Raw genomic sequence first — 52,444 nt, forward strand, 5'->3', positions numbered from 1 at the left:
GTTGACTCCCTCCTCCGCCTTGCGATCCGTCCCCTCGGCCCTGGCGGGCCTGGGGAGACCCCATGCACCAGACCCCGCTCCCTGATCCGGCCTGACCCAAACGAAAGACCCTACGCCCAGAGCTGGCCCTGGAGCGTCTCGATCGCTTCCTCCGTCGTCGCGGCCGTGTAGACGCCCGTCGAGAGGTACTTCCAGCCGCCGTCGGCGACGACGAACGCGATGTCCGCGCTCTCGCCCGCCTTCAGCGCCTTGTTGCCGACGCCGATCGCCGCGTGCAGCGCCGCGCCCGTCGAGACACCCGCGAAGATGCCCTCCTGCTGGAGGAGTTCGCGGGTACGGGTCACGGCGTCGGCCGAGCCGACCGAGAAGCGGGTGGTGAGGACGGAGGCGTCGTAGAGCTCGGGCACGAAGCCCTCGTCGAGGTTGCGCAGGCCGTAGACGAGGTCGTCGTACCGCGGCTCGGCGGCGACGATCTTGACGTCCGGCTTGTGTTCGCGCAGGTAGCGGCCGACGCCCATGAGGGTGCCGGTGGTGCCGAGGCCCGCCACGAAGTGGGTGATCGAGGGCAGGTCGGCGAGGATCTCCGGGCCGGTGGTGGCGTAGTGCGCGCCCGCGTTGTCGGCGTTGCCGTACTGGTAGAGCATCACCCACGCGGGGTTCTGCTCCGCCAGCTCCTTGGCGACCCGTACCGCCGTGTTCGACCCGCCCGCCGCCGGGGACGAGATGATCTCGGCGCCCCACATGGCGAGCAGCTGACGGCGCTCCTCGCTGGTGTTCTCCGGCATGACGCAGACGATGCGGTACCCCTTGAGCTTCGCCGCCATGGCGAGCGAGATGCCGGTGTTGCCGCTGGTCGGCTCCAGGATGGTGCAGCCGGGGGTGAGCCGGCCGTCCTTCTCGGCCTGTTCGATCATGTGGAGCGCGGGGCGGTCCTTGACCGAGCCGGTGGGGTTGCGGTCCTCCAGCTTGGCCCAGATGCGGACGTCGTCCGAGGGCGAGAGCCGGGGCAGGCGGACCAGGGGCGTGTTGCCGACCGCCGCCAGCGGGGAGTCGTAACGCATGTGGATCAGACCATGCCGCCGGCGACGGCCGGCAGGATCGTGACGTTGTCGCCGTCGGCGAGCTTGGTGTCGATGCCGTCCAGGAACCGTACGTCCTCGTCGTTCAGGTAGACGTTGACGAAGCGGCGCAGGGTGCCGTTGTCCACGATGCGGGCCTCGATCCCGTTGTGCCGGGACTCCAGGTCGGCGAAGAGCTCGGCGAGGGTGTCACCGCTGCCCTCGACGGCCTTGGCGCCGTCGGTGTAGGTGCGGAGGATGGTCGGGATGCGGACCTCGATGGCCATGGCGTGGGCTCCTGTCGGGAGTGACGTGGTGGGCGCGCGGCTGGGGCCCCCGCGCGGAAGGGGGTGGTGCTGGGAGGTGCGCTCGGGCCGTGGATCGGTGCTCAGTGCGCAGCGCGGGACGTACACATCGCGCTGGCGAGGCGGCACAGGTCGACGTGCAGACGGGCCACGAGCAGGGGTGTGCCCGGCGTCTGTTCGCTCACGTCGTGGGAAACCATGCGGTCATCGTATCGATTCCCGGTCCGGGTTCCGGAATGTGATCTCACATGACGGACAGATCCCGCTCGCCTGCTGGACTCCCGGGCGCACGCGCCTCCCGGCGGCCCCACCGGTGGCCGTCACTCGGGCCAGGCGGAGCCCTCGATGGTGGTCACGAAGTCGCCGGGGACGAAGCCGGGCACGAAGTGGCGCAGCACGTCCGCCTTCACATTGCCGAAGGTCGTCTCCGGCTTGGGGGCGGTCCCCTCGGTGAACGCGCGCAGGATCCGGCGCTTGAAGTCGGGGCGCGGATGCAGGGCGACGACCGCGGCCCGGTCCTCGGGCGAGACGACGGCCGGGTCGTCGTACCCGATGCCGAGGACGTCGTACTCGACTCCCGCCGTCACCAGGGCGACCTCGGGCTCCATGAACTGCGGGACGCCGGGGGTGGTGTGCAGGGCGATCGCGGTCCACACGCGTCGTACGGCGTCCTCGCCGACGCCGTACGAGCGCAGGAAGGCGGCCGCCTCCTCGGCGCCGTCGACCTCGAAGCGACGGCCGCTGTCCCGGTGGGCCTCGCCCAGGCCCAGGTCGTGGAACATCGCGCCGACGTAGAGGAGTTCGGGGTCGAAGGCGAGTCCGCGGGCACGGCCCTGGAGGGCGCCGAAGAGGTACACACGGCGGGAGTGGTGGTAGATCAGCTCGCTCGCGGTGTCGCGGACCAGCTCGGTGGCGGCGGTGGCGATCTTGCTGTCGGGAACGGTCTCGGTGAGGTCCATGGCTCCAGAATCCTCGCCCCGGCCCCGGCCCCGCCATGTCCTTCGGGACGTTCTTCCCACAGAATCGGATACATGACTCACACCGTGGTCGTCCTCGCCTTCGACGGCGTACGCCTGCTCGACGTCTCCGCCCCCCTGGAGGTGTTCGGCACGGCCGGGCCCGCCTACTCCGTCCGCGTCTGCACCCCGGGCGGGCGGGACGTACGGACCTCCACCGGGCTCCGCCTCGGCGCCGATCTGGCGGCGGAGGAGGTCACGGGCGCGGACACGCTGGTGGTCCCGGGCGCCGTGGACGTGGACCGGTGGGTGACCGCCCCCGAGGTCGTGGCGCCCGTGGCGGCGCTCGCCGGCCGCTCGCGGCGGGTCGCGGCCGTGTGCACGGGGGCCTTCGCGGTCGCGGCCGCCGGCCTTCTCGACGGGAGGCGGGCGACGACCCACTGGGAACACGCGGCCGCGCTGGGCCGCCGCCATCCCGGGGTGGAGGTGACGGCGGACGCGATCTTCGTCGAGGACGGGCCGGTGTTCACCTCGGCGGGGGTGAGCGCCGGAATCGACCTCTGCCTCGCCCTGGTCGAGCGGGACCGCGGCCCGGCCGCCGCCCGCGCGGTGGCGCGCGATCTGGTGGTGTTCCTGCAGCGGCCCGGCGGACAGTCGCAGTTCTCGGCCGCCTCGCGCACTCCCCCGACGGGCCATCCCCTGGTGCGGCCGCTGCTCGACGCGGTCGCCGCCGATCCGGGCGCCGACCACAGCGCGACGGCGCTCGCCCGGCGGGCGGGGGTCAGCGCCCGGCATCTGACCCGGCTGTTCCGGGAGCAGATCGGCGCCACTCCGGCCGGCTATGTGGAGCGGGTACGGGTGGAGGCGGCCCGGCTGCTCCTGGAGGGCGGGGCGAGCGTCACGGGCGCGGCGGCGCGCAGCGGGCTCGGCAGCGACGAGAGCCTGCGCAGGGCGTTCGCCCGGCACTTCGGGGTGACGCCGTCGGCGTACCTCGCCCGCTTCCGTACGACGGGAACGGGGGCCGGGGCCCTGGTCCCCGGGGCTTCTCAGGCCTCCACGTAGGCCTCGACGACCTGGACCTCCTCCTCGGTGACGACGCCCTCGACGATGGTGAAGGAGCGGAACTGGAAGGGCCCGGCGCCGTCGGTGTCGGCCGTGGAGACCAGGACGTAGTGGGCGGCGGGCTCGTTGGCGTACGAGATGTCCGTACGGGACGGGTATGCCTCGGTCGCCGTGTGCGAGTGGTAGATGATCACCGGCTCCTCGTCCCGGTCGTCCATCTCGCGGTACAGCTTCAGCAGGTCGGCCGAGTCGAACTCGTAGAACGTGGGCGAGCGCGCGGCGTTCAGCATCGGGATGAACCGCTCGGGGCGGCCGGTGCCGACCGGACCCGCGACCACGCCGCAGGCCTCGTCGGGGTGGTCCGCGCGGGAGTGCTCCACGATCTGGTCGTACAGGGCCCGTGTGATGGTCAGCATGTTCGACAGGATAGACAGACGGGCCGTCCCGTACCGAGGAGCGGTACGGAACGGCCCGAAGGGTGAGACGGATGCGTCAGGAGCGCTTGGCGAAGGCCGCGCCCTCCGGGTTGCGGGACTTCAGGACCAGGTAGGAGACGCCCAGGATCAGGCCCCAGACCGGCGCGCAGTACAGGGAGACGCGCGCCCCCTCGTCGAGGCCCATCATCACGATGACCATGCCGATGAACAGCAGCGCGAACCAGCTGGTGTACGGGGCGCCGGGGGCCTTGAAGGTGGACTCGGGCAGCTCGCCGCGGTTCGCCTTGGCGCGGTAGCGGATCTGGCAGACCAGGATCATGATCCAGGCCCACATGCCGGAGATGGTGGCGAAGGAGACGACGTACTCGAAGGCCTTGCCCGGGGCGACGTAGTTGATCCAGACGCCGACCAGCATCAGCGCGGCCGAGAAGGTCAGGCCGAGCAGCGGGGTGCCGCTCTTGGTGAGCCGCGTGAAGATCTTCGGGCCCTGGCCGTTGAGCGCGAGGTCGCGCAGCATGCGGCCGGTGGAGTACATGCCCGAGTTGCAGGAGGACAGGGCGGCGGTCAGCACCACGAAGTTGACGATCGCGGCGCCGATGCCGAGGCCCATCTGCTCGAAGGCGGCGACGAACGGGGAGATCCCCGGCTTGAAGTGCGTCCACGGCACGACCGAGAGGATCATGATCAGCGCGCCGACGTAGAAGACGGCGATGCGCCACGGCACGGTGTTGATCGCCTTCGGCAGGACCGTCTCCGGGTCCTTGGACTCGCCGGCGGTGACGCCGACCAGCTCGACGGCGAGGAAGGCGAACATGACGATCTGGAGGGTCATCAGCGTGTTGCCGATGCCGGTGGGGAAGAAGCCGCCCTGGTCCCACAGGTGGGTCACGGAGGCGGTGTCGCCGGCGTCGGAGAAGCCGATGGTGAGGATGCCGGCGCAGATGAGGATCATGCCGATGATCGCGGTGACCTTGATCATGGAGAACCAGAACTCCAGCTCACCGAAGAGCTTCACGGAGATCAGGTTGGCGCCGAAGAGGACCACGGTGAAGACCAGCGCCGAGATCCACTGCGGGATGTCCCACCAGTACGTCATATAGGTGGCGGCCGCCGTGACCTCGGTGATGCCGGTGACCACCCAGAAGAGCCAGTACGTCCAGCCGGTCACGAACCCCCAGAAGGGGCCGACGAACTCACGGGCGTACTCCGAGAAGGAGCCCGACACCGGGCGGTACATGAGCAGCTCGCCCAGGGCCCGCATGATGAAGAAGATGACCAGGCCCGCGATGGCGTAGGCGAGGATCAGGCTGGGGCCGGCCTTGGCGATGGCCTTGCCGGCGCCGAGGAAGAGGCCGGTGCCGATGGCGCCGCCGATCGCGATCATCTGGATCTGCCGGGCGCCGAGGCCGCGCTGGTAGCCCTCGCCGCCGCCCACGGCCCCGTCGGTGCCGTCGTGCTGCTTGTCGACCTGCACTGAGGTCATGGTGGTGCGCCTTTCTCCATGCTGATCCGCGCCGACTGCGTCTGGCCGCGGATCAGGTCCTGATCCCCCCGGATGTGGATGGAGTGCTACCGGCGGTCAGCCGGTCGAAGCGCCCCCGGGCACAGGGGTGGCGTCCCCGGGTGGTCGTGAAGATTTATCACGGGGTGGACAGTGATCAACGGGATCGACTGTGGCGCACACCACAGGGAAAAGGGGACAGAAAGGACTCAACACGGCAAGGCCGAACACTTTGGTGACGTATTCGTTATGCGGATTTGAGTGTCCGTTGAGCGAACGCCGACGGAGCCGCCGACTGCCGCCGACCGCTACGGCATCAGCGTCTCGACGAGCGACTCCTGGAGCGCGCCGAGCCAGAGGTACGCCATCACCATCGGCTTGCGGGGGTCGGAATCCGGCAGCCGGTACAGCTCGCCGCCCTCGTCCTCGTCGGTGACCTCCAGCCGGGTCCCGATGGTCAGCCGCAGATCGTTGAGCGCGCCGAGCCACGCCCGGGACTCGTCCGCGGTGAGCTTGAGGACGACGCCGCCCTCACCGGAGGAGAGCGCGTCGAGGCTGCGGACGACCGCCAGGGCGTCCGCGCGCTTACGGGCCCGCAGGTCGTTCTCGGTGTACCGCCGGAAGTCGGCCGCCGCGGCGCGCAGCTCCTCGTCCTCGTCGCCGTACGCGTCCGGGAAGAGCCGCTTGAGCGCGGGATCGGTCGGGGCCTGGCTCGGCCCTTCGGCGAAGAGCGCCGCCAGCGGGTCCTCGCCCTCGACGGGCTCGTCGCCCGGCCCGATCAGCTCCATGAGCTGGACGGCCAGGGAACGGAGGATGGAGACCTCGACCTCGTCGAGCGCCACGGCGGCGCCACCGCCGGGCAGCGCCTCGAAACGGCCGGCCATCAGCCGCGGTCCTGCGACAGCGTCGCCCACAGCCCGTAACCGTGCATCGCCTGCACGTCCCGCTCCATCTCCTCGCGGGTGCCGCTGGAGACCACCGCGCGGCCCTTGTGGTGCACGTCGAGCATCAGCTTGTGCGCCTTGTCCTTGGAGTAACCGAAGTACGCCTGGAAGACGTAGGTCACATAGCTCATCAGATTGACCGGGTCGTTGTGCACGAGGGTCACCCAGGGCACGTCCGGTTCGACGACCGCCTGGTTCTCCCGGGCCGATTCCGTACGTTCGATCTCGATAGGCGCGACGCTCACTTACCCCATGCTGCCACCCCGAGTGGCCCGTCGCACAAACGGGGCACACGGGCGGCGACAGAAATCGTCACTCTGACGAGTATTCGGGGGTAGCATCGCTGACATGAACGCTGCGGACCTTGGGCTCCAGGAAGAAGGGGCGCACGAAGCGCTCCGAAACAAGGGCGCCGGCGGGCGACGGGTGGGCGTGCCGTCGACCGCGCTCTTCACCGACCAGTACGAGCTGACCATGCTCCAGGCTGCCCTCAGGGCCGGCACCGCCGACCGGCGCTCCGTCTTCGAGGTCTTCACCCGCCGGCTGCCCGAGGGGCGGCGCTACGGCGTGGTGGCGGGCACCGGACGGGTCCTGGACGCGGTCGAGAACTTCCGCTTCGACCCGGACATGCTCGGCTTCCTGCGCGAGCAGGGCGTCGTGGACGAGCCGACCCTCCAGTGGCTGGCGGCCTACCGCTTCTCCGGCGACATCTGGGGCTACCCCGAGGGCGAGGTGTACTTCCCCGGCTCCCCGATCCTGCGGGTCGAGGGCTCCTTCGCCGAGTGCGTGCTCCTGGAGACGGTGATCCTCTCGATCCTCAACCACGACTCGGCCATCGCGGCCGCCGCCTCCCGGATGTCGGCCGCGGCCGGCGGCCGGCGGCTCATCGAGATGGGCGCCCGGCGCACCCACGAGCTGGCCGCCGTCGCCTCCGCGCGGGCCGCGTACGTCGGCGGCTTCGACTCCACCTCCGACCTCGCCGCCGGATTCCGCTACGGCATCCCGACCGTCGGCACCTCCGCCCACGCCTTCACCCTGCTCCACGACACCGAGCGGGACGCGTTCCAGGCCCAGGTGAACACCCTGGGCAGCGGTACGACCCTGCTCGTCGACACCTACGACGTGACGGAGGCCGTCCGTACCGCCGTGGAGGTGGCCGGGAAGGACCTCGGCGCCGTGCGGATCGACTCCGGGGACCTGCTGCTCGTGGCCCACCGGGTGCGGCAGCAGCTCGACGAGCTGGGGGCCGAGGACACCAAGATCGTGGTCACCTCGGACCTGGACGAGTACGCCATCGCCTCCCTGGCGGCGGCCCCGGTCGACGCGTACGGCGTCGGGACCCAGCTGGTGACCGGCAGCGGGCACCCGACCTGCTCCATGGTCTACAAGCTGGTCGCCCGCGCCCGGTCGGCCGACCCCGAGGCGCCGCTGACGCCGGTGGCGAAGAAGTCGCTGGGCGGGAAGGCGTCGGTCGGCGGCCGCAAGTGGGCGGCGCGGCGGACGGACGCGGAGGGCGTGGCCGAGGCGGAGGTCGTCGGCACCGGCGAGGTCCCGCCGGAGCTGGCCGACCGCCGACTCCTCGTCGAGCTGGTCAAGGGCGGCGACGTGGTGGCCCACGAGCCCCTGGAGGCGGCCAGGGCGCGGCACATGGCGGCGCGGGCCGGACTGCCGATGTCCGCCATGCAGCTCTCGCGGGGTGAGCCGGTACTGCCGACGGAGTACGTGTAGAAGGCAGCCGGAACGCCCGGAAATGCCCCCTCCCGAAGGGAGGGGGAAGTCTCTAGGCTCGAAGGCGTTCCCCTTCCGGCCCGTTCCCCTTCCGACCCGCTAAGGACACCCCCCATGCACCGCGCATTGATCGTCGTGGACGTTCAGAACGACTTCTGCGAGGGCGGCAGCCTCGCGGTCGCCGGAGGGGCGGACGTCGCCGCCGCCGTCACCGACCTGGTCGGCGAGGCGGCGGGCGCCGCGTACCGGCATGTGGTGGCGACCCGCGACCACCACGTCGACCCGGGGGACCACTTCGCGCGGGAGGGCCAGGAGCCCGACTACGTCACCTCCTGGCCGGTGCACTGCGTCGCCGGCACGGAGGGCGTCGGCTTCCATCCGAACTTCGCGCCCGCCGTCGCCAGCGGGGCGATCGAGGCCGTGTTCGACAAGGGCGCGTACGAGGCGGCGTACAGCGGCTTCGAGGGGCGGGACGAGAACGGCAGGACGCTCGCCGAGTGGCTGCGGGAGCGGGAGGTCGTGGAGGTCGACGTGGTCGGGATCGCGACGGACCACTGCGTGCGGGCCACGGCGCTGGACGCGGCGCGGGAGGGGTTCAAGGTCCATGTCCTGCTGGACCTCACCGCGGGCGTGTCGAAGGAGACGACGGACAAGGCCCTGGAGGAGCTGCGGGCGGCCGGGGTCCAGCTGACCGGGAAGCCGGTGGTCTGAGCCGGGCCCCGCACTCCGAGGCCCGGGGCCCCGGGTGGCTCAGCCGGTCGGCAGGGAGCGCGCCGGGTGCCAGAGTTCCTGGGCCGCGCCCGGGTTGGATCTCCACAGCAGGCCGTCCGGGTGGTGGAGGACCGCCGTGATCTCGTCCGGCGTCGGGGGCTCCGCGTTGCCCCGGAGGTAGACCGCCCGCAGACCGAGGTTCCGCAGCCTGGTCAGGGCGCGGGCGCGGTTCGCGGCGTGGACCAGGAAGCGGACCGTGGCGCCGTCGCCCGCCGGGCTCGGCAGCCCGATGGCGACGACCACACTGCCCCCTGGCAACTTGCAGAACCCTCCACCGGGCATGCCGAAACCACTCCCCCGTACGTTCGATGTCAATAAGGAATCTGTCAGACGCACCTAAACACGATCGGCCGCCGCCCGCTAGAGGGCGACGGCCGATCATGTTTTGACCTGCGACGATGTCGACTACTTCGTCGACGGACCCACCTGGACGGTGATCGTCCGGCCGTTCTTCGGCTCCTTGACGACCGCGATCTTGGTGTTGGTGTCAGTTACCTTGACGCCGGCCCGCTCGGTCTCCTTGAACCAGTAGACGCCCTTGCGGTCGTCGAAGACCGGGTTACCGGCCTGCGGCTTGATCCACGTCGGGACGTCCGCGTTGTGCAGACGGAAGCCGTCGGTGCGGTAGGTGCCGAACGGCGCGTCGTGGGACTGGACGCGGTTGCGCATCAGGGTCCCGTTCGCCCACTTCAGCGGCGTCGGGTGCGCGTCGACCGGGAGGATGAGGCCCTGGCCCGGGTGGACGGCCGTGTTGTTGTCCTTCTGCGAGGTGTCCCACAGCCAGATCAGCAGGCCGTTCTGGTACGGGTAGTGCTCGACCCAGCTGGCCTTGTCACCCGTGAAACCGAAGTTGTACGGGCCGACCTCGAGGGTCGCGTCGTACGAGACGTACTGGCGGTTCTCCGCGAGGTAGTACTGCTCGTACTCCTTCGTGAAGCCCTTGCCGATCCGCGAGAAGCCCTTCGCGGTCCAGCCGTTGTCACCGTTCTCGGCGTTGTCCGCGAAGACGGTGGCACCGTCGGCGGTCAGCGTGATGGCGTCGGCCGCGAAGCCCTTGCCGCCCGCGCCGCCGTCCGTCTGGTAGCGGAAGCGGAGGTCGAACTTCTTGCCGGCGTAGGCGTCCAGGCCGTACACGAGGTTCTTGTACGAGCCGGAGACGTCGGTCAGCGCCGGGGCGCCGCTCGCGTCGCGCGGCAGCGGCTTGCCGTCGGCGGTGCCGTCCAGGGCCGTCCAGTTGGCGCCGCCGTCCGTCGACACCTCGGTGTAGAGGTAGTCGTAGTCCAGCTCGATGTCGTACCAGCCCTTGAGCTCCAGGGTGGCCTTCGACCTGCCGGTGAGGTCGACGGAGCGGGTCAGGGTGTTCTTGAGGTCGTCACCCATGTCGCTCCACCACTGCGTGGCACCCTCGGCGGGCGCGACGACATCGGTGGTGACCTGCTTCTTCGGCAGCTCGACGACGAGCGCCTGCGGGTTCTTGGTGTTGTACTCGGCCACGCCCAGCTTGTGGGTGGACTTCGTGGCGCGCTGCTCGTCGCTCACCTTGGTGTAGTTGAGCCAGCCGAGCTGCAGCTTGTCCCACGCGGTCATGTCGCCGGGCAGGTCGCCGATCGACTCCTTGCCGCGGCCGAGCCAGGAGCCGGAGGACATCAGGGACCAGAAGCCGGTCGAGTTCTCGGCGCCGGGCTTGCCGGAGGTGTCGTACAGGTCGGGCAGACCGAGGTCGTGACCGTACTCGTGGGCGAAGACGCCGAGGCCGCCGTTCTCGGGCTGCATCGTGTAGTCGCCGACCCAGATGCCGGTGTCGCCGATCTGGGTGCCGCCGGCCTTGTTGTGCGCCGGGCCGGTCTTGCCCGCGTTGGTGCCGTACGCGTACCAGCGGTGGGCCCACAGGGCGTCGCCGCCCTGGGCGCCGCCGCCCGCCGACTCGTCCTCGCCCGCGTGGACGATCTGGAAGTGGTCGATGTAGCCGTCGGCCTCGTTGAAGTTGCCGTCGGCGTCGAAGTCGTAGCGGTCCCACTGGTCGTACTGCGCCATGTCGGCCTTGATCTGGGCGTCGGTGCGCCCCTTGGCCTTCTGGTCGGCGACCCACGCGGTGACACCGTCGCGGACGGCGTCCCACACGTTGGCGCAGTTGCTGTTGCCGCAGTAGTTCGAGCCGTAGCGGGCCTCGTTGTATTCGACCTTGACCCAGTCCGAGACACCGCCCTCGACCGAGTAGCGGCCGGAGGAGGTCTTCTCCATGTACGTCTTCAGCGACTGCTTGGGCTGCCCCTCGGCGTCCTTGCCGGTGCCGAAGTACAGGTCCTGGAAGTGCTGCTGGTCGTAGTCCGCCTGCCAGGCCGTCGAGTTGTCCTTCGTACGGTCCGGCTCGGCTATCTGGTTGTGCAGCGGGCCGGGCGTGCCGCCGTACTTCGGCTTCGGCTCGGCCGTGTCGTCGTCGGCGCGGTCCACCAGGGTCGTGTCGTCGACCTTGTCGCCGAACTCGACGAGGATCGTGAAGATCTTGTCGGTCTTCTCGCGGCCCAGCTCGACGTACTTCTTGCTGTCGAGCTTGACGACCTGTGAGCCACCGCGGCGCTCGACCTTGGCGTCGCCGCTCAGCACCTGCTCGAGCGCGGCCTCGCGCTGCTGCTGACGCTGCTTGCTGAACGGGCCCTCGAGGTCGTGGTCGACCGCGGTCTTGTCGGCGTGGTCGTGGCCGGCCGGGTCGTGGCGCTCGATGCCCGCGGGCGCGTTCGGCCCCTTGTTCTCGGCCCATGCGGTGGTGAAGGTCGAGGCAGTGGCGGCCGTGGCCGCGAGCGCCACGACGACCGCGGACGCTCTGATCGCCCGTCGTCTGATGGTCACTTGATGTTGTCCTCCCCGGCGCCCGCGACCGCGGACCGGAGGTGGGGTGGATGTCCGCAGGCGGGGTCGCGCGTCACAAGTGACGACATTCGACCGGAGTTACGGCCGAAAAGACAGACCTTGACTTGAACAGACCAACTGCACTATGCAGGAGCGGCTTTCCGGAATCCGGACAGCCATCCGGCGCACCTGGTGGGACGGTTGGCGGAACGATGACTCCATGCGCCCCCTGTGCACCCGCACCGTGGGTGAGGTCACGCTTACCGCCGGTTCCGCTCGGGCATGCACGGACGTAGAGTCGCCCGGGAGTGCGACCCGCCGATGCTTCGAGGGACGGTAACCGTCATGTCGCGTCCGAACGCCGCACAGCTCGCCTACGGTTCGGCCACGGTGGTCTTCTCCACCCTCGCCCTGCTGCTGCTGTCCCGTACGACGAGCCCGCCGGCGATCTTCATGATCAGCGCTGCCGGGCTCGTCCTCGGACTGCTCGTCACGGTGACGATGCCGGCGCCGCGGCGCGAGCCCCGCCCGGCGGCGCCACTCCCCCGGAACGAAGAGATCCGGGTACCGGCCGTCCACGCGGGGGCGGGGGCCGACACCAGGATCCGTTCGTGACCGGATGGTTCCCGTCCGCCGGGGCTACTGCGGGACGGAGACCACGACCGTCTTGGCCGCCTTGTCGTGGAGGCCCTGCTTGTAGGGCTTGTCCACCAGGATCAGGATCAGGATCAGCAGCGGCCACAGACACGCGCAGCAGATCAGCGCGGGCAGCCAGAGCACGACGGCACGGATCAGCGAGGTGTTCATCGACGGCGTGGAGCCGTCGTTGAGCATCGCGACGCGCAGCTTCATCCACTTCTTGCCCAGCGTCTGGCCGTCCTTGGCCGTCATCACGGTGTCGTAGGCGATGTACGCGACGATGGTGAGGAGCTGGAAGATCAGCTGGCTGCCGCCGTTGAAGCTGTTGACGGTGTCGCCGAAGTCGGCGTCGTTCTCGGTGGCCCGGTCGTAGACGTCGAACGGGATGCCGATGATCGCGAGCGGTACGGCGATGATCAGCCAGTCGATGATCCGGGCGAGGATGCGCCGGCCGGACTCGGCGAGCGGCGGCATCCCGGCGAGCGGGTCGGTACCGCCGTAGCCGCCCCCGTAACCGCCGTACGGCGGAGGAGGCGGCGCGCTGTCGTACGGCGAGCCGGTCGAGCCCGGCCCGCCGGGCGGGGGGCCTTCGGGCGGTGGACCGTCCGGCGGCGGACTGCCGTACGGAGACCCCGCCGACGGCGGCGTGGGGTCCTGCGGCTTCTTGAGGAACGGATCGTCCTCGGGCGGCTGGCCGGGCGTCGGCTGGTCGTTGCTCATGGGGGCAGTGCACCGCGCGTGGCGGGCCCCCGCAAGGATTCGCCGCCCGTTCGGGGGACCGCTGTACGGGGTGTTCGGGTGCGGGCGCCCGACGGGCACGCCGCCCCGGACCGAGCCGGTCAGGGACCGGGCGGTCAGCCGGCGACGAAGGTGCGGGCCGCCTTGTCGTGCCAGCACTGGCGCCAGGGGCGGTCGACGAGGCACCACAGCACGTTGAGAACACCGACGGCCAGCAGGCCGAGGACGCTGTACACGAGCCAGCGGCGCAGGGCCGCGCCGAAGGCCGGCGGCTCGTGCGCCTCGATGTCCCGTACCTGGAGGCCGCAGAGCTTCTTGCCGAGCGTGCGGCCCCACTTGGCGGTGGGCAGCGCCTCGTAGAGCAGCCCGAGGACGAGCAGGGCGGCCAGCGCGATCCCGAAGTAGAGGGAGGTGGTGCCGTCCAGGAGCCAGACCTGGACGGTGACTCCCGACTGCTTGGCCGCCTCGATCTTGGCGTCGATGTGGTCGAGCGCCTTGACGACGAAGGGGAAGGCCGCGGCGCCGCTGAGCGCGCCGAGCACGACGGTGTCGACGAGCCGGGCGACCAGACGCTTACCGAGCCCGGCGGGCCGTGCGGCGGCCTGGGCACGGGCGGCCTGGAGGAACGGGTCTTCGACGGGTGGCTTCCAGGGCAGCACGGGCTGCTCGGACTCGGCCTGTCCGCCGGACGGCTGGGCGAGCTGGTGCACCTGCTGCGCCCACGACGGCGCACCACCACCGGGTCCGGTGGTGACGGGGGCGGTGACGGGGGCGGGCTGGGCCTGGCCGGGGAGCGGTCCGTGAGGCGTGTGGGGTGCCTGGGGTCCCTGCGGGGCGTGGGGCGCCTGCGGGCCCTGCCGTCCGGGCCGGCTCTGGCTCACCGGAGCGGCCTGGGCGCCGTGCGGCGCCGCCTGCGGGCCCTGTTCGGCGGGCGGGCCGTAGGGCGCCTGGGAGCTCCGCGTCCCCTGCGAGGTCGGGAGAGCCTGAGGGTCGTCGTACTGCTGCGGCGCCTCGGCGCCCGACCCGGCCCGCTCCGCCTGGGGTGACTGTCCGCCGCGTCCGGCCCTGTCCGCCTGCGGCGGCACGGCGCGGATCGTCATCGTGCCGTCGGCGGGCGGGCGCTGACGGTCGGCCTTGGCGGTCTGCCGTACCCCGGGCAGCGCGCCGCCCGTCGGGTCCGCGGCCGTGGCCGGGGTGACGGGCATGCCGCCGAGCCGGGGCGGGGACGCGGCGGCGATGCGCGGGTCCCTGCCGACGGCGGGGGCCGAGGCCTCCGGGTCCTGGTGCCGCTCCTGGTCCTGGTCCGGCGCGCCCCAGCGGACCTTCTGGTCGCGGTCGCCGCCGAAACCCGTCTGCCGGGCGGTGTCCGCCTGCCACGCCGAGGCCGGCTCGGGCTCGGCCCGTGTGTCGATCTCCGGGTCCTCGTCCAGAAAGACGGGGCCGGTCTCCTCCACGGCGGGCACCTGCGCCGGCGCGGGCGCCGGGACCGGAGCGGGCGAAGGCCCCGAGGGCATCACCGCGACCGGCGCCGCCGGCAGGGACTCGCCCTCCTTGGGCGCGGGACGACTCGTCCCGGGCACCCAGGCGCCCCCGTTCCAGTACCGGATGTACCCGGGAATGGACGGGTCCGGGTAGTACCCGGCCTGCGGTACCTCCCCGCCGGCTCCAGGAGGAGTAGCCACTGCCCCGACTCCGTTCCGTCACAAAGCTCCGTCGACCATCGGGCGCTCGGCCCAAGGAGGACAGTAACGAAGAACGACGCCGCGGAACGACGGAGGCCGAGAGAAAACCCGCCTTCGAGCGACATCCCCACAATCTCGCCACTCACCGTCACGCTCAGGCCGACGGTCGTCCGTCGGGAGGGGCCTCCCGGCCTTCCTGTCACCGATCGTGACCGAGGCCCCTGCCCGCCGGGCCGGGGTTCCGATTCACAGGAGCCGGCGGGAGGCCAGCTCGCGGACGGTCGCCATGTCGCTGAAGGGGAGCAGTTCCTCGCCCACGATCTGGTGCGGTTCGCTGCCCTTTCCGGCGATCAGGACGATGTCCTCGGGCCGAGCCGCGGACAGCGCGAGGGCGATGGCCCGGCGACGGTCGGCGGAGCGTTCGTACGGCGTGCCGGTGGCCTCGATGCCGGGGGCGATCTGGTCCAGGATCGCCTCGGGGTCCTCGCCGCGGGGGTTGTCCGACGTCAGGACGCACAGGTCGGAATGGGTGCCGGCGATGCGGCCCATCTCGGCCCGCTTGGTGGTGTCGCGGTCTCCGCCGCAGCCGAAGACGGTGACGACCCGGCCCCGGGCGAAGCCTCGGATGGCCGTGAGGACTTTGTCGAGGGAGTCGGGCGAGTGCGCGTAGTCCACGATCACCGACGTCCCGGCGGGGGTCACGAAGCGCTCGAACCGGCCCGGTACGGGCGGCATCTGGGCGAGCGCGGCGACCAGCCCGTCCAGGTCGTGCCCCAGTACGTGGCAGGCAGCGACGGCGGCCAGGGCGTTGGAGACGGAGAAGCGGCCCGGGACCGGGATCGACGCCGGGTACGCCCGGCCCCCGTGGTTGAGCGTGAACCGTGTGCCCGAGGCGTCCGCGATCAGGTCCGTGGCGCGGAAGTCCGCCTCCTCGTCCAGGCCGTAGGTGGTCACCGCGTCCGGCATCATCAGGCGGATGCCGGCTCCCACGGCGTCGTCCACGTTGACGACCGCGTGCCGGCACAGCCCCTGGAACAGCCGCAGTTTGGCGTCCGTGTAGTGGGCCATCGTGCCGTGGTCGTCCAGGTGGTCCTGGGTCAGGTTGGTGAAGACGCCGACGTCGGCGAAGGTGCTGTCCATCCGGTACGTCTGCAAAGCCATCGAGGTGGCCTCCAGCACCACGCTGCCGGTGCCCTGGTCGCGCATACGGCCCAGGAGGTACTGCAGGTCGGGCGATTCCGGTGTGGTCAGCACCGAGGGCGGCATCGGGATCATCTCGTCGCCGATCCGGCTGCCCGCCGTACCGATCACGCCCACCGAGGCGCCCTCCGAGATCCTGAGCAGCGACTCGACCATGTAGGAGATGGAGGTCTTCCCGTTGGTCCCGGTGACGGCCACCACGTCCATGTCCCGGCCCGGCTCGCCGAAATAGCGCGAGGAGACGACCGCGGCCGCCTTGCGGGTGTCGGGTACCCGTACGACGCACACGGCGGGCAGCAGCTCCCCTCCCGGGGGCGCGGCGGCGGCTCCCTCGGCGTCGACGAGTACCGCCACCGCCCCGCGCGCCAGCGCCGCGCCGATGGAGGCGGGGCCGCCGCCGCGGTGGCCGGGTACGGCGATGAAGAGCGAGCCCGGCACCACCCGGTCGACGTCGAAGGTGGTGCCCGCGGTGACCCGCGTCGATTCGGTGTCGCCCTGGACGACGTGGTGCTCATGGCCGGTCAACAACCCGCTCAACTTCACGGTGGTCCCTTCGGAGACGGCTACGGCCCGGCGTGCGGCCCTCGCCTGGCGGCAGCGCCGACGAGCGTCGGGACTGCGGTGGTGGGGTGGGAAGGGCGATGCGTCGCCCTCGAGGCGAGGGGCCGGTCGGAGCGCGGTGATCAGGCCGGGCCGCCGGGGTGGACGCGTCGCGGAAGGTGGTGCGGCGGGAGGGAGCAGGCCCGCGAGCCCGGCATGATCCGAACGAGAGGCGCTAGCCGTGGCTGTTCATGGGCCGAGTGTACGTGCGCCCGGATGCCCCGCACGCCGCGCCGGCTCGGAGGTCGCGAAGGTCCGCCGTCACCGCCCGGACCGCGCGGCGGCCAGGCACGACCGTCCCTCCTCCCGCCCCCGGAAACTCCCCCGAAAAACTGCTCCGAAGTCGCGTCATACCTCGCGCCCACCCCGCTCTCTCCCTCTGCGGGCCCGCCCGGGGCCCCCGTACGAGAGGGAGCAAGGCCATGCAGAACACCGAGAACACCGTCGTCGAGCGCGAGCTGGAGCTGAAGCTGGTGCTCTCCCCCGAACGCAGCGTCCCCGTGCCCGCCCGGCTCGCCTACCGCACCGGTGATCCCTACGCCGTCCACATCACCTTCCACATCGGCTCGGACCACCCGGTCAGCTGGACCTTCGCCCGGGAGCTGCTCGTCGAGGGCGTCTTCCGGCCCTGTGGGCACGGGGACGTCAGGATCTGGCCCACCAAGGTCGACGACCGCGACGTCGTGCTGATGGCCCTCTCCTCCCCCGACGGGGACGCGCTGCTCGAAGCGCCGTCCGCGCAGGTGTCCGCCTGGCTGGAGCGGACCCTGCGCGCCGTGCCGCCGGGCACCGAGGCCGAGCAGCTGGGCATCGACGACGGGCTGGCCGAACTCCTCGCGACGACCGCCGTCTCCGACGAGCTGTGGCCGCGCGACCCGTGGCCGTCGGACGACTCTCAGGACGGAGACGCGTGAATCGCTACCGCGGAACGTCAGAACAGCTTCCCGGGGTTCAGCAGGCCCAGCGGGTCGAACGTCCGCTTGATCCCGCGCTGGAGCTCAAGGCCCACCGGGCCCAGCTCGCGGGCCAGCCACTCCTTCTTCAGTACACCGACGCCGTGTTCGCCGGTGATCGTGCCCCCCAGTTCCAGGCCGAGCGCCATGATCTCGTCGAAGGACTCCCGCGCCCGCCGCGCCTCGTCCTCGTCGGCCTGGTCGAAGCAGACGACCGGGTGGGTGTTGCCGTCTCCCGCGTGCGCGCAGACGCCGATGGTCAGGTCGTACTTGGCGGCGATGGCGGCCGTACCGTCGAGCATCGCGGCCAGCTTCGTCCTCGGTACGCACACGTCGTCGATCATCGTCGCGGACGTGATCGTCTCCAGGGCCGTGAGCGACAGCCTGCGGGCCTGGAGCAGCAGTTCGGACTCGGCGGCGTCCTCGGCGGGTACGACCTGCGTGGCCCCGGCCGCCGTGCACAGTTCCCCGACGGCGGCGAGGTCGGCGGCCGGATCCGGGGTGTCGAAGGCGCACAGGAGCAGCGCCTCGGTCGAGTCGGGGAGCCCCATCCGCGCCATCCGGTTGACCGCGTGGACGGTGGTGCGGTCCATGAGCTCCAGCAGCGACGGGGTGTGGCCCCGCTCCATGATCGCGCAGACGGCCTCGCAGGCGGCGGCCGCGGAGGGGAACTCGGCGGCGAGCGCGAGCTGCCGCGGGGGTTGCGGCCGGAGCGAGAGCACCGCTCTGACAACGATGCCGAGGCTGCCTTCGGAGCCGACGAAGAGCCTGGTCAGGTCGTATCCGGCGACACCCTTGGCGGTGCGGCGGCCGGTGCTGAGCAGCCGGCCGTCGGCGAGGACGACGTCGAGGCCGAGGACGTACTCCGCCGTCACTCCGTACTTCACACAGCACAGTCCGCCGGACGCGGTGCCGATGTTCCCGCCGATGGTGCACATCTCCCAGCTCGACGGGTCCGGGGGGTAGTACAGGCCGTGCTCGTTGACGGCCCGGGACAGCACGGCGTTGATCACGCCCGGTTCGACCACGGCGATCCGGTCGACGGGGTTGATCTCCAGGATGCGGTCCATCCTCACCAGGGACAGCACGATGCAGCCCTCGGTGGCGTTGGCGGCGCCGGAAAGGCCGCTGCGCGCGCCCTGCGGGACGACCGGGACGCGGAGCGCGGTCGCCGTCCGCATGACGTGCTGGACCTGTTCGACGGTGCGCGGGAGTACGACGACGGCGGGGGCGCCGGCCGCGCAGAAGCTCGCCATGTCGCGGGCGTAGGCGTCCATCACGTCCGGGTCGGTGATCAGGGCCTCGTCCGGGAGCCCGGCCCGCAGCTCGTCGTGGAGCCGCGTCAGAAGATCGTCCATGCGTCCAGCCTGGCAGCCGGGGCCATCGGTGTGAACCCGCCGGAGTGGGCGCTTCGTGTGCTCTTCGTACAGGCGCACAGTAAGCGCCATGAAGACGGAGAACGTGTCGAGGACGGTCCTCGCGGCCGGGGTGGGCGCGGTGTTCGCCGCGACGGCGCTGCTGTACGCCCCGGATTTCGCACCCGGTCTGTTCGAGGACGGTCCGCCGCCGGCTCCGGGCCCGGCCGCGCGGGCGATGATCGCGGCGAACGCGGGTGCCGAGGCGTCGCTGCCGGATCTCGCCGCGCTGATCGGTGACCGGGAGAAGTGGCTGAAGGCGCACCCGGACGACGAGGCGTCATGGGCCGTGCTGGGCGCGGCCTATACGGAGCGGGGCGGGCGGCTGGGCGACGCCGCGTTCTACTCGCGGGCCGAACAGGCCCTGCGGCGCTCGCTCGCGGTGGTGCCGGCCGAGCGCGGGAACCTCGACGCGCAGCTGGGTCTCGGCGCCCTGGCCAACGCCCGTGGCGACTGGAAGTCGGCCAAGACGTGGGGCGAGCGGGTCCGTAAGGCGAACCCGAAGCGCTGGACGGCGTACCCGCTGCTGATCGACGCGTACAACGGTCTCGGGGACTACACGTCGGCCCGGGGGGCGATGGACAAGCTGGCGGAGCTGCACACGGGAGCGCAGGTCAGCGCGCGGGCCGCGCAGACGTACCGCAACCGCGGCTGGCGCGAGGACGCGGCGGCGGCCGCGCTGGACGCGGCGGGGCGGGCGGAGACGGGTACGGAGAAGGCGGCGGCCCTCACCCGCGTGGGTGACCTGGCGTGGGAGCGGGGCGAGCCGGAGGAGGCGGTGGCGCAGTACGGGACGGCGCTGCGTTTCGTAGCGGACCACGGTCCCGCGCTGGCCGGGCGGGCGCGGGCGCTGGCGGCGCTCGGCCGCACGGACGAGGCGCTCCGCGACTACCGGGCGGCACTGGAACGGCTGCCGCTGCCGGAGTACGTCCTGGAGGCCGGCGAGCTGTACGACTCGCTGGGCCTGGCGGAGGACGCGCGTGCGCTGTACGACCGGCTGACGAGCGGGGTGTGGGCGAACCGGTCGAACGCGGAGGTGGTCCTCGGCCTGTTCGAGGCGGACCACGGGGAAGCGGAGGCGGCGGTGCGGCGGCTGGAGGCGGAGTGGGCGCGCGGCCACCGGTCGGTGCACGTGGCGGACGCGCTGGGGTGGGCGCTGTTCCGGGCCGGGGAGCCGAAGGAGGCCCTGGAGTACGCGAAGCGGGCGACGGAGGAGGGGCTGCGGAGCGCGCTGTTCTCGTACCACCGGGGGGAGATCGAGCGGGCTCTGGAGGAGTACGGTCCGGCCCGTCGCCATCTGGCGGAGGCGCTGCGGATCAATCCGTGGTTCTCGCCGCTGCTCGCTCCGAAGGCGGAGAAGGCGGTGCGGGCGTTGGGTGATCCGCCGGACGAGCTGCCGACGGAGCTGCGTTCGGCACCCTCCCGCACGGAGAAGCCGGAGAAGCCGGAGAGCCCGCAGAAGCCGGAGAACCCGCGGAAGCCCGAGAAGCCCGAGAAGCCCGAGAAGCCGGAGAGCGACGAGAAGGCCGGCCAGAGGCGGGCACAGGCGGCCGCACCGAAGCCCTGACAGGGGTGCGGCCCCACAGGTCAGGCTCCGTGGGGCCACACGTACGCGGACTAGAGGTTGCCGCGCTTCGCCTGCTCGCGCTCGATCGCCTCGAACAGGGCCTTGAAGTTGCCCTTGCCGAAGCCCATGGAGCCGTGGCGCTCGATCATCTCGAAGAAGACGGTCGGGCGGTCCTGGACCGGCTTGGTGAAGATCTGCAGCAGATAGCCGTCCTCGTCGCGGTCGACGAGGATCTTCAGCTCGCGCAGGGTCTCGATCGGCACCCGGGTCTCGCCCGCCCACTCGCCGAGGGTGTCGTAGTACGAGTCGGGGGTGTCGAGGAACTGGACGCCGTTGGCCCGCATGGAGCGGACGGTCGCGACGATGTCGTTGGTGGCGAGGGCGATGTGCTGGACGCCGGCGCCGCCGTAGAACTCCAGGTACTCGTCGATCTGCGACTTCTTCTTCGCGATCGCCGGCTCGTTGATCGGGAACTTCACCTTCAGGGTGCCGTCCGCGACCACCTTGGACATCAGCGCCGAGTACTCGGTGGCGATGTCGTCGCCCACGAACTCCTTCATGTTCGTGAAGCCCATGACCTTGTTGTAGAACGCCACCCACTCGTTCATCCTGCCGAGCTCGACGTTGCCCACGCAGTGGTCGATGGCCTGGAAGGTGCGCTTGGCCGGCGGCTCGACGATCGGGTTCGCGGGGACGAAGCCCGGCAGGTAGGGGCCGTCGTAGCCGGAGCGCTCGACGAGGGTGTGGCGGGTCTTGCCGTAGGTGGCGATGGCGGCGAGGACGACGGTGCCGTGCTCGTCCTTCATCTCGTACGGCTCGGTGATGCCCGTGGCGCCGTGCTCGACGGCGTACGCGTACGCGGCGCGCGCGTCGGGCACCTCGATCGCCAGGTCGACAACGCCGTCGCCGTGTGCGGCGACGTGGTCGGCGAGGAAGCGGCCCCAGTCGGTGGAGGCCTTGATGACGGAGGTGAACACGAAGCGGGCGGCGCCGTTCGTCAGGACGTAACTGGCGGTCTCGCGGCTGCCGTTCTCCGGTCCGGAGTAGGCGACGAGCTTCATGCCGAAGGCCGTGGAGTAGTAGTGCGCGGCCTGCTTGGCGTTGCCGACGGCGAAGACGACCGCGTCCATTCCCTTCACGGGGAAGGGGTCGGCCTGCCGCGCCGTGGAGGGGGTGTGCTGGATGGTCTCAGTCATGGGGGCAGAGTCCCGCCGAACGGCAAGCTGCGCAATAGTTCGCCTCAGGGGTGGGCAATCTGCACAGCGCGAGTCCAGTATGGGCGGGCGACTTGTACATGATGACCACTGGGAGGACGCTGTGGCGATCGATCATCTGGACGGGCGTCTGATCGTGCTGCTGGCGCGGGAGCCGCGCATCGGGGTCCTGGAGGCGTCCCGGCGCCTCGGCGTCGCGCGCGGCACGGTCCAGGCCAGGCTCGATCGTCTTCAGTCGAACGGAGTCATCCGCGGTTTCGGCCCGCAGGTCGATCCGGCGGCCCTCGGCTACCCCGTGACGGCGTTCGCGACCCTGGAGATCAAGCAGGGGCAAGGGGCGGACGTACGGGGGCACTTGGCGACCGTCCCCGAGGTGCTGGAGCTGCACACCACCACCGGTCACGGCGACATGCTCTGCCGGCTCGTCGCCCGCTCCAACGCCGATCTCCAGCGGGTGATCGACCGGGTTGTCGGTTTTGATGGCATCGTCCGGGCCTCCACGGCGATCGTCATGGAGAACCCCGTACCGCTGCGGATCATCCCCCTGGTGGAGCAGGCCGCGAAGGACGAGCCCCGGTAGGAGCGGGACGGCCTCAGCAGGACGGTGGTGCGAGGGACGGCCGGAACAGGACGGTGGGGCGAGGACGGTCGTGCGGGGGACGGCCGGAGCACACGGCCTCGCGAGGGACGGCCGAGAGGGACGAGCCCTGTGAAGGGGGAGGCGTGTGAGCTTCTGGGACTATCTGGCCAACCGGCATCAGCAGCTGCTCACGGACGCCTTCCAGCACGTCAGCGCGGTCTTCCAGTGCATGGTCATCGCCACCCTGCTCGGGCTCCTCATCGGTCTGCTGACCTACCGCAGCCCGTGGGCGGGCAATCTGGCCATCCTGTCCACCGCCTCGCTCCTCACCATTCCCTCCCTCGCCGCGATCGGTCTGCTCATCCCGCTCGTCGGCCTCGGCGTCCCGCCGACCGTGATCACCCTGACCCTGTACGGGCTGCTGCCCATCGTGCGCAACGCGGTCGTCGGCCTGCGCGGCGTCGACCCGGACCTGGTGGACGCGGCCAAGGGCATCGGCATGTCCCGGACGGCCCGGCTGCTCCGGGTCGAGCTGCCGCTGGCCTGGCCGCCGATCCTGACCGGCATCCGGGTGTCGACCCAGATGCTGATGGGCATCGCCGCCATCGCCGCGTACGCCTCGGGCCCCGGCCTGGGCAACGAGATCTTCCGCGGCATCGCCTCGCTGGGCAGCGCGAACGCGATCAACCAGGTGCTGGCGGGGACGCTCGGCATCATCGTCCTCGCCCTGCTCTTCGACGCCGCGTACGTACTGATCGGCCGGCTGACCATTCCGAGGGGGATCCGTGTCTGAGACCGCGCCCGAAACGACACCGGTCGGGACCCCCGCCGTCACCTCCGGGGCCTCCATCGAGCTGGAGAACCTCACCAAGCGCTATCCGGGCAGTCCCCAGCCCGCCGTGGACAGCGTGACCATGGAGATCAAGGCCGGCGAGACGGTGGTCTTCGTCGGCCCGTCCGGCTGCGGGAAGTCGACCACGCTCAAGATGATCAACCGCCTGATCGAGCCGTCGGGCGGCCGGATCCGGATCAACGACGAGGACGTCACCGACATCGACCCGGTGAAACTGCGCCGCAAGGTCGGGTACGCGATCCAGTCCTCCGGGCTGTTCCCCCATATGACGGTGGCCGAGAACATCGCTCTCGTACCGAGGATGGTCGGCTGGTCGAAGGCGCGGGTGAAGGACCGGGTCGAGGAGATGCTCGACCTCGTCGGTCTCGACCCGCGCGAGTTCCACGGCCGCTATCCGCGCCAGCTCTCCGGCGGACAGCAGCAGCGCGTCGGAGTGGCGCGGGCGCTGGCCGCTGACCCGCCCGTCCTGCTGATGGACGAACCGTTCGGCGCGGTCGACCCCATCACCCGCGACCACCTCCAGGACGAACTGATCCGGCTCCAGCACGAGCTGCACAAGACGATCGTCTTCGTCACCCACGACTTCGACGAGGCGATCAAGCTGGGCGACCGGATCGCCGTCCTGCGCGAGCGCTCGCACATCGCCCAGTTCGACACCCCCGAGGCGATCCTCACCAACCCCACCGACGACTTCGTCTCCGGTTTCGTCGGGGCGGGGGCGGCCCTCAAGAGGCTGAACCTGACCCGCGTACGGGAGGTGGAGATCGCCGATTTCCCGACGGTGACGGTGGACGACCCACTCCAGTCGATCTTCAACATGCTGCGCGGGAGCACCCACAGCGAGCTGCTGATGCTGGACCGGCGCGGACGTCCGTACAAGTGGCTGCGGCGCGGCGACCTCATGCGGGCCAAGGGTTCGCCGGCCGGGGCGGGCCAGCTGGTGCACGACACGGTGACGCGGGACGCGACCCTGCACGACGCCCTGGAGGCGGTGCTGATCGACTCCGGCGGCCGGGTGGCGGTGACCGGGCGGCGCGGGGAGTTCATCGGAGTCGTCGACATGCAGACGCTGATGAACTCCGTGCAGGAGCTCCTGGAGGCCGACCGGCTGGCGGCGATCGAGCAGCAGCACGATCTGGAGGAGCTGCGGCACAGCCAGACCGAGCGGGAGCCGGAGGGGGACACGTGATCCCGGCCGAGCGGCGCCCGCCGGGCGAGCACGACGTCCGAGGTCACGCCTTCCGCGACGACGGTCACGCGGTCGAGGAGGAGGAACCCCCTCCGCCACCTCCGCCACCGCGCCGGATCACCTGGCAGAGGCTGGTGGTCCTGCCCGTCGTCGTGGCGGCGGCCCTGCTCGCCACCTTCCTGTGGATCGCCGACGCCGACCTCGACTCGGTCGCCCGCAACTCCCTGGACGACGGCAATGTGCGGCTGCGGCTGTGGCAGCACGTGAAGCTGACGGCGATCTCCACCTTCTGGGTGCTGATCATCGCCATCCCGCTGGGCATCGCGCTGACCCGCCGGCGGCTGGCCAGGGCCGCGCCCCTCTTCACCGCGCTCGCCAACATCGGCCAGGCGACCCCGGCGATCGGCCTGCTCGCCCTGCTGGTCATCTGGCTGGGCATCGGCCCCTCGACCGCGATCATCGGCATGGTGATCTACGCGGTGCTGCCGGTGCTCTCCAACACGGTGGCCGGTCTGCGGGCGATCGATCCCCAGCTGGTGGAGGCGTCCCGGGGCATCGGCATGTCGGCGCTCGGCACGCTCGGGAAGGTCGAGCTGCCGCTGGCCGTACCGCTGATCCTCGCCGGCGTGCGCACGGCGCTGGTGCTCAATGTGGGCACGGCGACGCTCGCCACCTTCGGCGGGGGCGGCGGGCTCGGGGATCTGATCACCTCGGGGATCCAGACGCAGCGGATGGCGGTCCTCGTCCTCGGCTCGGTCCTGACGGTGGCGCTCGCGCTGCTGGTGGACTGGCTGGCCTCGCTGGCGGAGGTGGCGCTGACGCCGCACGGGCTGGAGGCGGGGAAGTGACGCGTTCGGTGCGTACCGCCGTGGCGGGGCTGCTGGTCCTGGGAGCGGCCCTGACCGGGCTGTCCGGCTGCGGTCTCAAGAGCGGTTCGCCGATGGTGGACGACGTGGTGCCGGGCTCGGTGGGCCGGGGCCGGCCGCTCCAGGGCGCCTCGCTCACCATCACGTCGAAGAACTTCAGCGAGAACATCATCCTGGGCCACATGATCGGCCTGATCTTCAAGGCGGCGGGCGCGGAGGTCCTCGACCGGACCAACCTGCCCGGATCGGTCAGCGGGCGCGAGGCGATCGTGCGGGGCGACGCCGACGCCATCTACGAGTACACGGGCACGGCCTGGATCACGTACCTCGGCAACGCCGAGCCGATCACCGACCCGCAGGCGCAGTGGCGGGCGGTGCGCGAGGCGGATGTGAAACACGGGGTGGCGTGGCTGCCGCAGTCGACGCTCAACAACACCTACGCGCTGGCGATCTCCAAGAAGAACAACGCGAGGTACGGGCTGAAGACGCTGTCGGACGTGGCCGCGCTGGCGCGGAAGGACCCGTCGGCGGTGACGGTGTGCGTCGAGAACGAGTTCGCCTCGCGTGACGACGGACTGCCGGGCATGGAGAAGGAGTACGGGATGAAGCTGCCGGCGGCCGGCATCAGGAAGATGGACGCCGGGATCATCTACACCCAGGTCTCGCAGTCCGACTCCTGCCTGCTGGGCGAGGTGTACACGACGGACGGCCGGATCAAGGCGATGGACCTGACGGTCCTGGCGGACGACAGGCGCTTCTTCCCCAACTACAACGCGGCGCCCGCGCTGCACGCCGAGACGTACGAGAGGTACCCGGCGATCGCCGGCCTGCTGAACCCGCTGAGCGCGCGGCTGACGACGGCGGTGGCGCAGGACCTGAACGCGAAGGTGGACGTGGAGGGGCGGGACCCGCACGAGGTGGCGAAGGAGTGGCTGATCGAGCAGGGCTTCATCAGGGAGGGCTGAGCCCCGACCGACCCGACCGCCCGACCCTCCTGACCGCCCCGCCGCCCTCACCGCCCCGCCGCCCTCACCGCGTGGCCGCCCTCACCGCGTGGCCGTGCCCGCCGAAGGAGCCGGTCAGCAGCTCGGAACCTTCGCCTCCTGCCCCTGCCCCAGGGCCCGGAGGGACGACACGGCGTCGCCGAGGGCGGAGACCGGGATCAGGCGCATCCCCTTCGGCAGCTCCGACTGCGCCTGGGAGCACTCGTCCTTCGGTACGAGAAAGACGCTCGCCCCGTCCCGCCCGGCCGCCTGCGTCTTCAGCGCGACTCCGCCGACCGCTCCGACCGTGCCGTCCGAGCTGATGGTTCCGGTACCGGCGATGGTCCGGCCGCCCGTGAGGTCACCGCCGGATCCGTCGCCGTCGAGCTTGTCGACGATCCCGAGGGAGAAGAGGAACCCCGCGCTGGGCCCGCCGATGTCGGGGAGGCTGAGGGTGACGTCGACGTCCTCGGGGTCCAGCTCCAGGTGGTTGAGGGCGGCGACGACGGCCGAGTCCTGCGACTGCTTCATCTCGGCCAGGTTGTGCTTCTCGACCTCGGCGTCCGACTTCCCGGGAGGGTAGACGGCGTCGCGCGGCAGCACGGCCCGGTCGGTCCGGAACCAGGCGTCGGCGACGACGCCCAAGTCGTTGTCGACACTGGGTCCGGTGGCCACGATGGTCGTCATCAGCAGCTTGCCCCGCGTCGGACGGACCGGCGCGCCACTGATGGTGATCACCTCACGCCCCTTGTACGTGCCGAGCACATCGGCCGTGGAGCCGGGCTGTGCGATGGCGTACGGCAGCGGCGCGAGCCCGACGACGGCGAGGAGCGCGGCGACGGGGAGGGCGCTGAACGCGAGGGCGCGGTTGCGCGTGAGACGGGAGAGCACGGGCCCAATCTACTGTGCGGCCCTCACGGGCAGCCGACGGCCGAAGAACGAGCGGACCTGCCGGCGCACGGCGGGCACGGACGTCCTCGGATCGACCGCGCCGACGAGCCGGACCCGGTCGGCGGTGCTCATCAGGCCGGCGGCGTGCAACCGGGGCACGAGGGCGGCGTAGTCGGTGAACACCCAGTGGTCCGCGTCGTCGAGCTGCCGCCGGTGGATGCGGCCCCCGGGGTGGGCGAGCGCGGCGGACCAGGAGCGGTCGAGCCGCGCGTTGCGGAAGCCGTCGGTGCCGAGCAGGAGGAGCGGGCGGTCGACGCCGTACCGGGCCACCGGGAACAGCGTGCCGTCGGCCTGGTCCAGGTGGCCCTCCAGGTTCACGGCGGCGGCGACGCGCGGGTCGTCGTACAGCGTCTGGGCGGCGGCGGTGCCGCCGGCCGAGTGCCCGTAGACCCCGATCCGCCCCAGGTCGAGGGCGCGGCCGAGGGGCCCCTCCAGAGCTTCGAGCCGGTCGAGGACGAACCGGATGTCGGCGAGGCGGGTGTCGATCATGGTGCGGAACTGCTCGGCGTCGGGCGGCCGGACGAAGACGGTGGGGCGCACCTTGTCGCGCCCGGGGCGCGCGGTGGGGAAGTCCACCTCGCTCGCGTCCCCCGGGTGGTCGACGGTGACGACGGCCCAGCCGTGGCTCGCCAGCTCCTCGGCGAGCGAGGTGCCCATGGTGCGGGCGTCGCCGCCCCCGGGGCTGTAGAGCAGCACGGGCCGGCGGCCGGGCAGGACGGGGGCACCGGTGTGGGCGTGCGCGCGGGTGGCGGCCCAGTCGACCCCGGCCTCGGGCAGGCCCGGGCGGATCCGGGGCGCGAACACGGTGAAGAGCTCCGCGGCGTCCTCGGTCAGCTGGGGTGCGCGCGGAAATCCGCGGACGGTACGGGCCGGGTGGAGGACGGTGACCATGACCTCCCGTACCCCTGTCGCCGGGTCCCAGGGGTCGTTGCGGGAGGGGTCGACCAGGTGGAGGGTGGTGGCACCGATCTTGTACGGGCCGGTGGGCGCGGGGAGCCGCAGGACGAGGTCACGCGGTGTGGGGGTGCCCCAGGCGGGGGCCGGGGTGAGGGCCAGGGCGGCGGCGACGGCGGCCCTGGTGACGGTCCGTCGGTCCATGGGAGAAGGTGTCATGCGGGACAGGCTGCCGCCGGGCCGAGGGCTCCGGCGAAGGTTGAGGCTGTGGACGAAAGGCTTGTGCGGTTGACCCGGATCCGTTTCACGGCGGAGGACTTCGCCCGGGTGCGGTTCGCCGCCAGGCCCGCCCCGGTGCCGGAGCTGAACGCGGCGTTCATGACCCTGCTCGGCGGCGACGACCTGCTCTTCGGCCGCTGGCGGCGGCGGGTGCTGCGGTCACTCCCGGACGCCGCCGCGCCGCTGGCGGACCTCGTCCCGGCGGGCGATCCCCCGCGCTTCCTCGACGTGCTCGGCGAGACGCCGGCGGAGGGCTTCGACCTGGTGGCGTCGGCCCCGCCTGAGCTGGTGCGCTCGGAGCTGGAGCGGGTGTACGCGGGGCGGCCGTCCCCTCGCTGGATCCGGGAGCTCCACGGGGGCGGCACGGCTGCCCGGCAGATCCTGCGCCGCGCCCAACGGGCGGCGTTCGAGACGGTCGTGGCACCGGTGTGGTCGCAGGTCCAGGACCTGCACCGGGCGGAGTTCACCCGCCACGCCCTGACCGTCGCCGAACACGGCATCGGCATGGCGCTGCCGGCACTGGTCCCCGGCACGCGGCTGCACGACGACGTCTGGGAGTGGGCGCCGCCGGGCGGGCGGGAGAGCGACGTCGGCGGGAGCGGGCGGGGACGGGAGGGCGCAGCTGCCGGGCGGGGGCGGGAGACCGGCCTTGGCGGGAGGGGGCTCGGGCGGGAGATCGAGCTCGCCGGGCGCGGGCTGGTCCTGCTGCCGACCTTCCACTGGACCGGCCGCCCGCTCGTCCAGGACCTGCCGGGCCGGCCGGTGGTCGTGACGTACGCGGCGGGGCCGGGTCTGCCGCTCACGCCGGACGGGGCGCCCGGCTCGGAGGAGTCCCTGGCGGCGGTCCTCGGCAGCACCCGCCTCGCACTCCTGCGCGCCCTCACCGACGGGCAGACGACGACGGCCCTGGCCCGCCGCCTGGGCGTCAGCAACGCGACGGCGTCGGCGCACGCGTCGGCGCTGCGGGGCGCGGGTCTGATCACGACGGCGCGAGCGGGAAGGTCGGTGGAACACCGGCGGACAGCGCTGGGGGCGCTGCTGGTGGGCGCCCCCTGAACGGTCGCGCGGCCGGACAACCGGGGTCGCGTGAACCCCGGGCCGGCGCCCTGAACCCCGTAACGGCAGCGCGCCCTAACGCAACGCGTCGGCGACCTCCCTGGCCGCGTCCACGACCCGGGGGCCCACCCGTTCCGGCACCGCGTCCGCGAGCATCACGACGCCCACGCTGCCCTCGATCCCGGTGATTCCGACCAGCGGAGCCGCCGCGCCGCTCGCGCCCGCCTCCAGCTCGCCGTGCGTCAGCGTGAACCCGGGCTCGATCAGGCCGCCCTGGCGGGCCGCCAGGATGGCGCGGCCGGCCGCGCCACGGTCCAGCGGGTGGCGGAAGCCGGCCCGGTAGGCCACGTGGTAGTCGGTCCAGGTCGGTTCGACGACGGCGACGGCCAGCGCCTCCGCCCCGTCGACCAGGGTGAGGTGCGCCGTCGCGCCTATGTCCTCGGCGAGCGAGCGCAGCGCGGGCAGCGCCGCCTCGCGCACCAGCGGATGGACCTGGCGGCCCAGCCGCAGCACGCCCAGGCCGACGCGGGCCCGGCCGCCCAGGTCCCGTCGTACGAGCGCGTGCTGTTCGAGTGTGGCGAGCAGACGGTAGACGACGGTCCTGTTGACACCGAGTTTGTTGGACAACTCGGTGACGGTCAGGCCGTGGTCGGTGTCGGCGAGCAGTTTGAGGACTCGAAGTCCCCGGTCGAGCGTCTGGGAGGTCTCCGCGGTCACGACGCCCTCTCCTTCGGAGTGATCGGAGTGAGTGACGGCGGTCCTCACGAGAGCTGCGACACCGGTCCCGTCGGCGACGCACGTCAGAGGCCGCCGGCAGGCCATGCGCACCGGCTGCGCTCCGCGGCGGCGCTGCCACGGGGCGTTTGCATTGCGGGGACAGTAGCGAGCCACTCCGCTCAGCGGAAGACCTCGTCCAGAATCCGGGCGCGTGCGACCCGATACACCCGCTTCGGGGTGCGAGTCGGCCGGTCAGAGGGCGTTTGACCGACAAGATCGACTATGTCGGCGGCGTACGAGCGGGGTACGAGCGGGGCCCGTACGCGGCTGCGCGTACGGGCCCTCGGCTGTGTCTTCCGACAGATCGCGGTGGTGGATCACCTCATGCGGGTGGCCCATTCCTGCACCTTCTTGATCCGCTCGCGGATCTGCCCGGCGGTCGCCTCGGCGGTCGGCGGCCCGCCGCACACCCGCCGCAGCTCGGTGTGGATGACCCCATGGGGTTTGCCGCTCTGGTGTACGTACGCGCCGACCATCGTGTTGAGCTGCTTGCGCAGTTCGAGAAGCTCCTTGTGCGAGACGACGGGGCGCCGCTCCGCCGGGAGTTCCAACAGGTCGGCCTCGGTGTCGGGCTTCTTCCGGCTGTGCGCGATCTGCCGGGCCTGCCGCTTCTGGAGGAGGAGCTGCACCTGGTCGGGTTCGAGGAGCCCGGGGATGCCGAGGTAGTCCTGCTCCTCCTCGCTGCCCGGGTGGGCCTGCATGCCGAACTCGGCACCGTCGTAGAGCACGCGGTCGAAGACGGCGTCGGACTCCAGCGCCTCGAAGGGCAGCATGTCCTGTTCGCCGGTGTCCTCGTCCTGCTGCTTCTCCGCCTCCGCCATCTCCTTCTCGGACTCGGCGTACGGGTCCTCCTCGCCGTCCTTCTTCGGCCTGTCGAGGACGTGGTCGCGCTCGACCTCCATCTCGTTGGCGAAGCCGAGGAGGTTGGGGATGGTGGGAAGGAACACGGAGGCGGTCTCGCCGCGCCTGCGCGAACGTACGAAACGTCCGACGGCCTGCGCGAAGAAGAGCGGGGTCGAGATCGTGGTCGCGTACACACCGACGGCGAGGCGGGGCACGTCGACGCCCTCGGAGACCATGCGGACGGCGACCATCCAGCGGTCGTCGCTCTCACTGAACTCGTCGATCCGCTTCGAGGCGCCGACGTCGTCGGAGAGGACGACCGTGGCCTTGGTGCCGGTGATCTCGCGGATCAGCTTGGCGTAGGCGCGGGCGGAGTCCTGGTCGCTCGCGATGACCAGACCACCGGCGTCGGGGATGCCCTTCCTGACCTCGGTCAGCCGCCGGTCGGCGGCGCGCAGCACGTTCGGCATCCAGTCGCCGCGCGGGTCGAGCGCGGTCCGCCAGGCCTGCGAGATGGCGTCCTTGGTCATGGGCTCGCCGAGGCGGGCGGCGATCTCGTCGCCGGCCTTGGTGCGCCAGCGCATGTTGCCGCTGTAGGAGAGGAAGATGACGGGCCGGACGACACCGTCGCCCAGGGCGTTCCCGTAGCCGTACGTGTAGTCCGCCGACGAGCGCCGGATCCCGTCGTTGCCCTCCTCGTACGTGACGAAGGGGATGGGGTTGGTGTCCGAGCGGAAGGGCGTACCGGTCAGCGCGAGGCGGCGGGTCGCCGGATCGAACGCCTCCAGGCAGGCCTCGCCCCAGGACTTCGAGTCACCGGCGTGGTGGATCTCGTCGAGGATGACCAGCGTCTTGCGCTGCTCACAGCGGTTGCGGTGGAGCATCGGGCGGACGCCGACTCCGGCGTACGTGACGGCGACGCCGTGGTACTCCTTGCTGAGCGGTCCGGCGCTGTAGTCCGGGTCGAGCTTGATCCCTATCCGCGCGGCGGCGGCGGCCCACTGCTTCTTCAGGTGCTCGGTGGGGGCGACGACCGTCACCTGCTGGACGACATGGTGGTGCAGCAGCCAGGACGCGAGAGTCAGCGCGAAGGTGGTCTTTCCGGCGCCGGGCGTCGCGACCGCGAGGAAGTCGCGGGGCTGTTCCTGGATGTACTTCTCCATGGCCCCCTGCTGCCAGGCGCGCAGCTTGTTGGCCGTGCCCCAGGGGGCGCGGCCGGGAAAGGCGGGAGAGAGGTGATGGGAGGAGGTGGCGGTGGTAGTCACGGTCTCCGGTTCGACGCTCGTCCAGATATGACAACCGGGCCACCCTACCGGTGCGGTCGTCCCAGGAGGGGACGGACGACGCCGTGACCTCGCGGGGTGCGGCGAGTGTCACAACGGCCGACCGAGCTCACGCGCGCTGCGACTCGGCGGACGCTGCCGCCTTGGCGGGCTCCGGGCTCGGTGGGCACCCCAGCCGACAGCGCGGCGAAGGCGGGCCTCCAGCGAGAGGCCGGCCGCAAGGGCAGGCTCCGGCCCGAGCGCTCCGGCCGAAAGCCGCCGGTCGGCATCGCTCGGGGGTCGCCGAGCTTCACGCCGCAGCCGAGCCGCCCGGCCGGGATCGTAGGGTCACGCCGCGTCACCCGGCGTCGTTCTCAGCCGCGTGGCGACCCACGCCCCCACCGCCGCCACCCCCGCCATCGGCAGGAACACCGCCGCGAAAGCCGCCGGGTGCGAGCCCGCCGCCGTGGCCGAGGCCGTCGCGGTGTTCGCCGCGTGGCCCACCGCGCCGCCGCCCAGCGCGGCGAAGGCCGCGCCGCCCGCGGCGAGGAGCAGGACGTTGGACAGGCCGTCCGAGATCTGCAGCGCCGCCGAGTTCGTGCCCGCCTCCTCCGGCGCCGACAGTTTCAGGAGCAGCACGCTCGTCGAGGCGATGACCATGCCCATGCCCAGGCACCCGAACCCCCACGCCACCGCGACCACCCACACCGGCACCGAGGCGATCAGCACGCTGGGCGCGGCCGCGATCGCCGCCGCCACGAGCAGCATGCCGACGACCACCAGCCGCTCCCGGTACGGCTCCGTCCACGGCCGCGACTGGAGGAAGGAGCCCAGCGCCCAGGTCGCACCGCCGACCGCGAGCGAGAGGCCCGCGAGCGTCGGGCTGAGGCCCCGCTGGGTGACCAGCATCAGCGGGATGAAGGACTCGGCGGCGATGAAGGACCCGGCCGCGATCCCGCGCAGCAGCACCACCGACGGCAGCCCCCGCGCCGCCCGGTACGTGCCGGGCGGCAGCAGGCCGTCCTTGCGTACCGCCGCCGGCACCAGCAGCGCCGCACCGGCCACCGCCGGCAGCAGGGAAAGCCAGCGCAGCTCCTGACCGGCGTACTGCAGCAGCCCCGCGCCGACCGAGATGCCCAGCGCGAGCCGGATCCGCCGCCGGTCGTACGGCGGGAGCGGCGCGGCGGGGTCGGCGGGCCCCGACGCGGTGCGGCGGATCGCGGGCAGGGCGAGGGCGAGGGGCAGCACGACGAGGACGGGGATCCCGACGAAGACCCAGCGCCAGCCGAGGTGCTCGGTGATGGTTCCGGAGGCCAGGGGGCCGACGACCGAGGGGATGACCCAGCTGGCCGCGAACGCGGCCATGATCGCGGGCCGCAGCTGCTCGGAGTACGCCCGGCTGACGACGACGTACAGCGCGACGATGACCAGGCCGCCGCCGAGCCCCTGGACGGCCCGGCCGAGGATGAACAGCCACATCGTGCCCGCCGTACCGGAGAGCAGCAGCCCGGCGGCGAAGGCGGAGATGCCGACGGTGAGCGGGGCGAGCGGCCCGGCGCGGTCGGACCACTGCCCGGACAGGACCATGGCGAAGAGGCTGGTGGTGAAGTAGGCGGAGAAGGCGAAGGCGTAGAGGGGAATGCCGTTCAGCTCCCGCGCGGCGACGGGCATGGCGGTACCGACGGCGGTCGCCTCGAAGGCGATGAGCAGGACGACGGAGACGACGCCGATACTGAGCGCCCGGTGAGCCCGGTCGAGGACGGATCCACCCGCGGACTGCGGGGACGCTGCTTCGGCGGGTTCGACGACTTCGGCGTCGGCGTCGGCGTCACGGGGTTCCAAGGCACTCATGCCCTTCAGAGTAAGGGGCGTAGGCCGGGATGAGCCCTGTCGCACGACGGAGAGGGGTCATCCCTTGGTCGTACGACCATGAGGGCGCAGGGCAGTCGTGTCACGGCCGGCCCGGAACGCCTGAACCCCTCGCACTCGTAGTCGCACTGGCAGTCGACACGACCGCGTACCCGGTGTGATCAGGGTCCCGACTGCGGCTCGACTGCGGCTCGAGTGAGATGGGCCCGAATCGACCGCGGTCTCCCTCCAGCGGCCCCGGCGTCAGCCCCCTTGAGATCCTGGGGCGCGGGCGGCGCCACGACGCCGCCCGCGATCGAGGGCTGCACCGTGTGGCTCCCGGCCCCCGACCGCCCCGACCCTGCACCCCGGAAGCCGCACGTCACGTCCGGCTCACGGCCGACGCCGTCACGGGGCCTGCGCGGGACAGGTCAGGGGCGGAGGTCCGCGGGCACGGGCACCGGCTGAACACATCCGAGCCGCTTCTGCGCGTCCTGTACCAAGGACGCCAGCAGCTTGCCGAGCAACGCTTCCCTGTCCCCGCCCAGCCCTTGGTCCAGCACGGAAACCTCCAGCGGCAACCCACTGCGCTGTGCCTGGTCGGCTCCCTCGATCCGGCACGGCAGTACGGCGGCGACTCCGCTCGTACGCTTCAGCGACTGCACGTAGACGTCGTCCGACGCCTTGCGCCACTCCTGTGCCGAGTCTTTCCTGGTCACGGAGTCCATCGCCAGAACGGACCACTTGACCTGGCCGGTCACCCAGGCCTGCCGGTTCTTGTCAGCGGCCTCCAGCCGACACACGTCGTACCAGGCGCGCGACAGGTCGTCGCCCTCCGCCTTCCAGCCGCGCGCCTTCTCGGCCATCAGGGCCTTCATCTGGTCCAGCGACTTGCTCTGTGCCTGGAGCTCGCCGCCGCCCAGCCCCTTCCGGACCGCGTCGACGTTCTCCTCCCCGAACAACTCCTGGCAAGCCTTCAGCGCCGCGGACGTATCCGTCTTGCTCTCTCCGCCGGAACCACCACCGGAACAGGCCGATGCCGACAGCCCGATCACGACGGCGGCTGCAAGGCTCCCGGCGCACCGGGCAAAGAACGCGTTGCTCACTTGACCTTCATCCCTCCGCCGGCCGCGACCATGCCGTTACGGTACGAGGTCTCGGCCTCCCGGATCAGCTCGCGCTTCTCGTCGAGGGACATGCCCACGGATTCCGCGTAGTTGAGCAGAGGGGTCATCGCACTGTTCTGTCCGGACATCTGGGTCTGGAGGATGGCGTCCATGGCCTGGTCGTCGTTGTTGTACTCGTTGTCCTTGAGGTACTGCAGCGTGTCGGTGGCGTAGCTGGTACTGACCGCCGCGCCCGCGCTCTTGGTCAGGTCGATGGCGCGCTGGACAGCGAGGGAAGCACCGCCACCGCTGACGCCGCGCGACGAGCGTCACTGAGAGCCCGACCGCTGCCGAGAGCCGAGCGTGCATCCCTGCGTCGACATTTGCCGCAAGCCGTCACCGACACGAGAACGACCAACTGCGCGGGTAGCCCCCCTCTTCTCAAGGCCGCTCTCATGCCACCTTCCCACCCCTTACTCGCCGTACGGCCCCGCCACTACCGGCTGCAGTGTGCTTACCGCGCGGACGAACTCACCGCCGGGACCGGACGATCGGGACGGCCACTGCGGCGCCGATGAGGACGGCCGCGCCGATGCCGAGGCCGATCCAGAGGCCGGTGTTGCTCTCCTCTTCCTGAGCCACCGGAGCCGGGGCCGGGGCACCAGGCTGTTCGGCGGTCTTTGAAGGGGCGGCGGAGGGCGACGCGCTCGCGACAGGGGCGAGATCGGGGATGGGGCGGACGTCGGCGGGGCCAGGGTCGCCCGGGGTCTTCAAGGCACGGAAGGGGCGGATGGCGCCGTAACCGAGGTGATCGTTGCGCTTCTCGTCGGCAGAGGGAGGTGCGATGGTGTTGAGCATGACCCTGAGGACCTGATTGTTGGTCCAGTCAGGGTGCTTGGACCAGATGAGGGCGGCGGCAGCCGAGGCGATGGCGGTGGCCGCGCTGGTGCCGTGCGACTTGCAGAGACCCGTGTCGTTGCCGCAGGCATGGACCATCTGATCGCCGGGCGCCACAACGTCCACCTGTGGACCGTACTGGGACTCCTTGGTGCGCGTCAGCTTCTTGTCGATGGCTCCGACACCCACGACACCGGGCGTCGCTCCCGGATACTCAGCTTCGTTCCCCTTGTCAGCGCTGTTGCCCACCGCCGCAAACACCAAGGCACCCTTGTCCAAAGCGTACTTCACGGCGTCAGTGAGCTCCTGCGAGCCAGAGTCGAAGCCCATCGAGATGTTGATGACCTTGGCACCGGAGTCAGCCGCATACCTGATCGCACCAGGCGCGATCTTGTTGAACTCGCGATCTGCGTCTGCCTGGCTTACGGCGCCCTCTTCTCCATCCGGTAGCCGAATGGGGAGGATCTTTACCCCTGGGGCGAGGCCGAAGGCACCGTCCCCGCCGCCGCTCTGGCCCGTGCCGGCAATGAGCCCAGCCATGCCAGTCCCATGGCCCGCGTAATCGGTGTGCTCGTCGCCCCTCGCTTCAGGCGCGAGATCCTTCCCATCGAGCACTCGCCCTGACAGATCGGGGTTCTTCCTGTCCACCCCACTGTCGATGACTGCGACAGTGACGCCCTTGCCGGTGCTGATCTTCCAGATCTTCTCAGCACCCAGGATGTCCAGGTGCCACTGCTGCGAACGGATCGACTCCGCATGCGCGGGAACGGATGCGATGCCCACCAGCAGCATCCCCAGAGCGGCCGAAGCGACTGTCCGACCACGGCCCGAACGAATACTGCTGGTACGCATCTACTTCCTCTGGCTCATCAGTCGATAACAGGCGGCGCGACTCAACGGCCACCCTGCTGCCAGGTCTCCTCGTCCTCGACGAGGTAGTCCGGGCCGCTCTCCATTGCTGTCCTCGCGACGGGAACCCACACCGTGGGCACCCCCTGCCACGCCCCACCACGCCCCACCACGCCCGACCGGTCCCGTTCCGGTACCAGCGCCACTGGGAGTACCGCCCCGCACGAGCCCGGATCCTCCCGGGGTGAACGGACGGGCACTCACCGCACCCGGCTGCTGCGGACGACCTCCGACGACGCCACCGGTCTCGACGGCAAGACGGCGGCCACCGCTGATGCCGTTCTGCCCGCCGCCCGGTCCGCCCATGGGGCCACCGCCCATGCCGGGGCCCATGGGTGCGCGGCCCGTGCCTGTGCCGTGTTCGGCCCCGATCACAGGGCTGCGCGGAATGCCCGTTGCCGCCCGTCCCGAGGTGGGCGACACCGGCCGGCCGCCGGAAATGCCATCGCGAGGCATTCCAAGAGGACCGATCGGCGCACCTCCCGGTTGCAAGAGCAACGCGAATCACATGGTTACGAATTGGGTACGGCCACCGCCGCCTGGGGCCTGATCGGAAGGCGGTTGACGGGGCGTCCGGTTGCCGCGCGGACCGCTGAGGCTACCGCCGCCGGGGAGGTGACCACCGGGACCGCGCTCGCCGCCTTCGCGCCGAAGGGGGCCACGACGTCGCGTTCCTCGACGAGTTTCACGATGCGAATGTCCGGGGCGTCCAGGGATGTCGGGAGTGCGTAGCCCGTCAGGTCCGGGTGGCGGACCAGGCCGCGGGCCGTGCGGAGGTTCTCCGTCAGGGCCGCGCCGATGCCCTGGGTGATGCCCGCTTCGATGCGGGTGGCCAGTTGGGCGGGGTTGAGGACGCGGCCGACGTCCTGGGCCACGGCCATCTCCACCACGCGGACCGAGCCGAGTTCGATGTCGACGTCCACCACCGCGCGGATCGCGCAGAAGGCGAGGCCGACGAAGGCGTCGCCCTGGCCGGAGTCGTCCAGGGGCTCGGTCGGGTGGGGGCGGCACTGGGCGGTCGCCCAGAGTTCCTTGCCGTCCATCGCCTCGGTGACCGTGGTCGACAGGACACCGTCGTACGAGGTGATCTTGCCGTCCGTGATCTGGAGCAGCTCCGTGGACATGCCGAACTTGTGGGCCAGCGGCTGGAGCAGTTGGGTGCGGACCATCTTCGCCGCCCGCTCCACCGCACCGCCCGAGACCCAGGTGTGCCGGCCGTGCGTGGCCGGCCCCGCCGGGGGCTGGTCCGTGTCGACGCCGGCGACGTGGACCTCGTCGATCCCCAGCGTCTCCTGGACGATCTGGCGGGCGAGGGTGGTGAAGCCGGAACCGGTGTCCACGGCCGAGCAGATCACCGTCGCGACCCCGTCGTGGACCTTCACCGTCGCCGTCGACACCTCGTCCGCGCCCTCGGCGCCGAGCATGTGGACCATGCCCAGGGCGTACCCGACGCCCCGCCGCACCGCGCCCGGTTCGCCCGCGCCCTCCGGGCCGCCCGGCAGCAGCCAGTCGTCCTCCGGGGTGTCCAGGGGCAGGGCGGGCAGCGGGAAGTCGCGTACCGCGGAGAGGAGTTCGGCGACCGGCGCCGGGCAGGTCACCGTCTGGCCGGTGGGGAGGATGTCGCCGGTCGCGAGGACGTTGCGCAACCGCAGGTCGGCCGGGTCCATGCCCAGCTTGGCGGCCAGTTTGTCCATCTGCGCCTCGTAGGCCGCGCACACCTGCATCGCGCCCTCGCCCCGCACATGGCCGGACGGCGGGTTGTTCGTACGGACCGCCCAGCCCTCGATGAAGGCGTGCGGCACGACGTACGGGCCGCAGGCGAAGGAGACCGCGGCGGCCAGCGACTCGGAGGAGGCGTCGGCGTACGCGCCCGCGTCGAGCAGGATCTGCGCCTCCACCTTCACCAGCCTGCCCTCCGCGTCCGCGTGGTGGCGGTAGCGCAGCAGCGTCGGGTGGCGGTGGGCGTGGCCGAGGAAGGACTCCTCGCGGGTGGCGGTCAGTTTGACCGGGCAGCCGGTACGCAGCGCCAGCAGGCCCAGGGGGATCTGGAAACCGGGGTCCTCGCGGTCACCGGTCGCGCCGGGCACGCCCGTGACGACGACCTTCACCTGGTCGGGGGTGAGGCCGAAGCAGGCGGCGGCCAGGTCCCGGTCGGTGTGCGGGTCGGTGGAGGCGGTGTAGATCTCGACGCCGCCGTCGGGGCGCGGTACGGCGAGTCCCGCCTCGGCGCCGATCGGCGCCGGGTCCTGGCGCCCGATGCGGTAGAGCCCCTCGACCACGACCTCTCCGGCCGCCTCGGCGTCGCCGAAGCGCAGGGGGATGTGCCGGATCAGGTTTCCGTCGGGGTGCAGGGCGGGCGCGGCGAAGGCCTTCTCCGGGTCCGTGACCGGCTCCAGGACCTCGTACTCGACGGCGATCGCCGCCGCCGCGAGCCGGGCCGTGTCCGGGTGGTCGGCGGCCACGGCCGCGATGGCCTCGCCGTGGTGGCGGACCAGTTCGGAGGCGAAGACCGGACGGTCCGCGACGGTGCGGCCGTACGTCGCCTCCCCCGGCACGTCGGCGTGCGTCACCACGGCCCGTACGCCGGGCATCTCGGCCGCCGCCGTCGTGTCGATCGAGACGATCCGGGCGTGCGGGTGCGGCGAGCGCAGCAGGGCGGCCCACAGCAGGCCCTCGGCCCAGAGGTCGGAGGCGTACGGGAAGGTGCCCTCGGTCTTGGCCCGCGCGTCGGCCGGCGGGAGCGAGGTGCCCAGGCCGTGGGGCGGCAGGTCCTGCTGGTCGCCGTCGAGCGCGGTGGCGCCCGTGGCGCCGGTGGTGGTGGCGGTGGTCGCGTCGCTGCTCACGCCATGCCTCCGTCGTGCGGGTGGGGGATCTGGTGCGGGATACGCGCTTCGCCGGCGTGCTCCGCCGCCGCGCTCGCCTCGCGCTCGGCGACGACCTCCCGTACGGCGTCGAGGACGCCGCGGTAGCCGGAGCAGCGGCAGAGGTTGCCGCAGAGCGCCTGGCGGGCCTCGAGCTCCGTGGGAGCGTGGTTGCCCTCCAGGAGGTCGTGGACGGTCATCGCCATGCCCGGGACGCAGAAGCCGCACTGGACGGCCCAGCACTTCGCCAGCGCGCGCTGTACGTCGGACGGTTCGCCGTCGGACGCGAGGCCCTCGACCGTACGCACCTCGCTGCCGGCGGCCGTCGCCGCGGGCACCAGGCAGGAGGCGACGAGCCGGCCGTCGACCTGGACGTTGCAGGCACCGCACTCGCCCTGCGAGCAGCCGTCCTTGGCGCCCGCGAGTCCGAGGCGCTCGCGCAGCACGTAGAGCAGGGACTCGCCGATCCAGGAGTCGGTGACGGGGCGGTCGGCGCCGTTCACCCGCAGGACGTACGAGGTGTGCGGGTGCTCGTCGCTGTCCGCGCTGCTGCCCGTGGAGACGACGGGGGCCGCCTGCGCTTCCTCCGGTGTCTCCGCCGGCGCCCCTCCCGGGGCGGCCTCCGGGAAGGGCTCCGCCTGGAACTCCGGCTCCGGTGCGGGCTCCGCCTGAAGCTCCGGCCCAGGATCCTGCCCCTGCTGCTGCTCACCCTCCGGTACGGGCTCCGGTACGGGCTCCGGTACGGGCCCCGCTTCGAACCCCGGCTCCGGTGGCTCCTCATGCGTCTCCGGTACGGAAACGGCCTCCGCCCACGGCGCCGGTGCGCCGCCGGGGAGGGTGGCCGGGGCGCTGCTCGCGTACTGCGACAGCATCGAGGCCGTGTACTCGCCCGAGTCGTCCGGACTGTCCGGTGCGACCGGAATCCTCCACTGACCGGTCGGCCCCGCGTCCGCCTCGGGAACCTCCGGAACCTGGGGAACCTCGGGAAGCTCATACACCCCCGGACCCTCGTGCCCACCAAAGCCCTCGTGCACCCCAGGGTCCTCATGACCCTCGTGCCCACCAAAGCCCTCGTGCACCCCAGGGTCCTCATGACCCTCGTGCGACTGGTGCGCCTCCGTGAAGCTCCACTGGCCCGTCGCCGCCGGGTCGGTCGCCGGCGCGGGCGTCAAGGGCGTCAGGGGTGTGATCATCGGCGGTACGTAACCGTGCCCCGGCGCCTCCAGCGGGACGCCGTCGAGCATGAACTCGGGCGGCAGCTGGACGAAGGCGGTGGCGTCGCCGTCGTACCCCTCGCTCTGCGGGATCGGCTCCCAGCCACCCGTCCGGTCATCGTGCTCGTTGCTCACGACAGCGCCCTCCCCAGTGCTCGTCGGGCCAGCGCGGCGACGGTGCGCCGCAGGTGCAGTACGGCCGGCGGCAGCTGCTCGTCGCCCTGCGGGTCCGGGATGCAGGCGGCGGCGACGTACTCGCCGAACGCCGTCAACGCCTCCGGTGCGAGACCCCGCTCGCCGTCCCAGTCCACCAGCGAGGCGATCCAGTGCTCCGCCTCGAGAGGCCGCAGGGGCATCGGCGCGATGGCGCCCACCGCGCAGCGCACACCGCGCCTGGCCGGGTCCAGGACGACGGCGACGGACGCGGTGGCGCGGGCCGGGCCGGTGCGGCCGGTGGCCTTGACGAAGACCTGGGGGGCGTGCAGCAGGGGCACGCGGACGAAGGCGACCAGTTCGCCGGGGGCCAGCAGGTCGCGGCCCGCAAGGAGGTGGGAGACGGGGATCTCGCGCGTGCCGAGCGGCCCCATGACGACGAGGTCGGCCTCAAGGGCCGCCAGGACGGGCAGCGAGTCGCCCGTGGGGGCGGCGGTGACGACGTTGCCGCCCAGGGTGCCGGCGTTGCGGATCTGGGGCGGTCCCGCGGCCCGCGCGGCCGCGGCGAGGGCGGGGATGAGGGCGGCGAAATCGGGGCGGCCCATGCGGGAGTGGGTGAGACCGGCGCCGAGCAGCGCGTGACCGTCCTGGTACTGCCAGCCGCGGATCTCGTTAATCCGCCCGAGACCGACGAGCCCGGCCGGCCGGAGCTGGCCCTTGTTGACGGCGGCCATCAGGTCGGTGCCGCCCGCGACGGGCACGGCGGCCGGCATGGCGGTGAGCGCCGCCACGGCCTCGTCGAGTGAGGCGGGCAGCGTCACGGACTGCGCCGTCTGTGGTGCGTGCGTGGTCAACCCGCTGCCCCTTCCCGGTGTCCCCGGCGGTCCCCGACTCGTCCGCGGCTGTGACGCCTGTGTGGCCGTACCGTACGTGCTCACAGCCTGGACGTGGCAACTCTGGCACATCTTCCGGGCCGTCCGGCGCGAGGGTCCACGAAGGAAGGTTCCGTCCAGGACGTCCCACGAGAGACAGTAACTTCCCATTTGCCGCTCTTGGGTGGCGTCGGGGAGCGAGGTGGCTCACACGTTCGGGGGCGCCCCCTCGATGGGTCGGCCGAGCACCCCGGGGCGGCGCTGCCAGGGCGCCGGTCCGGTCGGCGGGCGGTAGGCGACGCCGAGGGCGTCGAGGCGCCGGTAGTGCGAGGTCATCCGCCGCTCGAAGTCCGCGAAGTCCCGTTCGACCGGTACGGGGAGGGCCGACCAGACGACCTCGGCGAAGGCGGCGAGGCGGGGGAAGACCTGGTAGTCGACGCGGGCCCGGTTCTCCATGACCTCGGTCCAGACGTTGGCCTGGGCGCCGATGACGTGCGCGGCCGCTTCGGGTGACAGGGACGGCGGTACGGGCTCGAAGCGGTAGACGTCCTCCAGGGTCCGTACGTACCCGATGGGCATCGGCTCGTCGTCGCCCGGTGCCTGACGGTGGTCCAGATACACCTGCTGCTCGGGGCACATGACGACGTCGTGCCCGGCTTCGGCGGCCGCGATCCCGCCCACGTAGCCGCGCCAGGAGGAGACGGCGGCGCCGGGCCCGAGGCCCAGTGCCGTCGTCTCGCCGCCGGGCGCCGGCACCCGCTGTCGGCGCTCCTCGTCGTGCGGCGCCGAAGCTTCCGTTTCGGCATCGGCGCGCTCTTCGGCTCGGCTTCCGCCCTCCAGGATCTCGTCCCAGCCGATCAGGCGCCGGCCCCGGTCGGCGAGCCAGCGGTCGAAGTGGCGGACGAACCAGGACTGCAGGCCGTCCTCGTCGGCGAGCCCGAGCTCCTCGATGCGGGCCTGGGCGGTGGCCGACCGCTTCCACTGGTCCTTGGGGCACTCGTCGCCGCCCACATGGATGAACGTCGAAGGGAAGAGGTCGAGGACCTCCTCGAAGACGCCCTCGTAGAACCGCAGTACGTCGTCGGTGGGGGCGAGCACGTTCGGGTTGACGCCCCAGGTGTCCCAGACGGTCAGGGCGGCCGTGTCGACGACGTCGGTGTTGCCCAGTTCGGGGTGGGCGGCGATCGCGGCCTGCGCATGGCCGGGGATGTCGATCTCGGGGACGACGGTGATGTGCCGTTCGGCGGCGTAGGCGACGATCTCGCGGATGTCGTCCTGGGTGTAGAAACCGCCGTGCGGCGTCTCGTTCCACAGCGGCGAAGCCCGGTGCCCCCACTTGGTCCGGGGCCGCCAGGCGCCGATCCCGGTGAGCTTCGGACGGCGTTTGATCTCCAGGCGCCAGCCCTGGTCGTCGGTGAGGTGGAGGTGGAGGACGTTGAGCTTGTGGGCGGCCAGGAGGTCGAGGTAGCGCAGCACGTCGTCCTTGGGCAGGAAGTGCCGGGCGACGTCGAGCATGAGCCCGCGCCACCCGAAGCGGGGCGCGTCCTCGACGGTGATCGGGGGGAGGTCCCGGGCGCCGCGCCGGAGAGGAGCCTTCCGGTACGTGTCGGGCCCCAGGAGCTGCCGGAGCGTCTGGGCGCCCCAGAAGACCCCGGCGGGGCCGCCGCCTTCGATGAGGACGGCGGCGTCCGCGACGGAGCCGTCGGTGGAGAGCCGGTAGCCCTCGGGGCCCCGCTCGCGCTCCACGTCGGCGCTGATCCGCAGCGTGATGCCGTACGGATCGGGGCCCCGGCCGTCCGGGAACGCCAGGCCGGTCGCGGCACCGAGCACCTCGCGCAGCCAGCGCGCGGTGCCCTCCGTGCCGGGCCCGGCGTCGAGTGTCGTCCGCTCGTCGAGCGAGCGGAGGCCGGGGGCGCCGTCGCGGCACTCCGTCACCAGCGGCGCGGGGATGAGGTGCGTCTCGGACATCGGGTCGGTCCTCGGCTCCGGCATCGCGTCGGCCCGCGTCTCCGACGTCGGGCCGGTCTCGCTCTCTGTCATCGGGTCAGTCCTTCACCGCTCCGCCGAGTCCGGAGACCAGGCGGCGCTGTACGAGTACGAAGAAGACGAGCACCGGGACCGTCATGACGGTCGACCCCGCCATGATTCCTCCCCAGTCGTTCTCGTCCGGCTTGAAGAAGACCAGCAGGGCCATCGGGAGGGTCGACTGCGAGGTGTCGCTGATGAGGAAGGACTTCGCGAAGAGGAAGTCGTTCCAGGTCGAGATGAACGAGAAGACGCTCGTCGCCACGAGTCCGGGGAAGACCAGCGGGAAGAGGATCTGCCACAGGAACCGGGTCCGGCTTGCGCCGTCGATCCGCGCCTGTTCCTCCAGCGCCTCGGGTACCGCTTTGACGAAGCCGCGCAGCATCCAGATCGCGAACGGCAGCGAGAAGGCGATGTGCGGCAGGATCAGCGAGCCCAGCGTGTTGAGCTGGCCGAAGTCCCGCATCAGGAAGAAGAGCGGGATCGTCAGCGCCTCGATCGGCACCATCTGGGCGACCAGGAACATGATCAGCAGGGTCGTCCGGAACCGGAAGCGGAACCGGGTGACGGCCGTCGCCGCGAGGAAGGCGATGAGGGCGGAGGCGAGGACCACCGTCCCCGCCACGGTCAGCGAGTTGAGGAAGTAGCGGCCGAACTCCTGCTGTTCGAAGACGCGCCGGAAGGAGTCGAGGGACGGGGACAGCGTCCACGGTCGGGGCTCGGTGGACTGGATCTCACCGGCCGGTTTGAAGGCGGAGAGGACCATCCAGTACAGCGGGAAGGCGACGACGGCCGCGACGAGGAGGGCGGCCGCCTCGGCGGCGAAACGCCCCGGCCGTCGGATGCGGAACACGCTCACAGCTCTTCTCCCTGACGGCGCAGCAGACGGAGGTAGACCAGCGTGACCGCCAGCAGGATCAGCAGCATGACGACGCCGATCGCCGACCCCAGGCTGTACTGGGACGAGGCGAACGCCTTTTGGTAGGCGTACACGTTGAGGACGAGGTTCTGGCCGGCGATGCCGCCGCCGCCCGTCATGACGTAGATCTGGGTGAAGACCTTGAAGTCCCAGATGATCGACTGGATCGTGACGACCACGAGGATGGGGCGGAGCATCGGCGCCGTGACCGAGCGCCAGATCCGCCACTGGGAGGCGCCGTCGAGGGCGGCGGCCTCCAGGACCTCGCCGGGGATGGCCTTGACGCCGGCGTAGACGGTGACCATCACGAACGGGAACGAGCACCAGACGACCTCGAAGAGGACCAGGGCGAAGGCGCTGTAGCGCCCGTACGTCCAGGAGAAGTCACCGAGGCCGAGAACGCGGTTGACGGGCCCGAAGTCGGGGTCGAAGAGGAAGACCCAGACGGTGGAGCCGGTGACGGCGGGGGTGGCCCAGGCGCCGAGGGCGGCCAGCATCAGGGCGAGCCGGGGGACGGCCCGTACGCGGGTCAGGAGGACCGCGAGCGCGCAGCCCACGGCGAGCGTGGTGACGACGCAGGCGGCGGCGAACAGGACGGTGGCGAGGAGGACCTGCCAGAACTGGGGGTCGGAGAAGAGGGCGGTGTAGTTGCCGAAGCCCTGGAAGGAGGTCGGCTCGCCGCCGCTGACCTGGGCCTGGGTGTACTCCAGGAAGGAGATGAGCCCGAGCTGGTAGACGGGGTAGACCAGGAGCCCTCCGATGACGACGAGCGCGGGCAGGAGGTAGAGCCACGGGGTCCAGCCGGAGCGGTCCCGGGACCCCGGCACGGACCCGCGCCCGATGCCGACCCCGATGCCGACCCCGAGCCCGGACGTGGACCGCTGCGGGTCCGCGCCCTTACGGGGGCGGGGGGCCCGGGTCGCCTCGGTGCCGCCCAGCTCCGTCCCGCCCGCCTTCGTACCGTTCCCCATCGTCATCGGCCCGCGGTCGCGAAGGCCTCGTCCATCTTCTTCGCGGCGTCGTCCGAGGCGGCTTCGACGTCCTTGCGGCCGCTCACGACCTCCTGGAACATCGTCGGAAGCACCAGCGAGGCGTCGATCTGCCCCCAGGCCGGCGAGGCGGGGACGAACTTGGTGCCGGCGGCGAGGGAGTCGATGAAGGGCTTCACGAACGGCTCCTTCTTCGCCGCCCGCGCCCGGACGTCGGTGTAGGTCGGCAGAAATCCCATCGCGTCGAAGAGCTCGCCCTGGGTCTCCTTGCCGGCGAGGGACTTCATCAGGTCGACGGCGAGCGTGCGGTGCGAACTGCTCTTCATCACGCCGAGGTTGTTGCCGCCCGCGAAGGCGGGGGCGATGGAGCCCGCCGTGACGCCCGGCAGCGGTACGACCGCGTACCTGTCCTTCACCGTGCCCGCTTCGACGGCCGCGTGGCTGAAGTCGCCGCCGATGGCCATCGCCGCCTTGCCGGAGGCGAAGGCGGTGACGGTCGCGTTGCCGCCCATCTGCGCGCACTTGGCGGCCGGGCAGTTGTCGTCGCCGAAGAGCGAGGTGTAGGCGGTGATGCCCTTGCGCGCGGCTTCGCTGTTGACGGCCGCCCGGTACGACGAGCCGTTCGCGGTGGCGAGTTCGCCGCCGTGGGCCCAGATGAAGGGCATCGCGCCATAGGTGTACGCCCCGCCGACGGCGATCCCGTACAGCTCGGGCCTGGCCTTGCGGATCTTCTTCGCGGTGGAGATCAGCTCCGCCTGGGACTTGGGGGCGGTGAGGCCGAGTTCCCGGAAGACGTCGGTGCGGTAGTACAGCGCGCGGACGCCGACGAAGAGCGGCGCGCCGTAGATCCTGCCGTCCACCGTGACGGAGGACTTGGCGGTGGGGTCGGTGTCCTCGGCGTCGGCCCAGGCGGCGAACTCGGCGCTGATGTCGGCGAGTCCGCCGTCCTTCACATAGCCGGCGGTGTCGGTGTTGCCGTACTCGATGAGGTCGGGGGCGGACTTCGGGTCGTTGAAGGCGGCCTTGACGCGCTGGGCGCGGGTGTCGACGGGGATGTACTCGACCTCCACCTCCGCGCCCTCGTGCCGCTGCTCGAAAGCCGCGACGGTCGCGTCGACGACCCGCTTCTTGGGCGCGTTGTCGACCTCCTGGAACAGCCAGACGCGCAGGGTGCCGGTCTTCTCGTCGGTGGCGGCCCTGCCCTCGGAGGTCTGCGGGGCGCAGGCGGTGGCGGTGAGGCCCGCCAGCACGAGGGCGGCGACCGGGGCGGTGATGCGGGCAGAAAGCTTCATTCGGGGGCTCCCACCAATCAACGTTGCAGCATACGCAACGGGCGTTTCGTGCTGCACAACACGCGAGAGGTTAGGGCCGGACCCACGCCCGGACAAGTGGTCTCAACCACTCTGTGACCGGCGGAAGCACTCCGTGCAACGCCGCGACGAGCGCGGGCCCCGTACCGCCCCCGGCCCGCCGCCGGCGCCACCACGGAGAACGGCCCCCGGCGCGCGTACCGGAGTACGCGCACCGGGGGCCGTCCCCGAGGTGCGAGCCTTGCTACTTGTCGCCCTTACCGCCCTTGCCGCCCTTGTCCTTGTCCCCGCCGGGGCCCATGGACTCGTAGATCTCCTTGCACATCGGGCAGACGGGGTACTTCTTGGGGTCGCGCCCCGGTACCCAGACCTTGCCGCAGAGTGCCACCACGGGAGTGCCGTCGAGGGCGCTCGCCATGATCTTGTCCTTCTGGACGTAATGGGCGTAGCGCTCGTGGTCGCCGTCACCGTGGGACACCTGCGGCGTCGGCTCGACGAGGGTTCCCGTACCTGCCCCGCGCTCGGGCTCGAGAGTGCTCATGCGGCCAAGGGTACTGAAAACCGGACGGCTCAGTTGAGGGAGGGATCGTCCGGGTACGTCGCCACCATCGCCAGGTCGCCCCGCTGGCGCCGCAGGACCTCCCGCCACAGGCTCTCGGGGCGCGGGGAGGAGACGTCGCCCGGTTCCGACTCGACGACGTACCACGCGCCCTCACCGAGCTCCAGCTCCAGCTGGCCCGGCCCCCAGCCGGCGTACCCGGCGAAGATCCGCAGGGAGCCCAGCGCGGGGCCGAGCAGCTCCGGCGGGGTCTCCAGGTCGACCAGGCCGATCGCGCCGTGCACCCGGCGCCAGCCGAGCGGGCCCTCGTCGCCCGGGATCACCGCGAGTCCGAGCGCCGCGTCGAGGGAGACGGGACCGCCCTGGAAGACGACGCCCGGCTCCCCGGCCAGGTCGGCCCAGGCTTCGAGGATGTCACCGACCGTCACGGGGGTCGGCCGGTTCAGGACCACGCCGAGGGAGCCCTCGTCGTCGTGGTCGAGGAGGAGCACCACCGCGCGGTCGAAGTTCGGGTCCGCCAGGGCGGGGGTGGCGACGAGCAGCCGGCCTGTGAGCGAGGACACCTCGGTCATGCGACACATGATCCCGCATCTTCGGCGTTCGCGGGGGCACAAGGGACGGATGGACGCCGCCGCAGTTCAGGGCGGACGCCCCGCACGGTCGCTCACACAAACGGACGGTGACACTCCGCAAGATCATATGAACAGAGGGTGTTGTGCCGAATTCATTACATCTGCCGGGGGCCCTCGGACTGCGGTCAAGGGCGCTCTCCCCCCTTACCCTTTTCCCTGGCCCCCTGCCCGACGACTCGGAACGCGAGATTCATGACCGGCACAGACGATGTACTGCTTGTCCACGGCGGAACCCCGCTGGAGGGCGAGATCCGCGTCCGCGGCGCGAAGAACCTCGTGCCCAAGGCGATGGTCGCCGCCCTTCTCGGCAGCGGGCCGAGCCGGCTGCGCAACGTGCCCGACATCCGTGACGTCCGGGTGGTCCGCGGGCTGCTCCAGTTGCACGGTGTGACGGTCCGTCCCGGCGACGAGCCGGGCGAGCTGATCCTCGACCCGACGCACGTCGAGTCCGCCAACGTGGCCGACATCGACGCCCACGCCGGTTCGTCGCGCATCCCGATCCTGTTCTGCGGTCCGCTGCTGCACCGCCTCGGCCACGCCTTCATCCCGGGCCTGGGCGGCTGCGACATCGGCGGACGGCCGATCGACTTCCACTTCGACGTGCTGCGCCAGTTCGGCGCGACCATCGAGAAGCGGGCGGACGGTCAGTACCTGGAGGCCCCGCAGCGGCTGCGCGGCACGAAGATCCGGCTCCCGTACCCCTCGGTCGGCTCCACCGAGCAGGTGCTGCTCACGGCCGTGCTGGCGGAGGGCGTCACCGAGCTCTCCAACGCCGCCGTGGAGCCGGAGATCGAGGACCTGATCTGCGTCCTGCAGAAAATGGGCGCGATCATCTCCATGGACACCGACCGGACCATCCGGATCACCGGTGTCGACAAGCTCGACGGCTACACCCACCGGGCGCTCCCGGACCGCCTGGAGGCGGCCTCCTGGGCGTCGGCGGCGCTGGCGACCGAGGGCAACATCTACGTCCGCGGCGCCCAGCAGCGCTCGATGATGACGTTCCTGAACACCTACCGGAAGGTGGGTGGCGCCTTCGAGATCGACGACGAGGGCATCCGCTTCTGGCACCCGGGCGGCTCGCTCAACGCCATCGCCCTGGAGACGGACGTGCACCCCGGTTTCCAGACCGACTGGCAGCAGCCGCTGGTGGTGGCCCTGACGCAGGCCGCCGGCCTCTCCATCGTCCACGAGACGGTGTACGAGTCCCGGCTGGGCTTCACCTCGGCGCTGAACCAGATGGGTGCCCACATCCAGCTGTACCGCGAGTGCCTGGGCGGCTCGGACTGCCGCTTCGGTCAGCGCAACTTCCTCCACTCGGCGGTCGTCTCCGGCCCGACGAAGCTCCAGGGCGCCGATCTGGTCATCCCGGACCTGCGCGGCGGCTTCTCGTACCTGATCGCGGCTCTGGCGGCGCAGGGGACCTCCCGGGTCCACGGCATCGACCTGATCAACCGCGGCTACGAGAACTTCATGGAGAAGCTCGTGGAGCTCGGCGCCAAGGTCGAGCTGCCGGGCAGCGCGCTGGTGTAGCGCCCGCACACGGGCAAACGGAAGGGCGGCCACCCCCTGACAGGGTGACCGCCCTTTCTGCCGCCCTGAGGCGGCTTACAAGCCCTTGGCTTACTTGCCCTTGGCGGCTTCCTTGAGCTTCGAGCCCGCGGAGACCTTCACGCTGTAGCCGGCGGGGATGTTGATCGGGTCGCCGGTCTGCGGGTTGCGCGCGGTGCGAGCGGCACGGTGGGTGCGCTCGAAGGTCAGGAAGCCGGGGATGGTGACCTTCTCGTCGCCCTTGGCGACGACCTCGCCGACGGTCTCGGCGAGAGCGGCCAGCACGGCGTCGGCGTCCTTGCGGGTCACCTCGGCGCGGTCGGCCAGGGCGGCCACCAGCTCACTGCGGTTCATGTTGTTACTCCCGTGTTCTTCTTGCTGTTGAGGCGTGCCACGCGGCGGGGCCGCACATTGGGCACAGCGAAGCCGATGCTGCCAGGGCCCTCGGACAGTCCCCGGACCCGGGTCTGCTGACAGACCCTCGCGCCCGAATAGGCATCCTGCCCCCACCAGCGGCGGGAACGCCAATCCGGCACCCCCTGGGGTCACACGAAAAGCGCCACGGCCACTGACGTGGTGACGTTCCGTCGACTCCGCCGAAACTCTTTGGAGCCGAACCGCCACCCTAGAGGCGGGTTCACGGCGCCGCGACTCGCGACGCGCCGTTCCCGGGGTGGACGTGGGGACCGCCACAGCCCCGGGAGGCCGCGAGGAACGCGCCGGGGCCCGAGACGAGGCCGCCGGGCACGCGCCTGGCGGCCCCGTTCCCGTGGCCTCAGGCGCCGCTGTCGGCGCCCGCGCCGGCCGCCTTCGCGGCGGTGCGGACGGCGCCCGCGACCGCGCCCGCGACCTTGTCGTTGAACACCGACGGGATGATGTAGTTGGCGTTCAGCTCGTCGTCGGTGACGACGTCGGCGAGGGCCGAGGCCGCCGCCAGCATCATCTCCGTGTTGACGGTGCGGGACTGCGCGTCCAGCAGACCGCGGAAGACGCCGGGGAAGACCAGCACATTGTTGATCTGGTTGGGGAAGTCCGAGCGCCCGGTGGCCACGACCGCCGCCGTCTGGCGGGCGATCGCGGGGTCGACCTCGGGGTCCGGGTTCGCGAGCGCGAACACGATGGAGTCCTCGGCCATGGCGGCCACGTCCTCCGCGCCGAGCAGGTTCGGGGCCGAGACGCCGATGAACACGTCCGCGCCGGCGACGGCCTGCTTGAGGGTGCCGGTGACGCCCTCGGGGTTGGTGTTGTCGGCGATCCAGCGCAGCGGCGTGCCGGGGGCGGCGTCGACGAGGTCGGGACGGCCCGCGTGGACGACACCGTGGATGTCGGCGACGACGGCGTGCTTGACGCCCGCCGCGATGAGCAGCTTGAGGATGGCCGTACCGGCCGCGCCCGCGCCGGACATGACGACCCGTACGTCCCCGATGCCCTTGCCCACCACGCGCAGCGCGTTGGTGAGGGCGGCGAGGACGACGATCGCGGTGCCGTGCTGGTCGTCGTGGAAGACGGGGATGTCGAGGGCCTCGCGGAGCCGGGCCTCGATCTCGAAGCAGCGGGGGGCGGAGATGTCCTCGAGGTTGATGCCGGCGAAGCCCGGGGCGATGGCCTTGACGATCTCGACGATGGCGTCGGAGTCCTGGGTGTCCAGGCAGATCGGCCAGGCGTCGATGCCCGCGAAGCGCTTGAAGAGGGCCGCCTTGCCCTCCATGACGGGCAGGGCGGCCTTGGGGCCGATGTTGCCGAGGCCGAGGACGGCGGAGCCATCCGTCACGACTGCGACGGAGTTGCGCTTGATGGTGAGGCGGCGGGCGTCCTCGGGGTTCTCGGCGATCGCCATGCACACCCGGGCCACGCCGGGGGTGTAGATCATGGAGAGGTCGTCACGGTTGCGGATGGGGTGCTTGGACGCCATCTCGATCTTGCCGCCGAGGTGCATCAGGAACGTACGGTCGGAGACCTTGCCGAGGACGACACCCTCGATGGTGCGCAGCTGCTCGACGATCTCGTCGGCGTGCGCGGTGGAGGTCGCGGCGATGGTGACGTCGATCCGGAGCTTCTCGTGGCCGGAGGCGGTCACATCGAGGCCGGTGACCGAGCCGCCGTGGGACTCCACGGCCGTGGTGAGCTGGGAGACCGCGGTCCCGCTCGCGGGAACCTCCAGCCGGACCGTCATCGAGTACGAGACGCTGGGCGCCGTTGCCATGGCCGAGTTCCTCTGCTTTCCCTGAGCTTCGTTGCTACGCCGCCCCGGCTGGTTGCCCGGCGGCGCCCTCCGATGGTCGCACCTACCTGCCGGTAGCAGGTAATGCGGTCATTTTGTTTTCGGAAAGTAGTTTCCACCATACGAGAGACCCCGGGTAAACAGAAGAGGTCCGTGCCCCCGCCCCGATGCCGTGTCCCGGTGACAGCGCGCGCAGCACGGTGCCGTCGGCGCGGGTCTGGACGAGGT

General features: G+C 71.5%; 48 protein-coding genes. 13 read left to right on the top strand and 35 right to left on the bottom strand.

What is annotated here, in order from left to right:
• Positions 1 to 110 precede the first annotated feature (110 nt).
• From ACWDX6_RS25290 to ACWDX6_RS25305, 4 genes are all read right to left on the bottom strand, one after another.
• Positions 111 to 1,061 carry a PLP-dependent cysteine synthase family protein gene (locus tag ACWDX6_RS25290; RefSeq protein WP_356889733.1) on the bottom strand — a complete coding sequence of 317 codons (951 nt, stop codon included), beginning with the start codon at positions 1,059 to 1,061 and terminating at the stop codon, positions 111 to 113.
• A 5-nt stretch (positions 1,062 to 1,066) separates the two neighbouring features.
• Entirely contained in the window at positions 1,067 to 1,345 is a 279-nt protein-coding gene (locus ACWDX6_RS25295) for a MoaD/ThiS family protein (RefSeq protein WP_356889735.1), read from the bottom strand.
• Between the two features lie 101 nt (positions 1,346 to 1,446).
• The gene (locus ACWDX6_RS25300; RefSeq protein ID WP_451487173.1) at positions 1,447 to 1,563 is read right to left on the bottom strand and encodes a putative leader peptide; all 117 of its coding nucleotides are present in this window, start codon (positions 1,561 to 1,563) and stop codon (positions 1,447 to 1,449) included.
• A gap of 120 nt (positions 1,564 to 1,683) precedes the next feature.
• Positions 1,684 to 2,322 carry an HD domain-containing protein gene (locus ACWDX6_RS25305; RefSeq protein ID WP_451487174.1) on the bottom strand — a complete coding sequence of 213 codons (639 nt, stop codon included), beginning with the start codon at positions 2,320 to 2,322 and terminating at the stop codon, positions 1,684 to 1,686.
• 72 nt (positions 2,323 to 2,394) lie between these two features.
• On the opposite strand from ACWDX6_RS25305, the gene ACWDX6_RS25310 reads away from it, so the two are divergent.
• Complete coding sequence (locus ACWDX6_RS25310; RefSeq protein ID WP_451487175.1) at positions 2,395 to 3,381, top strand: GlxA family transcriptional regulator; 987 nt, start codon at positions 2,395 to 2,397, stop codon at positions 3,379 to 3,381.
• Here the strand turns inward: ACWDX6_RS25310 and ACWDX6_RS25315 are convergent.
• From ACWDX6_RS25315 to clpS, 4 genes are all read right to left on the bottom strand, one after another.
• Complete coding sequence (locus ACWDX6_RS25315; RefSeq protein ID WP_215072058.1) at positions 3,366 to 3,797, bottom strand: Mov34/MPN/PAD-1 family protein; 432 nt, start codon at positions 3,795 to 3,797, stop codon at positions 3,366 to 3,368. The genes ACWDX6_RS25310 and ACWDX6_RS25315 overlap by 16 nt on opposite strands.
• A gap of 76 nt (positions 3,798 to 3,873) precedes the next feature.
• The gene (locus ACWDX6_RS25320; protein ID WP_451487176.1) at positions 3,874 to 5,301 is read right to left on the bottom strand and encodes an amino acid permease; all 1,428 of its coding nucleotides are present in this window, start codon (positions 5,299 to 5,301) and stop codon (positions 3,874 to 3,876) included.
• Between the two features lie 326 nt (positions 5,302 to 5,627).
• Positions 5,628 to 6,203, bottom strand: coding sequence for a DUF2017 domain-containing protein (locus ACWDX6_RS25325; RefSeq protein ID WP_451487177.1), 576 nt, complete (start codon positions 6,201 to 6,203; stop codon positions 5,628 to 5,630).
• Positions 6,203 to 6,508, bottom strand: coding sequence for an ATP-dependent Clp protease adapter ClpS (gene clpS, locus ACWDX6_RS25330; protein ID WP_403294415.1), 306 nt, complete (start codon positions 6,506 to 6,508; stop codon positions 6,203 to 6,205). Before clpS ends, ACWDX6_RS25325 begins: the two co-directional genes overlap by 1 nt.
• Positions 6,509 to 6,611: 103 nt before the next feature.
• Here clpS and ACWDX6_RS25335 point away from each other — a divergent pair, with 103 nt between their 5' ends.
• Positions 6,612 to 7,991, top strand: a complete 1,380-nt coding sequence (locus ACWDX6_RS25335) for a nicotinate phosphoribosyltransferase (protein WP_451487178.1) — start codon at positions 6,612 to 6,614, stop codon at positions 7,989 to 7,991.
• Positions 7,992 to 8,105: 114 nt separating this feature from the next.
• Entirely contained in the window at positions 8,106 to 8,702 is a 597-nt protein-coding gene (locus ACWDX6_RS25340) for an isochorismatase family protein (RefSeq protein ID WP_451487179.1), read from the top strand.
• Positions 8,703 to 8,741: 39 nt separating this feature from the next.
• Here the strand turns inward: ACWDX6_RS25340 and ACWDX6_RS25345 are convergent, their stop codons facing one another.
• Both ACWDX6_RS25345 and ACWDX6_RS25350 read right to left on the bottom strand, forming a co-directional pair.
• Positions 8,742 to 9,044 carry a hypothetical protein gene (locus ACWDX6_RS25345; RefSeq protein WP_403294411.1) on the bottom strand — a complete coding sequence of 101 codons (303 nt, stop codon included), beginning with the start codon at positions 9,042 to 9,044 and terminating at the stop codon, positions 8,742 to 8,744.
• A gap of 123 nt (positions 9,045 to 9,167) precedes the next feature.
• Positions 9,168 to 11,609 (bottom strand): immune inhibitor A domain-containing protein, encoded by a 2,442-nt coding sequence (locus tag ACWDX6_RS25350; RefSeq protein WP_451487180.1) that lies wholly within the window; start codon positions 11,607 to 11,609, stop codon positions 9,168 to 9,170.
• 345 nt (positions 11,610 to 11,954) lie between these two features.
• Here ACWDX6_RS25350 and ACWDX6_RS25355 point away from each other — a divergent pair, with 345 nt between their 5' ends.
• The gene (locus ACWDX6_RS25355; protein ID WP_451487181.1) at positions 11,955 to 12,224 is read left to right on the top strand and encodes a hypothetical protein; all 270 of its coding nucleotides are present in this window, start codon (positions 11,955 to 11,957) and stop codon (positions 12,222 to 12,224) included.
• A gap of 24 nt (positions 12,225 to 12,248) precedes the next feature.
• On the opposite strand, the gene ACWDX6_RS25360 is transcribed toward ACWDX6_RS25355, so the two are convergent.
• The 3 genes from ACWDX6_RS25360 to ACWDX6_RS25370 form a co-directional block, all read right to left on the bottom strand.
• Positions 12,249 to 12,968, bottom strand: coding sequence for an RDD family protein (locus ACWDX6_RS25360; protein ID WP_451487182.1), 720 nt, complete (start codon positions 12,966 to 12,968; stop codon positions 12,249 to 12,251).
• A 134-nt stretch (positions 12,969 to 13,102) separates the two neighbouring features.
• A complete protein-coding gene (locus ACWDX6_RS25365; RefSeq protein ID WP_451487183.1) occupies positions 13,103 to 14,668 on the bottom strand; it encodes an RDD family protein in 1,566 nt (521 codons plus the stop codon).
• Between the two features lie 246 nt (positions 14,669 to 14,914).
• Entirely contained in the window at positions 14,915 to 16,411 is a 1,497-nt protein-coding gene (locus ACWDX6_RS25370; protein ID WP_451487184.1) for a UDP-N-acetylmuramoyl-L-alanyl-D-glutamate--2,6-diaminopimelate ligase, read from the bottom strand.
• 479 nt (positions 16,412 to 16,890) lie between these two features.
• Between ACWDX6_RS25370 and ACWDX6_RS25375 the strand changes: the two genes are divergently transcribed.
• Positions 16,891 to 17,382 (top strand): SsgA family sporulation/cell division regulator, encoded by a 492-nt coding sequence (locus tag ACWDX6_RS25375; protein WP_451487185.1) that lies wholly within the window; start codon positions 16,891 to 16,893, stop codon positions 17,380 to 17,382.
• 17 nt (positions 17,383 to 17,399) lie between these two features.
• Here ACWDX6_RS25375 and ACWDX6_RS25380 read toward each other — a convergent pair whose 3' ends face one another.
• A complete protein-coding gene (locus ACWDX6_RS25380; protein ID WP_451487186.1) occupies positions 17,400 to 18,779 on the bottom strand; it encodes an FAD-binding oxidoreductase in 1,380 nt (459 codons plus the stop codon).
• Between the two features lie 88 nt (positions 18,780 to 18,867).
• Here ACWDX6_RS25380 and ACWDX6_RS25385 point away from each other — a divergent pair, with 88 nt between their 5' ends.
• Positions 18,868 to 20,403: a tetratricopeptide repeat protein gene (locus ACWDX6_RS25385; protein ID WP_451487187.1), complete on the top strand. Its 1,536-nt coding sequence runs from the start codon at positions 18,868 to 18,870 to the stop codon at positions 20,401 to 20,403.
• Between the two features lie 50 nt (positions 20,404 to 20,453).
• Here the strand turns inward: ACWDX6_RS25385 and hppD are convergent, their stop codons facing one another.
• Positions 20,454 to 21,599: a 4-hydroxyphenylpyruvate dioxygenase gene (hppD, locus tag ACWDX6_RS25390; RefSeq protein ID WP_451487188.1), complete on the bottom strand. Its 1,146-nt coding sequence runs from the start codon at positions 21,597 to 21,599 to the stop codon at positions 20,454 to 20,456.
• Between the two features lie 121 nt (positions 21,600 to 21,720).
• Between hppD and ACWDX6_RS25395 the strand changes: the two genes are divergently transcribed.
• The 5 genes from ACWDX6_RS25395 to ACWDX6_RS25415 all read left to right on the top strand — a co-directional run bounded on the left by ACWDX6_RS25395 (position 21,721) and on the right by ACWDX6_RS25415 (position 26,070).
• On the top strand, positions 21,721 to 22,197 hold the full coding sequence (locus ACWDX6_RS25395; RefSeq protein WP_403294401.1) for an Lrp/AsnC family transcriptional regulator: 477 nt from the start codon (positions 21,721 to 21,723) through the stop codon (positions 22,195 to 22,197).
• A gap of 145 nt (positions 22,198 to 22,342) precedes the next feature.
• A complete protein-coding gene (locus ACWDX6_RS25400; protein WP_451487189.1) occupies positions 22,343 to 22,990 on the top strand; it encodes an ABC transporter permease in 648 nt (215 codons plus the stop codon).
• Positions 22,983 to 24,239 (top strand): ABC transporter ATP-binding protein, encoded by a 1,257-nt coding sequence (locus ACWDX6_RS25405; protein WP_451487190.1) that lies wholly within the window; start codon positions 22,983 to 22,985, stop codon positions 24,237 to 24,239. The genes ACWDX6_RS25400 and ACWDX6_RS25405 overlap by 8 nt, the downstream gene beginning before the upstream one ends.
• Positions 24,236 to 25,087 carry an ABC transporter permease gene (locus tag ACWDX6_RS25410; protein ID WP_451487191.1) on the top strand — a complete coding sequence of 284 codons (852 nt, stop codon included), beginning with the start codon at positions 24,236 to 24,238 and terminating at the stop codon, positions 25,085 to 25,087. The genes ACWDX6_RS25405 and ACWDX6_RS25410 overlap by 4 nt, the downstream gene beginning before the upstream one ends.
• An 8-nt stretch (positions 25,088 to 25,095) precedes the next feature.
• The gene (locus ACWDX6_RS25415) at positions 25,096 to 26,070 is read left to right on the top strand and encodes a glycine betaine ABC transporter substrate-binding protein (RefSeq protein ID WP_451487211.1); all 975 of its coding nucleotides are present in this window, start codon (positions 25,096 to 25,098) and stop codon (positions 26,068 to 26,070) included.
• Between the two features lie 114 nt (positions 26,071 to 26,184).
• On the opposite strand, the gene ACWDX6_RS25420 is transcribed toward ACWDX6_RS25415, so the two are convergent.
• A complete protein-coding gene (locus ACWDX6_RS25420) occupies positions 26,185 to 26,979 on the bottom strand; it encodes a S16 family serine protease (protein ID WP_451487192.1) in 795 nt (264 codons plus the stop codon).
• 9 nt (positions 26,980 to 26,988) lie between these two features.
• On the bottom strand, positions 26,989 to 28,137 hold the full coding sequence (locus ACWDX6_RS25425) for an alpha/beta hydrolase family protein (protein ID WP_451487193.1): 1,149 nt from the start codon (positions 28,135 to 28,137) through the stop codon (positions 26,989 to 26,991).
• A gap of 84 nt (positions 28,138 to 28,221) precedes the next feature.
• Here ACWDX6_RS25425 and ACWDX6_RS25430 point away from each other — a divergent pair, with 84 nt between their 5' ends.
• A complete protein-coding gene (locus ACWDX6_RS25430) occupies positions 28,222 to 29,268 on the top strand; it encodes an ArsR/SmtB family transcription factor (RefSeq protein ID WP_451487212.1) in 1,047 nt (348 codons plus the stop codon).
• A gap of 75 nt (positions 29,269 to 29,343) precedes the next feature.
• Here the strand turns inward: ACWDX6_RS25430 and ACWDX6_RS25435 are convergent, their stop codons facing one another.
• The 16 genes from ACWDX6_RS25435 to ACWDX6_RS25510 all read right to left on the bottom strand — a co-directional run bounded on the left by ACWDX6_RS25435 (position 29,344) and on the right by ACWDX6_RS25510 (position 48,384).
• Complete coding sequence (locus ACWDX6_RS25435) at positions 29,344 to 29,985, bottom strand: IclR family transcriptional regulator (RefSeq protein WP_451487194.1); 642 nt, start codon at positions 29,983 to 29,985, stop codon at positions 29,344 to 29,346.
• Positions 29,986 to 30,362: 377 nt separating this feature from the next.
• Positions 30,363 to 32,153: a DEAD/DEAH box helicase gene (locus ACWDX6_RS25440; protein ID WP_451487195.1), complete on the bottom strand. Its 1,791-nt coding sequence runs from the start codon at positions 32,151 to 32,153 to the stop codon at positions 30,363 to 30,365.
• Between the two features lie 345 nt (positions 32,154 to 32,498).
• A complete protein-coding gene (locus tag ACWDX6_RS25445; RefSeq protein ID WP_451487196.1) occupies positions 32,499 to 34,001 on the bottom strand; it encodes an MFS transporter in 1,503 nt (500 codons plus the stop codon).
• Positions 34,002 to 34,429: 428 nt separating this feature from the next.
• Positions 34,430 to 35,104 carry a hypothetical protein gene (locus tag ACWDX6_RS25450; protein ID WP_451487197.1) on the bottom strand — a complete coding sequence of 225 codons (675 nt, stop codon included), beginning with the start codon at positions 35,102 to 35,104 and terminating at the stop codon, positions 34,430 to 34,432.
• Positions 35,101 to 35,277, bottom strand: a complete 177-nt coding sequence (locus ACWDX6_RS25455) for a hypothetical protein (RefSeq protein ID WP_451487198.1) — start codon at positions 35,275 to 35,277, stop codon at positions 35,101 to 35,103. Before ACWDX6_RS25455 ends, ACWDX6_RS25450 begins: the two co-directional genes overlap by 4 nt.
• Positions 35,278 to 35,635: 358 nt before the next feature.
• A complete protein-coding gene (gene mycP, locus ACWDX6_RS25460; protein ID WP_451487199.1) occupies positions 35,636 to 36,853 on the bottom strand; it encodes a type VII secretion-associated serine protease mycosin in 1,218 nt (405 codons plus the stop codon).
• A 41-nt stretch (positions 36,854 to 36,894) separates the two neighbouring features.
• Positions 36,895 to 37,056: a hypothetical protein gene (locus tag ACWDX6_RS25465; protein WP_451487200.1), complete on the bottom strand. Its 162-nt coding sequence runs from the start codon at positions 37,054 to 37,056 to the stop codon at positions 36,895 to 36,897.
• 366 nt (positions 37,057 to 37,422) lie between these two features.
• Positions 37,423 to 39,753, bottom strand: coding sequence for a xanthine dehydrogenase family protein molybdopterin-binding subunit (locus ACWDX6_RS25470; RefSeq protein ID WP_451487201.1), 2,331 nt, complete (start codon positions 39,751 to 39,753; stop codon positions 37,423 to 37,425).
• Complete coding sequence (locus tag ACWDX6_RS25475; RefSeq protein ID WP_451487202.1) at positions 39,750 to 41,120, bottom strand: 2Fe-2S iron-sulfur cluster-binding protein; 1,371 nt, start codon at positions 41,118 to 41,120, stop codon at positions 39,750 to 39,752. Before ACWDX6_RS25475 ends, ACWDX6_RS25470 begins: the two co-directional genes overlap by 4 nt.
• Entirely contained in the window at positions 41,117 to 41,992 is an 876-nt protein-coding gene (locus ACWDX6_RS25480; protein WP_451487203.1) for an FAD binding domain-containing protein, read from the bottom strand. The genes ACWDX6_RS25475 and ACWDX6_RS25480 overlap by 4 nt, the downstream gene beginning before the upstream one ends.
• 225 nt (positions 41,993 to 42,217) lie before the next feature.
• Entirely contained in the window at positions 42,218 to 43,978 is a 1,761-nt protein-coding gene (locus ACWDX6_RS25485; protein WP_451487213.1) for a beta-N-acetylhexosaminidase, read from the bottom strand.
• A gap of 76 nt (positions 43,979 to 44,054) precedes the next feature.
• Entirely contained in the window at positions 44,055 to 44,894 is an 840-nt protein-coding gene (locus ACWDX6_RS25490) for a carbohydrate ABC transporter permease (RefSeq protein WP_451487204.1), read from the bottom strand.
• Positions 44,891 to 45,931 carry a carbohydrate ABC transporter permease gene (locus ACWDX6_RS25495; RefSeq protein WP_451487205.1) on the bottom strand — a complete coding sequence of 347 codons (1,041 nt, stop codon included), beginning with the start codon at positions 45,929 to 45,931 and terminating at the stop codon, positions 44,891 to 44,893. The genes ACWDX6_RS25490 and ACWDX6_RS25495 overlap by 4 nt, the downstream gene beginning before the upstream one ends.
• On the bottom strand, positions 45,928 to 47,235 hold the full coding sequence (locus ACWDX6_RS25500; protein WP_451487206.1) for an extracellular solute-binding protein: 1,308 nt from the start codon (positions 47,233 to 47,235) through the stop codon (positions 45,928 to 45,930). Before ACWDX6_RS25500 ends, ACWDX6_RS25495 begins: the two co-directional genes overlap by 4 nt.
• A gap of 262 nt (positions 47,236 to 47,497) precedes the next feature.
• Entirely contained in the window at positions 47,498 to 47,794 is a 297-nt protein-coding gene (locus ACWDX6_RS25505; protein WP_451487207.1) for a DUF3039 domain-containing protein, read from the bottom strand.
• Positions 47,795 to 47,823: 29 nt separating this feature from the next.
• Positions 47,824 to 48,384, bottom strand: a complete 561-nt coding sequence (locus tag ACWDX6_RS25510) for a YqgE/AlgH family protein (RefSeq protein ID WP_451487208.1) — start codon at positions 48,382 to 48,384, stop codon at positions 47,824 to 47,826.
• A 252-nt stretch (positions 48,385 to 48,636) separates the two neighbouring features.
• Here ACWDX6_RS25510 and murA point away from each other — a divergent pair, with 252 nt between their 5' ends.
• Positions 48,637 to 49,977: a UDP-N-acetylglucosamine 1-carboxyvinyltransferase gene (gene murA, locus ACWDX6_RS25515; RefSeq protein ID WP_451487209.1), complete on the top strand. Its 1,341-nt coding sequence runs from the start codon at positions 48,637 to 48,639 to the stop codon at positions 49,975 to 49,977.
• A gap of 90 nt (positions 49,978 to 50,067) precedes the next feature.
• Here the strand turns inward: murA and ACWDX6_RS25520 are convergent, their stop codons facing one another.
• Together ACWDX6_RS25520 and ACWDX6_RS25525 are read right to left on the bottom strand one after the other, a co-directional pair.
• Positions 50,068 to 50,349: an HU family DNA-binding protein gene (locus tag ACWDX6_RS25520; RefSeq protein ID WP_017237029.1), complete on the bottom strand. Its 282-nt coding sequence runs from the start codon at positions 50,347 to 50,349 to the stop codon at positions 50,068 to 50,070.
• 421 nt (positions 50,350 to 50,770) lie between these two features.
• On the bottom strand, positions 50,771 to 52,198 hold the full coding sequence (locus tag ACWDX6_RS25525) for a malic enzyme-like NAD(P)-binding protein (protein WP_451487210.1): 1,428 nt from the start codon (positions 52,196 to 52,198) through the stop codon (positions 50,771 to 50,773).
• Between the last annotated feature and the right edge of the window lie 246 nt (positions 52,199 to 52,444).

The organism is Streptomyces sp. NPDC003027 (assembly GCF_053591435.1).

Excerpts from the sequence above, each read along its gene's own strand:
- ACWDX6_RS25520 (WP_017237029.1), bottom strand. The coding sequence starts at position 50,349 with ATGAACCGCAGTGAGCTGGTGGCCGCCCTGGCCGACCGCGCCGAGGTG.
- ACWDX6_RS25320 (WP_451487176.1), bottom strand. The coding sequence starts at position 5,301 with ATGACCTCAGTGCAGGTCGACAAGCAGCACGACGGCACCGACGGGGCC.
- ACWDX6_RS25375 (WP_451487185.1), top strand. The coding sequence starts at position 16,891 with ATGCAGAACACCGAGAACACCGTCGTCGAGCGCGAGCTGGAGCTGAAG.
- ACWDX6_RS25485 (WP_451487213.1), bottom strand. The coding sequence starts at position 43,978 with ATGTCCGAGACGCACCTCATCCCCGCGCCGCTGGTGACGGAGTGCCGC.
- ACWDX6_RS25345 (WP_403294411.1), bottom strand. The coding sequence starts at position 9,044 with ATGCCCGGTGGAGGGTTCTGCAAGTTGCCAGGGGGCAGTGTGGTCGTC.
- ACWDX6_RS25380 (WP_451487186.1), bottom strand. The coding sequence starts at position 18,779 with ATGGACGATCTTCTGACGCGGCTCCACGACGAGCTGCGGGCCGGGCTC.
- ACWDX6_RS25455 (WP_451487198.1), bottom strand. The coding sequence starts at position 35,277 with ATGGACGCCATCCTCCAGACCCAGATGTCCGGACAGAACAGTGCGATG.
- ACWDX6_RS25310 (WP_451487175.1), top strand. The coding sequence starts at position 2,395 with ATGACTCACACCGTGGTCGTCCTCGCCTTCGACGGCGTACGCCTGCTC.
- ACWDX6_RS25445 (WP_451487196.1), bottom strand. The coding sequence starts at position 34,001 with ATGAGTGCCTTGGAACCCCGTGACGCCGACGCCGACGCCGAAGTCGTC.
- ACWDX6_RS25425 (WP_451487193.1), bottom strand. The coding sequence starts at position 28,137 with ATGGACCGACGGACCGTCACCAGGGCCGCCGTCGCCGCCGCCCTGGCC.
- murA (WP_451487209.1), top strand. The coding sequence starts at position 48,637 with ATGACCGGCACAGACGATGTACTGCTTGTCCACGGCGGAACCCCGCTG.
- ACWDX6_RS25500 (WP_451487206.1), bottom strand. The coding sequence starts at position 47,235 with ATGAAGCTTTCTGCCCGCATCACCGCCCCGGTCGCCGCCCTCGTGCTG.
- ACWDX6_RS25360 (WP_451487182.1), bottom strand. The coding sequence starts at position 12,968 with ATGAGCAACGACCAGCCGACGCCCGGCCAGCCGCCCGAGGACGATCCG.
- ACWDX6_RS25305 (WP_451487174.1), bottom strand. The coding sequence starts at position 2,322 with ATGGACCTCACCGAGACCGTTCCCGACAGCAAGATCGCCACCGCCGCC.
- ACWDX6_RS25355 (WP_451487181.1), top strand. The coding sequence starts at position 11,955 with ATGTCGCGTCCGAACGCCGCACAGCTCGCCTACGGTTCGGCCACGGTG.
- ACWDX6_RS25325 (WP_451487177.1), bottom strand. The coding sequence starts at position 6,203 with ATGGCCGGCCGTTTCGAGGCGCTGCCCGGCGGTGGCGCCGCCGTGGCG.
- ACWDX6_RS25495 (WP_451487205.1), bottom strand. The coding sequence starts at position 45,931 with ATGACGATGGGGAACGGTACGAAGGCGGGCGGGACGGAGCTGGGCGGC.
- ACWDX6_RS25335 (WP_451487178.1), top strand. The coding sequence starts at position 6,612 with ATGAACGCTGCGGACCTTGGGCTCCAGGAAGAAGGGGCGCACGAAGCG.
- ACWDX6_RS25300 (WP_451487173.1), bottom strand. The coding sequence starts at position 1,563 with ATGGTTTCCCACGACGTGAGCGAACAGACGCCGGGCACACCCCTGCTC.
- ACWDX6_RS25340 (WP_451487179.1), top strand. The coding sequence starts at position 8,106 with ATGCACCGCGCATTGATCGTCGTGGACGTTCAGAACGACTTCTGCGAG.
- ACWDX6_RS25315 (WP_215072058.1), bottom strand. The coding sequence starts at position 3,797 with ATGCTGACCATCACACGGGCCCTGTACGACCAGATCGTGGAGCACTCC.
- ACWDX6_RS25505 (WP_451487207.1), bottom strand. The coding sequence starts at position 47,794 with ATGAGCACTCTCGAGCCCGAGCGCGGGGCAGGTACGGGAACCCTCGTC.
- mycP (WP_451487199.1), bottom strand. The coding sequence starts at position 36,853 with ATGCGTACCAGCAGTATTCGTTCGGGCCGTGGTCGGACAGTCGCTTCG.
- ACWDX6_RS25290 (WP_356889733.1), bottom strand. The coding sequence starts at position 1,061 with ATGCGTTACGACTCCCCGCTGGCGGCGGTCGGCAACACGCCCCTGGTC.
- ACWDX6_RS25385 (WP_451487187.1), top strand. The coding sequence starts at position 18,868 with ATGAAGACGGAGAACGTGTCGAGGACGGTCCTCGCGGCCGGGGTGGGC.
- hppD (WP_451487188.1), bottom strand. The coding sequence starts at position 21,599 with ATGACTGAGACCATCCAGCACACCCCCTCCACGGCGCGGCAGGCCGAC.
- ACWDX6_RS25510 (WP_451487208.1), bottom strand. The coding sequence starts at position 48,384 with ATGACCGAGGTGTCCTCGCTCACAGGCCGGCTGCTCGTCGCCACCCCC.
- ACWDX6_RS25525 (WP_451487210.1), bottom strand. The coding sequence starts at position 52,198 with ATGGCAACGGCGCCCAGCGTCTCGTACTCGATGACGGTCCGGCTGGAG.
- ACWDX6_RS25295 (WP_356889735.1), bottom strand. The coding sequence starts at position 1,345 with ATGGCCATCGAGGTCCGCATCCCGACCATCCTCCGCACCTACACCGAC.